47 protein-coding genes and 1 pseudogene (1 of these 48 cut by a window edge) are annotated in these 50319 nt (G+C 69.0%); 19 read left to right on the forward strand and 29 right to left on the reverse strand.

Features of this window, described 5'->3' with window-relative positions; genetic code table 11:
* Both metX and BST38_RS22985 read left to right on the forward strand, forming a co-directional pair.
* Positions 1 to 693, forward strand: the 3' portion of a protein-coding gene (gene metX, locus BST38_RS22980; protein ID WP_083145799.1) for a homoserine O-acetyltransferase MetX. Its footprint begins 438 nt before the window's first position; the window shows 693 of its 1131 coding nt (coding positions 439–1131); the start codon falls outside the window, past its left edge; the stop codon is at positions 691 to 693.
* 8 nt (positions 694 to 701) lie between these two features.
* Complete coding sequence (locus BST38_RS22985) at positions 702 to 1433, forward strand: class I SAM-dependent methyltransferase (RefSeq protein ID WP_083145846.1); 732 nt, start codon at positions 702 to 704, stop codon at positions 1431 to 1433.
* 263 nt (positions 1434 to 1696) lie between these two features.
* On the opposite strand, the gene BST38_RS22990 is transcribed toward BST38_RS22985, so the two are convergent.
* Both BST38_RS22990 and BST38_RS22995 read right to left on the reverse strand, forming a co-directional pair.
* The gene (locus BST38_RS22990; RefSeq protein ID WP_083145800.1) at positions 1697 to 1984 is read right to left on the reverse strand and encodes a DUF3017 domain-containing protein; all 288 of its coding nucleotides are present in this window, start codon (positions 1982 to 1984) and stop codon (positions 1697 to 1699) included.
* Positions 1981 to 2832 (reverse strand): bifunctional methylenetetrahydrofolate dehydrogenase/methenyltetrahydrofolate cyclohydrolase, encoded by an 852-nt coding sequence (locus tag BST38_RS22995; RefSeq protein WP_181792007.1) that lies wholly within the window; start codon positions 2830 to 2832, stop codon positions 1981 to 1983. The genes BST38_RS22990 and BST38_RS22995 overlap by 4 nt, the downstream gene beginning before the upstream one ends.
* A 39-nt stretch (positions 2833 to 2871) precedes the next feature.
* Between BST38_RS22995 and BST38_RS23000 the strand changes: the two genes are divergently transcribed.
* The gene (locus BST38_RS23000; protein WP_083145802.1) at positions 2872 to 4077 is read left to right on the forward strand and encodes an NADH:flavin oxidoreductase; all 1206 of its coding nucleotides are present in this window, start codon (positions 2872 to 2874) and stop codon (positions 4075 to 4077) included.
* Here BST38_RS23000 and BST38_RS23005 read toward each other — a convergent pair.
* Complete coding sequence (locus tag BST38_RS23005; protein WP_083145803.1) at positions 4061 to 4624, reverse strand: TetR/AcrR family transcriptional regulator; 564 nt, start codon at positions 4622 to 4624, stop codon at positions 4061 to 4063. The two genes, BST38_RS23000 and BST38_RS23005, sit on opposite strands and share 17 nt — an antisense overlap.
* A 308-nt stretch (positions 4625 to 4932) precedes the next feature.
* Between BST38_RS23005 and BST38_RS23010 the strand changes: the two genes are divergently transcribed.
* Together BST38_RS23010 and BST38_RS23015 are read left to right on the forward strand one after the other, a co-directional pair.
* The gene (locus tag BST38_RS23010; protein ID WP_083145804.1) at positions 4933 to 7524 is read left to right on the forward strand and encodes an FHA domain-containing protein; all 2592 of its coding nucleotides are present in this window, start codon (positions 4933 to 4935) and stop codon (positions 7522 to 7524) included.
* 72 nt (positions 7525 to 7596) lie between these two features.
* Entirely contained in the window at positions 7597 to 8166 is a 570-nt protein-coding gene (locus BST38_RS23015; protein ID WP_083145805.1) for a TetR-like C-terminal domain-containing protein, read from the forward strand.
* A gap of 7 nt (positions 8167 to 8173) precedes the next feature.
* On the opposite strand, the gene BST38_RS23020 is transcribed toward BST38_RS23015, so the two are convergent.
* The 6 genes from BST38_RS23020 to BST38_RS23045 all read right to left on the reverse strand — a co-directional run bounded on the left by BST38_RS23020 (position 8174) and on the right by BST38_RS23045 (position 13750).
* Positions 8174 to 9403 carry a globin domain-containing protein gene (locus BST38_RS23020; protein WP_083145847.1) on the reverse strand — a complete coding sequence of 410 codons (1230 nt, stop codon included), beginning with the start codon at positions 9401 to 9403 and terminating at the stop codon, positions 8174 to 8176.
* A gap of 125 nt (positions 9404 to 9528) precedes the next feature.
* Positions 9529 to 10089, reverse strand: a complete 561-nt coding sequence (locus BST38_RS23025; RefSeq protein ID WP_083145806.1) for a pentapeptide repeat-containing protein — start codon at positions 10087 to 10089, stop codon at positions 9529 to 9531.
* Between the two features lie 2 nt (positions 10090 to 10091).
* On the reverse strand, positions 10092 to 10664 hold the full coding sequence (locus BST38_RS23030) for a GTP-binding protein (protein ID WP_083145807.1): 573 nt from the start codon (positions 10662 to 10664) through the stop codon (positions 10092 to 10094).
* Entirely contained in the window at positions 10645 to 10989 is a 345-nt protein-coding gene (locus BST38_RS23035) for a DUF742 domain-containing protein (protein WP_083145808.1), read from the reverse strand. The genes BST38_RS23030 and BST38_RS23035 overlap by 20 nt, the downstream gene beginning before the upstream one ends.
* Complete coding sequence (locus tag BST38_RS23040; protein WP_083145809.1) at positions 10986 to 11393, reverse strand: roadblock/LC7 domain-containing protein; 408 nt, start codon at positions 11391 to 11393, stop codon at positions 10986 to 10988. The genes BST38_RS23035 and BST38_RS23040 overlap by 4 nt, the downstream gene beginning before the upstream one ends.
* Complete coding sequence (locus BST38_RS23045) at positions 11390 to 13750, reverse strand: ATP-binding protein (protein ID WP_083145810.1); 2361 nt, start codon at positions 13748 to 13750, stop codon at positions 11390 to 11392. The genes BST38_RS23040 and BST38_RS23045 overlap by 4 nt, the downstream gene beginning before the upstream one ends.
* A gap of 228 nt (positions 13751 to 13978) precedes the next feature.
* Here BST38_RS23045 and BST38_RS29805 point away from each other — a divergent pair, with 228 nt between their 5' ends.
* Together BST38_RS29805 and BST38_RS23050 are read left to right on the forward strand one after the other, a co-directional pair.
* Positions 13979 to 14110, forward strand: coding sequence for a hypothetical protein (locus BST38_RS29805; protein ID WP_272818858.1), 132 nt, complete (start codon positions 13979 to 13981; stop codon positions 14108 to 14110).
* A 34-nt stretch (positions 14111 to 14144) separates the two neighbouring features.
* Complete coding sequence (locus BST38_RS23050) at positions 14145 to 14609, forward strand: tRNA (cytidine(34)-2'-O)-methyltransferase (protein ID WP_083145811.1); 465 nt, start codon at positions 14145 to 14147, stop codon at positions 14607 to 14609.
* A gap of 3 nt (positions 14610 to 14612) precedes the next feature.
* Here BST38_RS23050 and BST38_RS23055 read toward each other — a convergent pair whose 3' ends face one another.
* The 4 genes from BST38_RS23055 to BST38_RS23070 form a co-directional block, all read right to left on the reverse strand.
* Positions 14613 to 15254 (reverse strand): nitroreductase family protein, encoded by a 642-nt coding sequence (locus BST38_RS23055; protein WP_083145812.1) that lies wholly within the window; start codon positions 15252 to 15254, stop codon positions 14613 to 14615.
* Positions 15255 to 15268: 14 nt separating this feature from the next.
* The gene (locus tag BST38_RS23060) at positions 15269 to 18562 is read right to left on the reverse strand and encodes an error-prone DNA polymerase (RefSeq protein WP_083145813.1); all 3294 of its coding nucleotides are present in this window, start codon (positions 18560 to 18562) and stop codon (positions 15269 to 15271) included.
* Between the two features lie 31 nt (positions 18563 to 18593).
* A complete protein-coding gene (locus BST38_RS23065; protein ID WP_237160891.1) occupies positions 18594 to 19697 on the reverse strand; it encodes a GGDEF domain-containing protein in 1104 nt (367 codons plus the stop codon).
* A gap of 161 nt (positions 19698 to 19858) precedes the next feature.
* Positions 19859 to 20725, reverse strand: a complete 867-nt coding sequence (locus BST38_RS23070; RefSeq protein WP_083145815.1) for a MaoC/PaaZ C-terminal domain-containing protein — start codon at positions 20723 to 20725, stop codon at positions 19859 to 19861.
* A gap of 54 nt (positions 20726 to 20779) precedes the next feature.
* Here BST38_RS23070 and BST38_RS23075 point away from each other — a divergent pair, with 54 nt between their 5' ends.
* Both BST38_RS23075 and BST38_RS23080 read left to right on the forward strand, forming a co-directional pair.
* Positions 20780 to 22780 carry an SDR family oxidoreductase gene (locus tag BST38_RS23075; protein WP_083145816.1) on the forward strand — a complete coding sequence of 667 codons (2001 nt, stop codon included), beginning with the start codon at positions 20780 to 20782 and terminating at the stop codon, positions 22778 to 22780.
* Positions 22777 to 23847: a nucleoside hydrolase gene (locus BST38_RS23080; protein WP_083145817.1), complete on the forward strand. Its 1071-nt coding sequence runs from the start codon at positions 22777 to 22779 to the stop codon at positions 23845 to 23847. The genes BST38_RS23075 and BST38_RS23080 overlap by 4 nt, the downstream gene beginning before the upstream one ends.
* Here the strand turns inward: BST38_RS23080 and BST38_RS23085 are convergent.
* Positions 23838 to 25397 carry a DNA polymerase Y family protein gene (locus tag BST38_RS23085; protein ID WP_083145848.1) on the reverse strand — a complete coding sequence of 520 codons (1560 nt, stop codon included), beginning with the start codon at positions 25395 to 25397 and terminating at the stop codon, positions 23838 to 23840. The two genes, BST38_RS23080 and BST38_RS23085, sit on opposite strands and share 10 nt — an antisense overlap.
* 1 nt (position 25398) lies before the next feature.
* Complete coding sequence (imuA', locus tag BST38_RS23090; protein ID WP_083145818.1) at positions 25399 to 26106, reverse strand: DnaE2-dependent mutagenesis accessory factor ImuA'; 708 nt, start codon at positions 26104 to 26106, stop codon at positions 25399 to 25401.
* A 167-nt stretch (positions 26107 to 26273) separates the two neighbouring features.
* Here imuA' and BST38_RS23095 point away from each other — a divergent pair, with 167 nt between their 5' ends.
* The 3 genes and pseudogenes from BST38_RS23095 to BST38_RS23105 all read left to right on the forward strand — a co-directional run bounded on the left by BST38_RS23095 (position 26274) and on the right by BST38_RS23105 (position 28585).
* Positions 26274 to 27194, forward strand: a complete 921-nt coding sequence (locus BST38_RS23095) for a reductase (protein WP_083145819.1) — start codon at positions 26274 to 26276, stop codon at positions 27192 to 27194.
* Positions 27193 to 27681: pseudogene (locus BST38_RS23100) on the forward strand (NAD(P)/FAD-dependent oxidoreductase); the annotation flags it as partial. The gene BST38_RS23095 and the pseudogene BST38_RS23100, both read left to right, overlap by 2 nt.
* A gap of 40 nt (positions 27682 to 27721) precedes the next feature.
* On the forward strand, positions 27722 to 28585 hold the full coding sequence (locus BST38_RS23105) for a MerR family transcriptional regulator (protein WP_083145821.1): 864 nt from the start codon (positions 27722 to 27724) through the stop codon (positions 28583 to 28585).
* On the opposite strand, the gene guaA is transcribed toward BST38_RS23105, so the two are convergent.
* Positions 28586 to 30145, reverse strand: coding sequence for a glutamine-hydrolyzing GMP synthase (gene guaA / locus BST38_RS23110; RefSeq protein ID WP_083145822.1), 1560 nt, complete (start codon positions 30143 to 30145; stop codon positions 28586 to 28588).
* A 194-nt stretch (positions 30146 to 30339) separates the two neighbouring features.
* On the reverse strand, positions 30340 to 31020 hold the full coding sequence (locus BST38_RS23115) for a response regulator (protein ID WP_083145823.1): 681 nt from the start codon (positions 31018 to 31020) through the stop codon (positions 30340 to 30342).
* Positions 31021 to 31255: 235 nt separating this feature from the next.
* Between BST38_RS23115 and BST38_RS29905 the strand changes: the two genes are divergently transcribed.
* Positions 31256 to 33439 (forward strand): sensor histidine kinase, encoded by a 2184-nt coding sequence (locus BST38_RS29905; protein WP_237160892.1) that lies wholly within the window; start codon positions 31256 to 31258, stop codon positions 33437 to 33439.
* Here the strand turns inward: BST38_RS29905 and BST38_RS23125 are convergent.
* Together BST38_RS23125 and BST38_RS23130 are read right to left on the reverse strand one after the other, a co-directional pair.
* Entirely contained in the window at positions 33423 to 34106 is a 684-nt protein-coding gene (locus BST38_RS23125; RefSeq protein WP_083145825.1) for a hypothetical protein, read from the reverse strand. The genes BST38_RS29905 and BST38_RS23125 overlap by 17 nt on opposite strands.
* Before the next feature lie 50 nt (positions 34107 to 34156).
* Complete coding sequence (locus BST38_RS23130) at positions 34157 to 35893, reverse strand: GMC family oxidoreductase (RefSeq protein ID WP_083145826.1); 1737 nt, start codon at positions 35891 to 35893, stop codon at positions 34157 to 34159.
* A 79-nt stretch (positions 35894 to 35972) separates the two neighbouring features.
* Here BST38_RS23130 and BST38_RS23135 point away from each other — a divergent pair, with 79 nt between their 5' ends.
* Complete coding sequence (locus BST38_RS23135) at positions 35973 to 36593, forward strand: TetR family transcriptional regulator (protein WP_420872567.1); 621 nt, start codon at positions 35973 to 35975, stop codon at positions 36591 to 36593.
* Positions 36594 to 36596: 3 nt separating this feature from the next.
* On the opposite strand, the gene BST38_RS23140 is transcribed toward BST38_RS23135, so the two are convergent.
* Positions 36597 to 37745 (reverse strand): GuaB3 family IMP dehydrogenase-related protein, encoded by a 1149-nt coding sequence (locus BST38_RS23140; protein WP_083145828.1) that lies wholly within the window; start codon positions 37743 to 37745, stop codon positions 36597 to 36599.
* Between the two features lie 29 nt (positions 37746 to 37774).
* Positions 37775 to 39328, reverse strand: coding sequence for an IMP dehydrogenase (guaB, locus tag BST38_RS23145; RefSeq protein ID WP_083145829.1), 1554 nt, complete (start codon positions 39326 to 39328; stop codon positions 37775 to 37777).
* 103 nt (positions 39329 to 39431) lie between these two features.
* Here guaB and BST38_RS23150 point away from each other — a divergent pair, with 103 nt between their 5' ends.
* Positions 39432 to 39836 carry a DUF5319 domain-containing protein gene (locus tag BST38_RS23150; RefSeq protein ID WP_083145830.1) on the forward strand — a complete coding sequence of 135 codons (405 nt, stop codon included), beginning with the start codon at positions 39432 to 39434 and terminating at the stop codon, positions 39834 to 39836.
* Positions 39837 to 39857: 21 nt separating this feature from the next.
* On the opposite strand, the gene BST38_RS23155 is transcribed toward BST38_RS23150, so the two are convergent.
* The 3 genes from BST38_RS23155 to BST38_RS23165 form a co-directional block, all read right to left on the reverse strand.
* Positions 39858 to 41057, reverse strand: coding sequence for an anti-sigma-D factor RsdA (locus BST38_RS23155; protein ID WP_083145831.1), 1200 nt, complete (start codon positions 41055 to 41057; stop codon positions 39858 to 39860).
* A complete protein-coding gene (locus BST38_RS23160) occupies positions 41050 to 41634 on the reverse strand; it encodes a sigma-70 family RNA polymerase sigma factor (RefSeq protein WP_083145849.1) in 585 nt (194 codons plus the stop codon). Before BST38_RS23160 ends, BST38_RS23155 begins: the two co-directional genes overlap by 8 nt.
* 122 nt (positions 41635 to 41756) lie before the next feature.
* Positions 41757 to 42557 (reverse strand): hypothetical protein, encoded by an 801-nt coding sequence (locus BST38_RS23165; RefSeq protein ID WP_083145832.1) that lies wholly within the window; start codon positions 42555 to 42557, stop codon positions 41757 to 41759.
* 392 nt (positions 42558 to 42949) lie between these two features.
* Between BST38_RS23165 and BST38_RS23170 the strand changes: the two genes are divergently transcribed.
* The 4 genes from BST38_RS23170 (at position 42950) to BST38_RS23185 (ending at position 45582) form a co-directional block, all read left to right on the forward strand.
* Positions 42950 to 43240 (forward strand): WhiB family transcriptional regulator, encoded by a 291-nt coding sequence (locus tag BST38_RS23170; RefSeq protein WP_083145833.1) that lies wholly within the window; start codon positions 42950 to 42952, stop codon positions 43238 to 43240.
* 389 nt (positions 43241 to 43629) lie between these two features.
* The gene (locus tag BST38_RS23175; RefSeq protein WP_083145834.1) at positions 43630 to 44466 is read left to right on the forward strand and encodes an SH3-like domain-containing protein; all 837 of its coding nucleotides are present in this window, start codon (positions 43630 to 43632) and stop codon (positions 44464 to 44466) included.
* A gap of 33 nt (positions 44467 to 44499) precedes the next feature.
* Complete coding sequence (scnC, locus tag BST38_RS23180; protein ID WP_083145835.1) at positions 44500 to 45201, forward strand: thiocyanate hydrolase subunit gamma; 702 nt, start codon at positions 44500 to 44502, stop codon at positions 45199 to 45201.
* 9 nt (positions 45202 to 45210) lie between these two features.
* Positions 45211 to 45582, forward strand: a complete 372-nt coding sequence (locus BST38_RS23185; protein ID WP_083145836.1) for a thiocyanate hydrolase — start codon at positions 45211 to 45213, stop codon at positions 45580 to 45582.
* A gap of 15 nt (positions 45583 to 45597) precedes the next feature.
* Here the strand turns inward: BST38_RS23185 and BST38_RS23190 are convergent, their stop codons facing one another.
* The 5 genes from BST38_RS23190 to groES form a co-directional block, all read right to left on the reverse strand.
* Positions 45598 to 46677 carry a 3-deoxy-7-phosphoheptulonate synthase gene (locus BST38_RS23190; RefSeq protein WP_083145837.1) on the reverse strand — a complete coding sequence of 360 codons (1080 nt, stop codon included), beginning with the start codon at positions 46675 to 46677 and terminating at the stop codon, positions 45598 to 45600.
* Positions 46678 to 46897: 220 nt separating this feature from the next.
* Positions 46898 to 47266: an Rv1352/Rv1906c domain-containing protein gene (locus BST38_RS23195; RefSeq protein ID WP_083145838.1), complete on the reverse strand. Its 369-nt coding sequence runs from the start codon at positions 47264 to 47266 to the stop codon at positions 46898 to 46900.
* A 51-nt stretch (positions 47267 to 47317) separates the two neighbouring features.
* Positions 47318 to 47518 carry a hypothetical protein gene (locus tag BST38_RS23200; RefSeq protein WP_083145839.1) on the reverse strand — a complete coding sequence of 67 codons (201 nt, stop codon included), beginning with the start codon at positions 47516 to 47518 and terminating at the stop codon, positions 47318 to 47320.
* A gap of 333 nt (positions 47519 to 47851) precedes the next feature.
* Positions 47852 to 49477 (reverse strand): chaperonin GroEL, encoded by a 1626-nt coding sequence (groL, locus tag BST38_RS23205; protein ID WP_083145840.1) that lies wholly within the window; start codon positions 49475 to 49477, stop codon positions 47852 to 47854.
* A gap of 94 nt (positions 49478 to 49571) precedes the next feature.
* Positions 49572 to 49874: a co-chaperone GroES gene (groES, locus tag BST38_RS23210; protein WP_003929249.1), complete on the reverse strand. Its 303-nt coding sequence runs from the start codon at positions 49872 to 49874 to the stop codon at positions 49572 to 49574.
* Between the last annotated feature and the right edge of the window lie 445 nt (positions 49875 to 50319).

A 50319-nucleotide genomic window follows, 5' to 3' on the forward strand; every position in this document is an offset into this window, starting at 1 on the left:
CGCCTCGGCATCACCGAGGTGGCCGCGGTGATCGGCGGGTCGATGGGCGGTGCACGGGCACTGGAGTGGGCGGTGACCTACCCGGACAAGGTGCGCGCGGCGCTGGTGCTTGCGGTCGGGGCCCGCGCGACCGCCGACCAGATCGGCACGCAGAGCACCCAGGTGGCCGCGATCAAGGCCGACCCGAACTGGTGCGGCGGCGACTACCACGGCACCGGACGCTCCCCCGGCACCGGACTCGAGATCGCCAGGCGCTTCGCGCATCTGACCTACCGCGGCGAGGCCGAACTCGACGAGCGGTTCAGCAACGACGCCCAGCCCGGCGAGGACCCGGTCACCGGCGGGCGCTACGCGGTGCAGAGCTATCTGGAATACCAGGGCCGAAAGCTGTTGGCGCGCTTCGACGCGGGCACCTACGTCGCGCTCACCGACGCGCTGTCACGCCACGACGTCGGTCGCGGACGCGGGGGTGTCGCGGCCGCATTGCAGGGTTGCCCGGTGCCGACGGTGGTCGGCGGGATCACCTCCGACCGGTTGTATCCGCTGCGCCTGCAGGCCGAGCTCGCCGAGTTGCTGCCCGGCTGCGACGGCCTGGACGTAGTGGACTCGGAGTTCGGCCACGACGGCTTCCTGGTCGAGACCGACGCCGTTGGCAAGCTGATCCGCCGGACGCTGGAGCTGGCAGGCAAGTGAGCGAGGCGGTGAACGGCCAGCCCGACCGGCGCTCACTGTCGTTCGGCGCGGAGGCGGCGGCCTACGAGCGGGGCCGGCCGTCGTACCCGCCGGAGGCGATCAACTGGCTGCTGCCCGACGGCGCCCGCGATGTGCTCGACCTCGGTGCGGGCACCGGCAAGCTGACCACCCGGCTCGTCGAGCGCGGACTCGCCGTCGTCGCGGTCGACCCGATCCCGGAGATGCTGGAGCTCCTGAGCTCATCGCTGCCCGACACCCCGGCGCTGCTGGGCACCGCCGAGGACATCCCGCTGCCCGACAACAGCGTGGACGCGGTGCTGGTGGCCCAGGCCTGGCACTGGTTCGACGAGTCCCGCGCGGTCAAGGAGATCGCCCGGGTGCTGCGGCCCGGCGGCCGGCTCGGCCTGGTGTGGAACAACCGCGACGAAAGATCCGGCTGGGTCAAGGATCTCGGCAACATCATCGGCCACGAGGTCGATCCGTGGAGCCAGTCGGTGCAGCTGCCCGCCCCGTTCGCCGACGTCGAACGCCACCAGGTGGAGTGGACGAGCTACCTGACCCCGCAGGCGCTGATCGACCTGGTCGCGTCGCGCTCCTACTGCATCACCTCACCGGAGCGGGTGCGCACCCGCACGCTGGATCGGGTCCGCGAGCTGCTGGCCACCCACCCGGCGCTGGCCAACAGCAGCGGGCTCGCGCTGCCGTACGTGACGGTGTGCGTGCGGGCCACGCTGGCCTGACAGCGGCAGTTCGTCGCGAAAGTGCGCTCACGGTCGCGAACGCGGGGATTTCACGACCCTGGATGCACTTTCGCGAGCACGCGGGTCAGCCAACGCGAAGAGCCGTGCCCAGTGCGCCGCCGTGAGGTCCTTGGGCAGCCACCAGGCCATCGTGGCCGATCGAGTATCGCGGATCCACTGAATTTCTCGCGAGAGTGCAGTCAGGGTCGCGATCGCACGAATTCCACGACCCTGGAAGCACTTTCGCGAGACGGCAGCGCCGCTCAGCTGGTGCCGAGCGGGTCGATCGTCCACGCGATGTAGAGCATCGCCGCGCTGACCGATGCGGTGGTGACGACGTCGACGGTGCGGGTGCGCACCGCGAGCAGCCCGACCCGGTCGTCGGGCAGGGACAGCCGCAGACCCGCCGCGACGGCCACCCCGATCGCCATGACCAGCGCCCCGCGCCGCCAGTACCCCGCGGCGACCAGTGCGAACGCCGCGAGCAGGAACAGCCCGACCACCAGGATCGGCCACTGCGCGCTGAGCAGCCTGCGCGCGAACGCGCTCATCGGCTCGCTTCGGCCCGCTCGACGACGTTGGTCAGCAGGAACGCCCGGGTCAGCGGCCCGACCCCGCCGGGGTTCGGCGACACATGCCCGGCCACCTCCCACACGCCGGGGTGCACGTCGCCGACGAGCTTGCCCGCCTCGTCACGGCTCACGCCGACGTCGACCACGGCCGCACCGGGTCGCACCATGTCGGCGGTGACCATGTGCGGCACCCCCGCCGCGGCGATGATGATGTCGGCTTCGCGGGTGATCTCCGGCAGATGCCGCGTCGCGGTGTGGCACAGCGTCACCGTCGCGTTCTCGGAGCGGCGGGTCAGCAGCAGCCCGAGCGGACGCCCGACGGTGACACCGCGGCCGATCACGGCGACGTGCGCGCCGGCGATCTCGACCTCGTAGCGGCGCAGCAGGTGCACGATGCCGCGCGGGGTGCACGGCAGCGGCGCGGGCTCGTTGAGCACCAAGCGGCCCAGGTTGGTCGGGTGCAGTCCGTCGGCGTCCTTGCCCGGGTCGATGCGCTCGAGCGCGGCGTTCTCGTTCAGGTGCTTGGGCAGCGGCAGCTGCACGATGTAGCCGGTGCAGTCGGGGTTCGCGTTGAGCTCGTCGATGGTGTCCTCGAGCTGGGCCTGGGTGATGTCGACGGGCAGGTCACGCCGGATCGAGTTGATGCCGACCTTCGCGCAGTCGGCGTGCTTGCCACGGACGTAGGCCTGCGACCCCGGATCGTCGCCGACCAGCACCGTTCCGAGCCCGGGCGTGCGGCCCGCGTCGGTCAGACGCGCGACACGCTCTTTGAGGTCGACGAAGATCTCGTCGCGCGTGGCCTTGCCGTCCAAAGTAATCGCACCCACGCGCATCATTCTGTCAGCAACCGTGGCAAGCTCTGCGACATGACAGTCCCGCATGATGTGTTCAGTCCGGCCAAGCTGGGTCCGCTGACGCTGCGCAACCGCATCATCAAGGCCGCCACGTTCGAAGCCTCGACCCCCAACGCGCTGGTCACCGAGGATCTGATCACCTATCACCGACTGCCCGCCGCGGGCGGAGTGGGCATGACGACGGTCGCCTACTGTGCGGTGGCGCCGGGTGGCCGCACCGACGGCTGGCAGCTGTGGATGCGCCCGGAAGCCGTGCCGGGACTGCGCCGGCTCACCGACGCCGTGCACGCCGAAGGCGCGGCGATCAGCGCGCAGATCGGCCACGCGGGCCCGGTCGCCAACGCCAGGACCAACAAGGCCACGGCGCTGGCGCCGGTGCGGTTCTTCAACCCGCTGTCGATGCGGTTCGCGAAGAAGGCGACCGCGGACGACATCCGCGAGGTGACCGAGGCCCACGCGAACGCGGCGCGGCTGGCCATCGACTCCGGCTTCGATGCGGTCGAGATCCATCTCGGCCACAACTACCTCGCTAGTTCGTTCCTGTCCCCGCTGATCAACCGGCGCACCGACGAGTTCGGCGGGTCGCTGTACAACCGTGCCAAGGTGGCCCGCGGGGCGGTGCTGGCGGTCAAGGAGGCGGTCGGCGACCAGATCGCGGTCACCGCGAAGCTGAACATGTCCGATGGCGTGCGCGGCGGCATCCCGATCGAGGAGTCGCTGCAGACCGCGAAGTGGCTGGAGGAGGACGGCGGCCTCGACGCGATCGAGTTGACGGCAGGCAGCTCACTGCTCAACCCGATGTTCCTGTTCCGCGGCGACGCGCCGATCAAGGAGTTCGCCCGCAACTTCAAGCCCCCGCTGTCGTGGGGCATGCGGATGACCGGCAAGAAGTTCATGCGGGAGTACCCGTACGAAGAGGCCTACCTGATGCGCGACGCGAAGAAGTTCCGCGAGGAGCTGACGCTGCCGATCATCCTGCTCGGCGGTATCACCAACCGCGAGACCATGGACCGCGCGATGGCCGAGGGCTTCGACTTCGTCGCGATGGGACGCGCACTGCTCGCCGAACCCGACCTGCTGAACCGGATCAAGGCCGACAGCAGCGTGAAGTCGATCTGCGACCACTGCAACCTGTGCATGCCGACGATCTACAACCACACCTACTGTGTGCGCACCGGGATGCCGGGAACCCAGAAGCCGGTTAGTTCGGGCTTATGAGTGCCCTGGCGCAGTCGACGACGATGTCGTCGGCGCCGGCCGGGATGGCCTGACGCGCCCGGAAGTGGCGCCGCGCGATCGCCGTGGGCACATCCATGATCGCGGCGGTGACCCGGCCGTTGTCGTCGGACAGGTCGGAGAGCACCTTGCGCAACTTGCGCTGCAAGCGTTTCCGGCGTGCGGCGATGGAGTCGGGCCACTCCCCCATCCCGAGTTCGTGCGGGCCGGCGAGCAGCACGTGCGCTTCGACCGGGTTCTCGCGGCACCATTGCAGGACGCGCAAAGCCCCGTCGACACAGCGTTGCTGCGGGTCGCCGTCGCTGGACAGCGCGTCGAGCACCTTCTCCTGGAATCGTTCCTCGGTGCGCACCCACAGCTCACCGCAGAGCGCCGCGCGCGTCGGGAACCGGTGATAGACCGAGCCGCTGGGCGCACCGGTGTTGCGAGCCACCGCCGACATCGTCACGGCCGCAGGCCCTTCGGCGGCGAGCAGTTCCGCGGCGGTATCAAGCAGGACATCGACGGTGTATCGGGCAGGCCGCGGCATTTCTCCACCATAAAATAGAGAAATTCATCTAAAATGCGTCGCCCCCGCCGACCGGCCGCCGAACACCGTGCCCACCGATGCCAGCGGCACGCGATATCCGGTGCTCTCGCAGTCTTTTTCGACGTCACCACAGGCACACGCGCAACCTGGTCACCGGCACCGGTACAGCATGGGCGTGTCGCACCGTGAAGCACAGCCAGATAACGGCGGCGCAACAGATCGCCTACACCATCAGGCGGCGACGTCACGGAAACCCGGCTACCGTTAGAGTTGGGCGCGATGTTTAATGTCGCCGCCGGAGCGGCTCCGTGACCCGCCCAGGATCCCCTGCCCTGACCGTTCGCTACGACGGATCCACCCACACGTTCGCGGCAGGCAACGACGTCGTCGTCGGCCGGGATCTGCGGGCCGACGTCCGGATCGCCCACCCGTTGATCTCGCGCGCGCACCTCGTGCTGCGCTTCGATCAGGGCCGGTGGATCGCGATCGACAACGGCAGCCTCAACGGCATGTACGTCAACGGCAGGCGGGTGCCTGCCGTTGACATCAACGACGGCGGGCAACTGCACATCGGTAATCCCGACGGACCGCTGCTGACCTTCGAGGTGGGCCGCCACCAGGGATCGGCGGGCACCCCGCCGACGACCGCGATGCCCGCGGCGCCCCGCCCGACCGGGCGTCCCCCGGTCCAGCGCCCGCAGACCGGACCGTCCAGCGGCCCGTACCAGCGGCCGCACACGTCGGCGACGTACCCGGCGCCGCCGGTGCCCCCGCCGCCGGTCGCGCCGCCGCACACCGCTCCGTCGCGGCCCGCCCCGGCCCCGCAGCCCATCTCGTCGCCGTCGATGGATCCGGTCACCGTGATGGGGCCCGCGGCCGCGCCCCGCTCGGGCGGCGGCGACAACATCGCGACGAGCATGTTGCGCATCCTGCGACCCGGCAAGCCCGCCGACGCGCCCGCCGGATCCATCAAGATCGGTCGCGCCAGCGACAACGACATCGTCATCCCCGACGTGCTGGCCTCACGCCACCACGCGACACTGATCCCGACGCCCGCCGGCGCCGAGATCCGCGACAACCGCAGCATCAACGGCACGTTCGTCAACGGGTCGCGGGTCGACAGCGCGATGCTCAACGAGGGTGACACCGTCACGATCGGCAACGTCGACCTGCTGTTCCGCGACGGAACGCTGGTGCGCCGCACCGAGACCGCGGCGGCGACCGCGACCGGCGGCCTCGACGTGCACGGCGTCACGTGGACCATCGAGAACAACAAGACGCTGCTCGACAACATCTCGATGTCGGCGCGGCCCGGCACGCTGACCGCGGTGATCGGCCCGTCGGGCGCGGGCAAGTCGACGTTCGCCCGGCTGGTCGCCGGCTACACCCACCCCACCACGGGGCAGGTGTCGTTCGAGGGCCACGACGTGCATGCCGAGTACGCGTCGCTGCGCTCCCGGATCGGGATGGTGCCGCAGGACGACGTGGTGCACGGCCAGCTGACGGTGCGCCAGGCGCTGATGTACGCCGCCGAGCTGCGGCTGCCGCCGGACACCACCAAGGCCGACCGTGAGAAGGTCGTCAACGAGGTGCTCGAAGAGCTCGAGATGACCAAGCACCTCGACACCCGCGTCGACAAGCTCTCCGGTGGTCAGCGCAAGCGCGCCTCGGTCGCCCTCGAGCTTCTGACCGGCCCGTCGCTGCTGATCCTCGACGAGCCCACCTCGGGTCTGGACCCGGCGCTGGACCGGCAGGTCATGACGATGCTGCGCCAGCTCGCCGACGCGGGCCGCGTCGTGCTCGTGGTGACCCACTCACTGACCTACCTCGACGTGTGCGACCAGGTGCTGCTGCTGGCGCCGGGCGGTAAGACCGCGTTCTACGGCCCGCCCAGCCAGATCGGCCCGGCGATGGGCACCACGAACTGGGCCGACATCTTCAGCTCCGTCGCCGGCGATCCCGAGGCGGCGGCTGCGCGGTACCTGGCCCAGCACGGGCCGCCGCCGCCCCAGCCCGCAGCGCTCACCCCGTCCGAACTCGGCAACCCGACCCGGACCAGCCTGCGACGGCAGCTCTCGACGATCGCGCGCCGCCAGATCCGGCTGGTCATCTCCGACCGCGGGTACTTCGCGTTCCTGATGCTGCTGCCGTTCATCATGGGCGTGCTGTCGCTGTCGGTGCCCGGCGATGTCGGATTCGGCGTCCCGAAGACCGCGATGGAGGGCGGCGAGGCACCCAACGAACCGGGCCAGATCCTGGTCATGCTCAACGTCGGCGCGATCTTCATGGGCACCGCGCTGACGATCCGTGCCCTGATCAGCGAGCGCGCGATCTTCCGCCGGGAACAGGCCGTCGGCCTGTCCACGTCGGCCTACCTGCTGGCCAAGGTGGTGGTGTTCACCGCGTTCGCGATCGTGCAGGCCGCGATCGTCACGTCGATCGCGATCCTTGGCAAGGGCTGGGGGCCGGGCGCGGTCGACAGCGGCGCGGTGCTCGGCAACCGCAGCATCGAGTTGTTCCTCGATATCGCGGTGACGTGTGTGGCCGCGGCGATGGTCGGTCTCGCACTGTCGGCGCTGGCCAAGTCCGCTGAGCAGATCATGCCGCTGCTCGTGGTCGCGATCATGAGCCAGTTGGTGTTCTCCGGCGGCATGATCCCGGTGACCGACCGCATTGTGCTGGACCAGATGTCGTGGTTCACCCCGGCCCGCTGGGGCTTCGCCGCGTCGGCGTCGACCGTCGACCTGATCCGGCTGGTGCCCGGACCGCTGACCCCGCAGGACCGGCACTGGGAGCACACCTCCGGGGCCTGGCTGTTCGACATGGGGATGCTGGTGTTGATCAGCGTGGCCTACCTCGGCTTCGTGCGCTGGCGGATCCGGCTTAAATCAGCTGGCTGAAATGGCTGATTCCGTCGGCAGTTTCCGCTGACTTCCGTACGCTCGGCCCTCGGGGATGTAGGGGGGATCGAGTTGTCGGACACCGACGGGTCGCAGCGCGCAGCCGCCATCGAAGCGGCGCTGGAGGAAGTGCAGCACTGGGGCGTGGACCGCTTCCGCCTCGAAGGGGTGGCGCTGCGCGCCAAGCTCAGTCCCGACTACCTCCGTCAGACATGGGGCAGCGAAGAGGAACTGATCGCCGAAGCGCTGATGAGCTACAGCCGGACGATGATCGAATTGCCCGACACCGGTTCCCTGCACGGCGACCTGACCGCTCTCGCGCTGGCTCTGGCCGGGTACCTGAACGAGCCGATGGGGCGGCGCATCTCGCGCATGCTGGTGATCGACAGCAAGGCCGAGGCCGTCGATCCGAGCACCCGGGGCCGGTTCTGGACGGTGCGGCGGGAGATGGTCGAAGCGATCTTCCGCCGCGCCGCCGAACGGGGTGAGCTGCGCGACGATGTGAAACCCGTCGTCGCGCTGCAGCTGCTCACCTCGCCGCTGCACACCTACGCGCTGTACTCCAACGACACGATCGGTCCCGAGTACTGCCGCATCATCGCGAATCTGGTGACGCGTGCGGTCGGTACGGGCGTGCCCTGACCGCCGGTCAGCCCAGCAGCCAGTCGTTGGGCGAGAACAGCTCGCAATGCACCCGCTCGGCGGGCACGCCCCGCTCGGCGAGCTGAGCCCGCACCGCCTGCGCGAAACCGTTGCTGCCGCACAGGTACACGTGCCCGTCGGCGGGCAGCGCGATGCCTGCGAGGTTCATCAGGCCGGCGTGCGCACCGGACAGCCCGGCGGTCACCCCGTCCTCGTACCAGAGGTCCAGACGCGCGTTGGGCATCGCCTCGGTCAGCTCGGCCTGACGCTCCCGCAGCGGATGCGCCTGATCGCTGCGGTCGGCGTGCAGCACGTGCACGACCGTCTGGGGCGCCGCCGCGGCCAGGTGCTCCAGGATGCCGACCATCGGGGTGACGCCGATGCCCGCCGAGATCAGCACCACCGGGGCGCCGCCGTCGGGAGCCGGCAGATCACCGAACGGCACCGTGACGTCGAGGATGTCGCCGACGCACAGGTTGGCCGCGATCCACGACGACACCTCACCGGCGGGTTGGTCGGTGCCCGCGGCGACGGGCTTGACCGCGAATGTGAGCTCGTCGGACCCGGGAACGTTGACGAGGCTGTACTGGCGCAGCTGGCGGGCGCCGTCGGGCAGCGTCACGCCCACCGAGACGTACTGGGCGGGAAGCACGTTGACGAACGGCTTACCCTCGGGACGCACGGTGATCAACACCGCGCCGGACGGGTCGTCGACCCGGGACACCACGGTGGCCCGCCGGTACACGTCACCGTCGGCGACGCCGGCCGCGCGGTACAGGTCACGCTCCAGCGCGATCAGCGTGTCGGCCATGATCCAGAACACCCGGTCCCACGCGGCCGCCACGTCGGCGGTCACGGTGTCGGCACCGAGCACCTCCACGATCGCGGCGAACAGATGCTCGTGCACGATCGGGTACTGGTCAGCGGTGACACCGAGCGACGCGTGCTTGTGCCCGATACGCGAGAGCAGTTCGGCCGGGTGCGGCAACTGCGGGTCCACGAGGTGGGCGGCGAACGTCGCGATCGACGCCGCGAGCGCGCGCTGCTGGGCGCCCTGGGCCTGGTTGCCGCGGTTGAACAGGTTGCGCAGCAGTTCGGGGTGCGCGCCGAACATGCGGCGGTAGAACTCCGTGGTGATCTCGTCGATGTGGGCACCGACCAACGGCAGTGTCGCGGAGATCGTCTGTGCGTAGGCCGGTTCCAGTTCGGCGGGGGCTGCGGCGACGGTGGCGGTCATCGAGGGTCCTTTCATTTGACGGCTGCCACCGACGCTAATTTTTTGCGCATCGACAAAGCGACTTTTCCGGCTATGCGGTCAAACACCCTTCCCCGTGCGGTTTTTTGACCAGCGCCGACGCGTTTTCAGCCGCCGATATCGAGGCCGTGGGCGGCGGCGAACCTGATGGCCTGCTCGATGTCGACCTTGGCTGCGCGCAGCTTCGCGGTCGTCCAGAACGTCGGGTCGACCCGCGCGCCGCGCAGGTCGGCGCCGTCGAATCGGGCGTTCTGCACACGGGCACCGGACAGGTCGGCCCGCGCCAGCACCGCCTCGCGCAGATCCGCGCCCACCAGGCTGGTCTCCCGCAACCGGCAATCCGACAGGTCGGTCTTGCGCAGGTCCATACCGCCGAGCACCGCGAGGGTGAAGTCCACCTCGACCAGCGTCAGCGGCCGCATCCGGCACTCGACGAACGTCGAGCCGAGGAAACTGCAGTGCCGGAAAGTGCTGTGCCACAACGATGTCCGACGGAACGTACAGTTGCGGAACGCCGAGCCGGTGTGCTCGGAGTCGGACAGGTCGGCACCGGTGAAGTCGCACTCGGTGTAGACCACCCGCTCGGTGCGCAGCCCGCTCAGATCCTCGTCGCGGAAATCGTGACCGTGGAACTCCCGGTCGGCCTCATGGGCGTGTTCGACGGTCACCGTTATCCCGTCGGCGCCAGCCGGCTCAGCGCGTACTCGGTGACGGCGATCAGCGCCGTCTTGGCCGACTCGCGGTCGCGGGCGTCGACGGCGATCAGCGGCACGTGCTGCGGCAGTGCCAGCGCGCTGCGCACCGATCCCAGCGGATACCGCGGCGCGCCGTCGAAGTCGTTGACCGCGACCACGAACGGCAGCCCGCGCGCCTCGAAGAAGTCGACGGTGGCGAAGCTGTCCTCCAACCGGCGCACGTCGACGAGGATGACCGCGCCGATCGCACCGCGGATCAGGTCGTCCCACATGAACCAGAACCGGCGCTGTCCGGGTGTACCGAACAGGTACAGCACCAGATCGTCGGCCAGGCTGATGCGCCCGAAGTCCATCGCGACGGTCGTGGTCGTCTTGTCCGGAGTCGCGTGGAGGCCGTCGACGCCGGCCGAGGCTCCGGTGACCAACGCCTCGGTGCGCAGCGGAACGATCTCTGACACCGCCCCGACGAAGGTCGTCTTGCCGGCGCCGAACCCGCCGGAGATCACGATCTTCGTCGACGCCCGCCCGTCAGAGTGCCCTGAGGCCACGCAGTGTCCTTCCGATCAGTTCTCGTCGTTCGTCGGCTGTCGCGGCCGCGCCCAGGGTCGCATGCACCCGCAGATAACCCTGCACCACCAGGTCCCCGACGAGTACCCGCGCCACGCCGAGCGGAACACCGAGATGCGCCGCAATCTCGGCCACCGAGGGGCGCCGGTCACACAACACCAGGATCCGGGCGCGCATGTCGTGGCCCGGCCAGTTCGCCGCGGGCGCGGTCGCCGCGACACCGACAGGCGCCTCCCACGGCAACGCCACCTCGGTGTCGGTGCGCCCGGCGGTAAGCGTGTACGGGCGTACCAGCGGCGGTGTCACGGATGCCCGGCGGTGCGCCGCGGCGACTGCACGACCGCGCCGACGCGTTCCACGAGGACGGCCATCTCGTAACCGATCTGCCCGATGTCGCAGTTGCGGGCCGCCAGGGTCGCGAGGTTGGACCCGTCGCCGACGCGCATCAGCACTAGATAGCCACCCTCCATCTCCACGACGCACTGCAGCACGTGGCCGCCGTCGAGCAGCTGCGCGGCCCCGATCGACAGGCTCGCCAGCCCCGACGCGACGGCGGCGAGTTGGTCGGCCCGCTCTCCCGGGAGGTGCTCGCTGGCGGCCATCAGCAGCCCGTCGGCCGACACCAGGATCGCGTGCGACACCCCCGGGACCTCCCGGGCGAACTTCGCCACCAGCCAGTCCAGCGACGAGCGCTGATTCGGTGTCGTCATGGCGCGTCCGGGGCCGCGTCCTGGGCCCGGCGCCGGCCGGCGTACACACCGCCGAAGTGGCCACCGAGGCTGGCGCGGACGGCGTCGGGGTCACGCGCCGGGATCGGATGGCCGTCGGTCGGCTCCACCGTCCGGTCGGCGTGGCCGGGGATCAGGCGCGCACCGGGCTGGCGGACCGGCAGACCGTCGCTGGTGTGGGTGCGCACCGGGGCCGACTGCGCGGCCTCTGCCGCCGACCAGCCGTGATCCCACACCGACTTCCAGTTCAGGTCGGTGCTGTGCGCGATCTCGTGCGGATCGACCAGCCACTCGGAGAGCATCTTCTGGTAGATCGCATCGTCGTCATGGTCGACGGTGGCGCGCCCGTGCCGAACCGGCGCGGGCTCGGGAGCCGGCGCGGGCTCGGGTGCCGGCGCGGGAGCCGGTGCCGGCCGGGGTTCCGGAACCGGCGCGGGCGCGGGTTCCGGTGCCGGCGGCGATGTTTCGGGCCAGCGGTGACGCAGCAGCCGCGCCGGGATGTACACCCCGGCGGTGGTGCCGGAGTCGGGCTTGCCGGCCACCGTGCTGCGCAGCCGCACCACCAGGCCGTGCTGGGCGGCCAGCCGGCTCACCACGAACAGGCCCATGTGGCGCGCGGTGTACGGGGTGACCTCACCGCCGGATTCCATCCGGGTGTTGGCCACCCGCAGATCCGATTCGGTCATGCCGAGGCCGGTGTCGGCGACTTCGACGACGAGGCCGTTGTTGCCGGTGGGCACCGCGGACACCCGGACCTCGGTGCTCGGCGGCGAGTACCGCAACGCGTTGTCGAGCAGTTCGGCCAGCAGGTGCACCAGGTCTGCGGCGACACCGCCGGCGACCTCGGTGCCGGGTACTTCGCCGGTGGCGACGCGGGCGTAGTCCTCGACCTCGGACGCGGCGGCCCCGACGATGTCGGCGACGCTCATCGGTTCGGCGCGATCCCGCGCCGTCTGCGCCCCCGCCAGCACCATCAGATTGGCGCCGTTGCGGCGCATCCGGGCCGCGAGATGGTCCAGGCGGAACAGGCTCTCCAGCCGGTCGGGGTCCTCCTCGTCGCGCTCCAGCCCGTCGATGAGGGCCAGCTGCTGGTCGACCAGCGACCGGTTGCGCCGCGACAGCGTCTCGAACATGTCGCTGACCTGCAGCTGCAGCCGGGCCTGCGCACCGGCCAGCACGAGGGCCTGCTGGTGCAGTTCGTCGACGGCGTGAGCGACCTGGCCGACCTCCTCGGTGGTCTGCACCGGCACCGGGGCCACCGTGAACTCCTTGCCGTCGGCACGCACCTGTTCGACCTCCTGGGCGAGGTCTTCGTGGGCGACCTTGAGCGCGGTGTCGCGCAGGGTGCGCAGCGGCCGCACCAGCGACCGGGCCACCCAGAAGGCGAGCAGGCCGGCCAGCAGGATCGCCGCGGCGACGAGCGCGGAGTCGCGGATGGCCGCGGTGCGGGCCTGCGCGGCGTGCTCGGCCACCGTGGCCGGCACGGTCTTGGCGATCCGGTTGCTCACCGCCAGCGCGATGTCGGCGGTGACCTGTTGGGACGCAAGCAGTTCAGGGTTGCCGACCAACGGGGTCGCCGGTTCGCTCAGCAGCGACATACGCCGCACCATGTGGGAGCGCAGCGCCGAGGCCTGGTCGCTCATACCGCCGAGGAAGGTGCCCAGCGCGGTGACGGTGGCGGGTTCGGTGCCGGCCAGGGTGACCATCGCCGAGCGCAGCAACGGTTCCGGGAGGTCGGCTCCGCGGTTGACCAGGATCCGCTGCATCGCCATCTGGCCGCGGGCGCCGACGGCCCGGGCCAGCACGTCGGCATGCTCGCGCACCTGGTCCTCCCCGGGGCCGACCAGACCGGTGATGGCCGTCTGCGCGGTGATCAGCAGCGGACCGAACGTCATCACACGGGTGCGCAGATCCATCGCGCCCGCGTCGATCTTGTCGAGCAGGTCCTGCCCGTAGTCGAGGAGGGTGTTGGTCGCCAGCCGGACGTTGTCGTCGACCTCGGTGGCGTTCAGCAGCCGGGCCAACTCCCTCTTGCGCGAATCGAATTCGGTCACCACGTACCGGGTGTCGCCACCCTCGGTGGTGACGACGAGCGCTTCCTGCAGTGCGGACATGTAGTCGACGACCGCGGGCACCAGCGTCGCGCGGTCGGCGGCGCGGTCGAGTTCGCGGGCTTCGCCGACGGCCGAGGACACCCGCAGGCCTCCGAACACACACGCCAGCACCAGCGGGACCACGGCGATGGCCAGCACCTTGACCCGGACCGGCCAGTTGGCGGGCGCCCATCGGGACGGCCGAGCGGTCGGGTGCGCGCGCATCACTGATCGAGGATCGTTCATAGGACTTCCTGCGGAAGGGCAGCGACCCGACGAGTATGCCAGCCACCGTGCACCGTTTCCACCGCTTCGTACCGTGGACCGATCGTTACCCCATCGACGCGTTCGCGTGCCTGGATCGTCGAACTTCCTAAGGAAGAATTAAGGCCAGATGCCGGCGATTTCGCGGCGTCTCGATGGGTAACCAGCCCGCACAACGGAGGTGCGAAGATGGTTCGAAACGGTGTCGAAATGGGCCTGCTGGCCGATGCCTGCGAGATCGGCGACTCCCCCTTGATGAGGGCCATGAGCGGCGAGATCGTGGATCTCGACACGCTCGACGGCCTGATCTCCATCGCCGCGTACGAAACCTGCCTGGACTGACGCCGCCTGCGCGCACGCCGATAAGGTGACGTGCGTGTTCAGGGTGCTGTTCTACTCGCCTCGAATCGCACCCAACACGGGCAACGCGATCCGCATGGTGGCCGGTTCGGGGTGCGAGCTGCATCTGGTCGAACCACTCGGGTTCGACCTGTCCGAACCCAAGCTGCGGCGCGCCGGGCTCGACTACCACGACCTTGCCTCGGTCACCGTCCATCCCGACCTCGACGCGGCGTGGTCGGCGGTGATGCCGGCACGGGTGTTCGCCTTCACCGCGCACGCGCGCACGTCGTTCGCCGAGATCGCCTATCAGCCCGGCGACGTGCTGATGTTCGGCCCCGAACCGACCGGCCTGGACTCCGATACCCTGGCCGATCCGCATATCACCGAGCAGGTGCGGATCCCGATGCTGGCCGGGCGGCGCTCGCTGAACCTGTCGAACGCCGCGGCCGTCGCCGTGTACGAGGCGTGGCGCCAGCACGGCTTCGCCGGCGCCGTCTGACTCCTACCAGGTGTCCCAGTGGGTGAGCTGCTCGGCGGGCAGCCGCCGCGCCTTCTTGAAATCGGTGCCCTTGGTGTACGCGATCGGGAACAGGCCGGCCTGGCTGTAGTCGTCGAACGGGATACCGAGAAGTTCGGCGGCTTGGCGTTCACCGTCGCCGAGCAGATGCAGCGTCGTCCACGCCGAACCGAGGCCGCGGTTGCGCAGCGCGAGCATGAAGCTCCACACCGCCGGCAGCAGGGAACCCCAGTAGCCGGCGCTGGCGCCCGACACGGTGTCCTGCGGCTTGCCCTGCAGGCACGGGATCAGCATCACCGGCACCTTGTCGAGGTGGTCGTTGAGGTAGCGCGCGGAGTCCTCGACCCGGGGGCGCTGCTCGTCACGCAGGTCGCCCAGGCTCGGCTTGGGCGCGTTCAGGTACGGCGTCGCGTTGGTCCGGTAGATCTCGGCGAGCGCCTTCTTCTTCTCCGGGTCGCTGACGAAAACCCACTGCCAGCCCTGGTTGTTCGATCCGGTGGGCGCCTGCAGTGCGATGTCGAGGCATTCCATCAGGACCTCGCGCGGCACGGGCCGGTCGAAATCCAGCCGCTTGCGTACCGAGCGGGTGGTGGTGAGGACTTCGTCGGCGGAAAGGTTGAGCGTCATCTCCCCGAGGGTACTCAGCGGAAGTCGCGGGACTTCGACCCGATCTTCATGTTGATCGGGCCCATCCGGTCGGCCACCACGGTGACGGCCCCGGTGGCGTTCTGCACGATGCCGCGGATCACCAGCGCCGACGCGGTCTGGGCGAGCTTGCGGTGTCGCGCCCAGACCCCTTGGGAGCACAGCACATTGACCATTCCGGTCTCGTCCTCGAGGTTAAGGAACGTCACCCCCTGCGCGGTGGCGGGCCGCTGGCGGTGCGTCACCGCACCGGCCACCAGCACCCGGGTACCGTCGCGCACCGACAGCAGCCGGTCGGCGGGCACCACGCCGATCGCGTCGAGATCCTCACGCAGGAACTCCGTCGGGTAGCGGTCCGGTGACACCCCGGTCGCCCACACGTCGGCCGCGGTCAGCTCCAGCTCGGTCATGCCCGGCAGTGACGGCACATGCGAGGCCGAACCCACCCCCGGCAGCCGGTCGGGACGTTCGGCGGCGGCCGCCCCGGCCGCCCACAGCCCTTCCCGGCGGGTGATCCCGAAACATCCCAGCGCGCCCGCGGTGGCCAGCGCCTCGGTCTGCGGCACCGACAGCTGTACCCGCCGGGTCAGATCGGTCAGGGACACGAACGGCCCGTGGGCTTTTCGTTCGGCGACCAGCTTCTCGGCCAGTTCGTCGCCGATGTGCCGGACACTACCGAGCCCGAGCCGCACCTCCAGGCCCCGGTTCTCCAGCGTGGCGTGGGCCAGGGCGGCGTTCACGTCGGGTCCATGCACGGTGACGCCGTGCCTGCGGGCGTCGGCGACCAGTGTCTGCGGGGAGTAGAAGCCCATCGGCTGGGCCCGCAGCAGCGCCGCGCAGAACGCGGCGGGATGGTGCAGCTTGAACCAGGACGAGTAGAAGACCAGCGACGCGAAGCTCAGAGAGTGGCTCTCCGGAAAACCGAAGTTGGCGAAGGCCTCCAGCTTCTCGTAGATCCTCCTCGCCACGTCCCCGGTGATGCCGTGCAGTTCGGCCATGCCGTCGAAGAACCGTCCCCGCAGCCGGCGCATCTTCTCCGTCGAGCGCTTCGACCCCATGGCCCGGCGCAGCTGGTCGGCCTCGGCGGGCGAGAACCCGGCGCAGTCGACCGCCAACTGCATCAGTTGTTCCTGGAACAGCGGCACCCCCAAGGTTTTTCGCAGTGCGCGCTCCATCGACGGATGGTCGTAGGTGACCGGCTCCTGGCCGTTGCGCCGCTTGATGTACGGGTGCACCGAGCCGCCCTGGATCGGGCCGGGGCGGATCAGTGCGACCTCGACCACCAGGTCGTAGAACATCCGCGGCTTGAGCCGGGGCAGGGTGGCCATCTGCGCGCGGGACTCCACCTGGAACACCCCGACCGAGTCGGCGCGCTGCAGCATCTCGTAGACGGCCGGCTCGGACAGGTCGAGTTTGGCCAGATCCACCTCGATGCCCTTGTGCTCGGCCACCAGGTCGATCGCGTAGTGCAGCGCCGAGAGCATGCCGAGGCCAAGCAGGTCGAACTTCACCAAACCGATTGCCGCGCAGTCGTCTTTGTCCCACTGCAGCACGCTGCGGTTCTCCATCCGCGCCCACTCGACCGGGCACACGTCGGCGATCGGCCGGTCGCAGATCACCATGCCGCCGGAGTGGATGCCCATGTGCCGGGGCAGGTTGGAGATCTGTTTGGCCAGGTCGATGACCGGCTCGGGGATGTCCTCGACGTGGGTGGCGTCGGCGAGATTGCCCCACTGGCTGATCTGCTTGCTCCACGCGTCCTGCTGGCCCTGCGAGAACCCCAGCGCCCGGGCCATGTCGCGCACCGCGCTGCGACCCCGGTAGGTGATCACATTGGCCACCTGCGCGGCGTACTCCCGGCCGTAGCGTTCGTAGACGTACTGGATCGCCTTCTCCCGCAGGTCGGATTCGATGTCGATGTCGATGTCGGGCGGCCCGTCGCGGGCCGGTGACAGGAAACGTTCGAACAACAGCTCGTTGGCGATCGGGTCGACGTTGGTGACCTTCAACGCGTAACAGACCGCAGAGTTGGCCGCCGACCCCCGGCCCTGCGACAGGATGCCGCTCTCCCGGCAGAACCGGGTGATGTCGTGCACCACCAGGAAGTAGCCGGGGAAGTTCAGCTCCTCGATGATGCGCAACTCGCGCTCGATCTGGTGGTAGGCGCGCGGCGCATGCTCGGGCGGGCCGTAGCGTTCCCGCGCGCCCAGCATCACCAGATGCCTCAGCCAGCTGTCCTCGGTGTGACCGGCGGGCACCTCGAACGGCGGCAGCTGCGGGGCGATCAACGCCAGCCCGAACGCGCACTGCTCCCCCAACTCGGCCGCGGCTGTCACCACCTCCGGGCAGTGCGCGAACACCCGCGCCATCTCCTCCCCCGAGCGCAGGTGCGAACCACCCAGCGGCGCAAGATAACCCGCCGCCTCGTCGATGGAGTGCCGGGCCCGGATCGCGCCCATCGCCATCGCCAGCCTGCCCCGCGACGGTTCGGCGAAATGCGCCGCGGTGGTGGCGATGACACCGAGCCCGAAGCGGGGCGCCAGCGCGGCCAGCGCCGCGTTGCGTTCGTCATCGAGCGGGTGGCCGTGGTGGGTGAGCTCGACGGTGACCCGGTCGCGGCCGAACCGGTCCACCAGATCCGCCAGCGCCGCCTCGGCGGCCTCGGGACCGCCCGTCGACAGCGCCCGCCGGACATGACCTTTGCGGCACCCGGTCAGGATCTGCCAGTGCCCGTCTGCGGTCTCGGTCAGCGCGTCGTAGTCGTAGCGCAGCACCCCTTTCTCGCCGCCGGCCAGATGCGCCGCCGCCAGCTGCCGCGACAGCCGGCGGTAGCCCTCCGGCCCGCGCGCGAGCACCAGCAGGTGCGGGCCGGGCGGGTCGGCGACGTCGGTGCGGCTGCCCCCGCCCAGGGACAACTCGGCACCGAACACCGTGGCCATGTCGAGTTCCCTGGCCGCCTCGGCGAACCGCACCACCCCGTAGAGGCCGTCGTGGTCGGTCAGCGCGATGGCGCGCAGATCCAGCCGGGCCGCCTCCTCCACGAGCTCCTCCGGCGTACTGGCGCCGTCGAGGAAGCTGTAGGCCGAATGGGCGTGCAGTTCGGCGTAGGGCACCGCGGCCCCCGGCCGGGTCAGCTCGGGAGCGCGGTACTGTCCTCGCTTGCTCGACCAGGCCGGACTGTCCCCGCCGTCACCGACCTGCGCGTCGATGGGCCAGCCCGCGCGGCGCGGCTTTCCCTCCAGGACGCGCCGCATCTCGCCCCAACTCGGCGGACCGGTGTGCCAACCCATCCCGGCAGTTTATCGAACATCCGTTCGACTGTCAGGCGGTCCTGCCGTCGCCGTCCTCACCGTCTTCCAGCGTCGGGCGCACCACGTAGCGGACCTGGTTTCCCCCCGCCATCCGGGCCTGCTCGATGGCCTGCTGGGCGATCCCGATCAACTTGTCGAGCACCTCGTCCGGCGGCTCGGCGGCCAGCGGGGGCAGTGGCGTGACCACGACCCCGATGCTGGCCGTCAACCGCTGCGGGGTCGCGGCAATGGACCCGCGGACCCGTTCCACCAACGGTGACGCGTCCGCGGTGGTGAACGTGTCCGCGATGACGAAATCGTCGTCCGAGACGTGCGCGACGATCGCGTTGTGCCGCACCGTCTCCCGCAGGGCCTGGCCGACCGTGACCCGCGCGCGGTTGCCGCCGCCGGAACCGGACAGCCCGAGCAGCAGCGAGAAGCTGTCGATGTTCACCGCGACGACGACCAGGAACTTGTCGTCGCTGCGGCTGCGCGAGGCCAGCAGTGTGGCCACCGAGCTGTAGAACGCATCGCGGTGCAGCAAGCCGGTCAGCTGTTCGATGTCCCCGTGATGGGCCTGCGGTTGGAGCAGCTTGATCAACCCGCGGCACGAGATCGCGACGAACACATTGAGCAGCACCGCGATCAGCAGGCAGGTGATCGCGACGGCCAGGTCGGTCGAGGCCATCTCGACCACCAGCACAACCAGCGCCGCCGCGCCGACCGTCCAGGTCAGCGCCAGCAGCCGGGCGGCGTGGAAGCAGACGACGTACACGGTGAGCACCACGTAGGTCGCCGTGCCGAGAAAGCCGACCAGCGGATTCGCGACGAGGAGCGAGGCCACCCCGACACCGATCGATCCGGCCAGCACGCAGACCAGAGACTGCGCGCGGCTGGGCCAGTGGTCGCGCAGCCACAGGGTCGCCATGGCCAGCGAAGCGACGACGATCACCGCCGCGGCGATGCGGGCACCGATCGACTGCTGGCCGAACAACCCGGCGACGAGCCCGACCGGCAATAACGCGAACGCGGCGATACACGCGGCAACCAGGCGACACGCGGCGGTCTGCAGGCCGCGCGAGGCGAGCAGCGCAGTGAACCAGTAGTACTGATCGACCCGCCACAGCCCAGGCACGACGGCACCAGCGGACAGGGACCGCAAACCTCTGAACAACTATCCACCCCCGTCCCACGTACCAAGGTCCAGATCAATAGCCCAGCGCATGGCGAAGGCTACCAGCCCAGCAAACAATTGCCCAGCGCCGGGCCGGCCGGCGATCTATCCCGGCCACCCGGTCATTCACCGAACTCCACATCGCCGTCGTCGAGCACCAGCCGGGACTCCGACCCGTCCGGGTTCGCCGCCTCGGTGCGGAACACCGCCCGGCCAGATCCCAGCCGCCAGATGGAGGTCGTCAGCGTGTCGCCGGGCAGCACCGGCGATGTGAAGCGCGCGGAGATCGCGGTGATCTTGGTGGCGTCACCGCCGGCGAGTTCGGCGATCAACGCCCGCCCGGCCACCCCGTAGGTACACAGCCCGTGCAGGATCGGCCGCGGGAATCCGGCGAGTTGAGCAAACCACGGATCGCTGTGCAAGGGGTTGCGGTCTCCGGACAGGCGGTAGATCAACGCCTGGTCTTCGCGGGTCGGCAGCGCGGCCCGCGCGTCGGGGTCGCGGTCCGGGATCGCCGGGGCCTGCGGGCGTTGGCCGGGCTGCCCGCCGAACCCGCCCTCGCCGCGCAGCACCAGGGTGGTGAGCGTCTCGGCGACCACCTGCCCGGTGTCGGGGTCGGCACCCGTCCCCTTCAGCATCACCACGGCGTTCTTGCCTTCGCCCTTGTCCTGCAGGTCGGCCACCTCGGACGTGACGCGCAGTGCGCCGGCGGGCGGTAGCGGCGAGAACAGCCGGATGCTCTGCGACCCGTGCAGCAGCCTGCTGAAATCGAACGAGCCGATCTCGGTGATCGCGCCGAACGGTGAGCACGCGATGACGGCGTACGTCGGCAGCACCTGCTGGGCGACGTCGTGACTGTTCTCGGTGGTGAACGCGAGGTCGGCGGTGCCCGCGCCGACACCGAGCGCGTAGAGCAACGTCTCGCGGTCGGTCCAGGTGAACAGCTGCGGCGGGGTGGTCGCGCCGATGGCGCCGGGATCGAGCGGCATGAGCGTGAGGGTAACCGTATTGACTGACACCCGGAGCGACGCGAGCATGTCCGCATGCGCTATGTCGTTACCGGCGGTACCGGGTTCATCGGCAGCCGGCTGGTCACCCGATTGCTGGCCCGCCCGGACACCGCCGCGGTGCACGTGCTGGTGCGCCGCGACTCCGCCGGCCGGTTCGAACGCCTCGCGCAGCACTGGGACGAGCGGGTGCAGCCGGTCGTCGGTGACCTCACTCGTCCTGACCTCGGGCTTACCGACACCACCGTCGCCGACCTCGGGCACATCGACCATGTGGTGCACTGCGCCGCGGTCTACGACCTCACCGCCGCCGAGAACCGGCAGCGTGCCGCCAACGTCGACGGCACCCGTGCGGTGATCGCGTTGACCCGCCGCCTCGGTGCGACGCTGCACCACATCTCGTCGATCGCGGTGGCCGGGGACTTCGGCGGCGTGTACACCGAGGACCACTTCGACGTCGGCCAGAACCTGCCGACGCCGTATCACCGCACCAAGTTCGAGGCGGAGGCGCTGGTGCGGGCGGCCGACGGTCTGCCGTTCCGCATCTACCGTCCCGCCGTGGTGGTCGGCGACTCCCGCACCGGTGAGATCGACAAGGTCGACGGGCCTTATTACTTCTTCCCGGTCCTGGCGGCGCTGGCGGCACTGCCCCGGTTCACGCCGATGATGCTGCCCGATGTCGGGCGCACCAACATCGTGCCGGTGGATTTCGTCGTCGACGCGGTCGCCGGTCTCATCCATCTCCCGGACCGGGACGGCCAGACGTTCCACCTGACCGCGCCGAAGTCGGTCGGTCTGCGCGGTATCTACCGCGCCGTGGCGTCCACGGCGGGCCTGCCGCCGCTGATCGGCTCGCTGCCCCGGGTGACCGCCGCGCCGCTGCTGCAGGCGCGCGGCAGCGCGCGGGTGATCCGTAACATGGCCGCCACCCAGTTGGGCATCCCCGGCGAGATCCTCGACGTCGTCGACCTTGCGCCGACGTTCACCTCCGAACCCACCGACGTGGCACTGCACGGGCTCGGGATCCGGGTCCCGGACTTCGCGTCCTACGCGCCGCGGCTGTGGCGCTACTGGGCCGACCACCTCGACCCGAACCGGGCCCGCCGCGACGACCCGGCGGGACCGCTGGTGGGCAAGCATGTCGTCATCACCGGGGCCTCCAGCGGGATCGGCCGGGCGTCGGCGATCGCGGTCGCCGGGCGCGGCGCGACGGTGTTCGCGCTCGCGCGCAACGCCGAGGCGCTCGACGGGCTGATCGCCGAGATCCGCGCCGCCGGTGGGGACGCGCACGCGTTCACCTGTGACGTCACCGATTCGTCGGCGGTCGAGCACACCGTCAAGGACATCCTCGGCCGGTTCGGCCACGTCGACTATCTGGTCAACAACGCGGGCCGCTCGATCCGGCGTTCCGTGATGGCCTCGACCGACCGGCTGCACGACTACGAACGGGTGATGGCGGTCAACTACTTCGGCGCGGTGCGAATGGTGCTGGCGCTGCTGCCGCACTGGCGGGAGCGCCGGTTCGGGCACGTCGTCAATGTCTCCAGCGCCGGTGTGCAGGCCCACAACCCGCGCTACAGCGCCTACATCCCGTCCAAGGCGGCGCTGGATGCGTTCGCCGGAATCGTCGGCACCGAGACGCTTTCGGACCACATCACCTTCACCAATATCCATATGCCGCTGGTGAAGACGCCGATGATCGCGCCGTCGGGCCGGCTCAATCCGGCGCCGGCGATCTCGGCCGAACACGCCGCGGCGATGGTGGTCCGCGCGTTGGTCGACAAACCCGCCCGCATCGACACCCCGATCGGCACGTTCGCCGACTTCGGGATGTACCTCACCCCGAAGCTCGCCCGCCGGTTCCTGCACCAGCTGTATCTGGGCTACCCCGATTCGGCTGCGGCGCGGGGGATCACCGAGGATGACACGGTGCAGTCCCCCAGGCAGTCCCCCACCACGCAGTTCCCGGTCCCGTCCGTGCGCATCCCCGGTCCGGTCAAGCGAGCCGTGCGGCTCCTGCCCGGCGTGCACTGGTGAGCGGCGCGCGTCACCCCGTCTTCGTCGACGTCGACACCGGCGTGGACGACGCGATGGCCCTGGTATACCTGTTCGCCAGCCCCGAGGCCGATCTGGTCGGTATCGCGTCGACGGCGGGAAACGTTGGCGTGCACGACGTATGCCGTAACAACCTGGCCCTGCTGGAGTTGTGCGGCATCACCGGGGTCCCGGTGTCGCGGGGGTCGGAGACCCCACTCGTCGCACCGCTGCGCACCGCCGAGGACACCCACGGTCCGGAAGGGATGGGCTACGCGCGGTTGCGGGTGCCACGCACCGAGCTCACCGGATACGACGCCGCGCAGGCCTGGGTGCGGGCGGCGCACGCCCATCCCGGTGAGCTGATCGGGATCGCGACGGGCCCGCTGACCAACCTGGCGCTGGCGCTGCGGGCCGAACCCGCGCTGCCCCGGCTGTTGAAGCGTCTGGTGATCATGGGCGGCGCGTTCGACTACCGCGGCAACACCACACCGGTGGCGGAGTGGAACACCCACGTCGACCCGGAGTCAGCCGCCGAGGTGTTCGCCGCATGGACCCTGTCCGGCGCCGAGCATCTGCCGATCGTGTTGGGGCTCAACCTGACCGAGCACGCGGTGATGACACCGGAGCTGCTGGGCCGGCTCGCCGAGGCTGCCGGGTCCACCCCCGCCGGGTCCACCCCCGCCGGGTCCTCCTCGACCCCGATGTCGGCGCTCGATCCACGCGGCACCGCCTCGACGGCGTCCAACCCGCTGATCCGGGTGCTCGAGGACGCGATGCGGTTCTACTTCGAGTTCCACCACGACCAGGGCGAGGGATACCTGGCTCATCTGCACGATCCACTGGCCGCCGCGGTCGCGCTCGACACCACCCTGGTGCGGTACCGTCCCGCACCGGTGGACGTGGAGTTGACCGGCACGCTGACACGCGGGATGACGATCGCCGACTGGAGCGGGCACTGGGGCAGGCAGCCCAATGCACTCATCGGCACCGAAGTCGATCCCGCCGCATTCTTCGACCGGTTCATCGCGCGGGTGGGCAGATTCGCCCGGCAGCTGGATCATTCGTAGACCCCTTCCAGATACCACCTCCTCTGTCGGTAGCACAGCAGCAGGGCCTTCTGGGAATCCAGCAGCACCTGCGCCCTGGCCGTCCTACCGCTCTTCGACGACGGATCCCACCAGCGTTCGTCGACCGGCCACGGACCGGCCCACCACGACAACTGTCCCGACCGCCCGGGCGCCTGCAGCCGGAACGGTGCGGTGCTGAACAGCCCACGACCGGTGACCCGCACCGGGGCGCCGTCGGCGTCGAACAGTTCGACCGGGTCGTCGAGCAGTACGGTCGGTGACGGCTCGGGCAGTCGCCCCGGCCACGGTTGCTCCGGATTCGCCTGGGGCACAAGCTCGTCTCCGAACGGCGTGAAGGTGATGCGCTCGGCGGGACCGCGGCCACCGCTGAGCACCGGAACCTTGACGGCGTCCGGCCCCAGCAGGCCCTGCACGCGCACCAGCGCCCGTCGCGCCCGCAGCCTGTCCTCCTCCCCGATGCCACCCCACAGCGGCAACTGCATGGCCTCTGCCGAGACCACCTCCACAGGGCGCAGGCGCAGCACGGTGATCGGGGCGGACGGCCGGTCTCCCGGGTTGCGCCGGTTCAGCCAGCCGTCCAGCTGCCAGCGCACCCGGTCGGCGGTGGCGTCCTCGGTCAGCGGTTCGGCGCACCGCCAGACCCGTTCCAGCTCTTGCCCATTGGCTGTCACCGCGTGGATCGCCAACCGGGTGCAACCCACCCCGGCCGCCTCCAGGCTGCGGTGCAGCACGCCGGCCAGCGAGCGTCCCGCGAAGGCCGCCGCATCTACCCGTTCGATGGGCGGATCGCAGTTCATCACCGCGTCGAGTTCTGCTTCCGGCTCCCGCCCGGACGGGCCGCGCGCGGGCTCCCCGCGCGCGATGCGGTGCGCGGCGACCGCATCGGCGCCGAACCGGGACGCGACGTCGCTGCGGGACAACTCGGCGAACTGGCCGATCGTGCGGATTCCCATGCGCCACAGCAGATCCACCAGCTCTTCGCGCGTGACGCCGGCCAGACTCGGTTCGGACGCCAACTGCCGGATGGACAGCGTCGACAGGAACGGTGCGTCCCGACCGGCGTCGATGATTCTGCCCGCCCGCGCCGCGAAGACGGCCGTGGGCAGTTGGTCGGCGATACCGACCTGACATTCGGCGCCCACGGCGGCCACCGCGTCGACCAGTCGTTCCGCAGCGGCCTGCTCGGAACCGAAGTACCTGGCCGCTCCGCGGATCGACAGTGCCAGCAGGCCGGGGCGCAGCACCTCAGCGCGCGGTACCAGATCGTCCACGGCGAGCGTGACGTTCTCGAAATGCCGGGCGTCACGTGCCGGGTCGGCGGCGGCGACGTGCAGCTCCGGACACCGGGCCTGCGACTCCCGCCGGCGCAGCCCCCGCCGCACCCCCGCGGCCCGCGCCGCCGCCGAGCATGCGATGACCCGGTTGGCCAGCGTGACCGCGACCGGCACCGTCGGCGGCAGACCGACTGCCGCCGCGGCGGCGACGGCGGGCCAGTCCATGCACCAGAGGGCAAGCACCCTGCCCGCCATCTCACCCGCCCACGGCGCGGGCGGGATGCCCAACCGAGCGGCCCCTGGCCCGCATGGCCAACCGCACCCTGCTGATCCGGCCGCATCCCGGGGTGGGTTTCCCGCCCCGGCCGCCGGCGATCTCGTAGCCGCTGACGCGGGCGTCCAACCGCGCAGAGGCCCCCTGCCAGTCGCCGTCGGTGACCAGCAGTGTGCAGCCGCGCTGCCGAGCCCTGGCCACCACCGCCCTGGCCCTTCCCGCAGGCACCGTCCGCCCTCCGAGGCCCAGGACCACCAGGTCCATCCCGTCCATCAGCACCGCGGCCACCTCCACCGGATCGGCCCCCGGTTCCGGGATCACCGCGATCCGGCTCAGGTCGGCGCCCATCTCCACCGCGGCCAGCAGACCGACATCCGGCTGACCGATGATCGCGGCATGACCCCCGGCCGCTGTCACGGCCGCCACCATGCTCAGCTGTAGCGAACGCGCCCCGGATACCACTGCCACGGTGCCGCGCGGCAACGAATCCGGAAGCACCTCAGCCAGCAAATCGGGCATCGGCAGCAAACTATCCGGAGGCTCAGATGGCGCCACCGGCGCCGCCACCGGAGCGGCGGCCCGACGGTTCGCACCCACCCTGCCGGAGATCGACGCGATCTGTTTGCGAAGCCGTTCTACCTGCTCAGCGCGCGTAGCGGGACACCGGTTCACGCTCTGCGGTGTCGTCACAGCTGCACCTTTCACACCATCCGACCCATACGTTCTTCGAAACTTTGTTCGATGCCGCCAGTAAACACCTCACCACCGACAAGCGTCAACAAGACCAGCGCGCCCCGACCGTGTCACCGACAAATAGTGACATTGACAAATGTCACCATTGAGAGTTGCATCCGAGGATGGCGATCGACATGGACGCGATGCTGGCCAAGATCAAGGACCGGCAGTGGGCACTGGCCGACATCGACTGGGATGCTCCCGGCGCGGAACTGATCACCGAGGAGCAGCGTCCGAAGCTCAAGGCCTTCATGGCCGACCTGTGCTGGATCGAGAACATCGGCGCCCGCGGTTTCGCGGCGCTCGCCAAGAAGGCGCCCACCCCGACGATCGCCGAGATCTACCGCTATTTCCACGCCGAGGAGCAACGCCACGCCAACGCCGAACTGGCGCTGATGAAACGGTGGGGAATGCTCGACGACAGCGAGATGCCCGAACCGAACGTGAACATCCGGTTGGCGATGGACTGGCTGGACACCTACGCCGACGACATGTCGCTGTCGGTGCTCGGCACCGTCATCCCGATGCTTGAGGTCGCCCTCGACGGCGCCCTGCTGAAGTTCCTCCTCGAGGAGGTCGACGACCCGGTCTGCCATCAGGTGTTCGAGAAGATCAACAACGACGAATCCCGGCACATCGCCGTCGATTTCGAGGTGCTGAACATGGTCGGCCATACCGACCTGCGCCGCCTGGCGATCGAGTTCGTCGCCACCGTCGCGAGCCCCGGGCTGATCATCGGGGCGATCATGTACATCCCGCTGCTCAACCGGATCCGCAACGAGATCGTCGGCATGGGCCTGGAACCCGAACGCCTCTACAACGCGGTGAAACGCTTCCAAACCCTGGGTGAGCGAGGTGAATTCACCCACCGGGTGCCCACCTACCAGGTGCTCAAGCGGCACGCCGCCGCCGTGGTGAACCCCGGCCACCCCTACCATCTGCTCGCCAACTCCCTGGTCTGGGTCTCCGAGCGCTATCCCAGGAAACTGCTCAGGCCGATCCCCAGCTGGTTCAACGAACTCACCCACGAACCGGCGGCCTGACATGACCGCGTCGGACCTGCGCGGCGTCGACACCTACCGGGGCGACCGGATCCACGTCGAATCCTGGCACCAGGGCTATGATTTCGCCGACAAGCGGGTCGCGGTCATCGGTACCGATTCCCGCACCGTGCGGATCGTCCCCGAACTGGCAGGCATCGCCGCGTTCGTCAAGGTCTTCCAGTGCGCGCCGCGCTGGATCTTCCCCTATGCGGTCCCCGGACAGTTCACCGAAGGGCCGGTGCGGCAGTGGGTTGTCGCGCGCCTGGCCCGGGCACATCTGCGCACTCAGGTCGAGGACCCGTGGCTTCGCCGCCAGCTGACCCCGGACCATCCGCCCGAGGCGACCCGGGTGCTGGTGGCCGGCGACTACTACCGTGCCCTACAACAACCCAACTGCAAGCTGATCGACTGGCCGATCGCCACGTTCAGCCCGGTCGGTGTCCGCACCAGCGACGGTGTGGAGCACCATGTGGACGCCATCGTCTTCGGCGATGCCCGCGGCCGCGATGGGCAGTATCTTCGCTGATATGTCCGGCCCGATCCAGACCATCCTGCGCCGGCTGCGCCGCGGCTCCCGCGATGTGGTCGAGAGCGCGGTGTCGCAGTTGTTCGACGCCGCGGCCAAGCCGCACGGTGGCGTCGAATCCGGCGAATACCGGATCGAGGAGCTGGCGCGGCTCGCGGGCACCACGACCCGCAACATCCGGGTGTACCGGGACCGCGGGCTGCTGCATCCGCCACTGAGGGTGGGGCGGATCGCGTTGTTCAACGACACGCATGTGACCCGGCTGCGGCTCATCACCTCGATGCTCGACCGGGGCTACAACATCGCGCACGTCAAGGAGATGCTGACCGCGTGGGAGCAGGGCAAGGATCTCGGCGACATGCTCGGCCTGGAGTCCGCGATCGCGGGCAGCTGGGCCACCGAGAAACCGCAGCGGATGCTGATCTCCCAGGCGCACAGGCTGATCGACGACCCGGCCGGCTTCGACCGGCTGGTCGCCCTCGGGATCATCCGGCTCGACGACGACCATGCCACCATCGTGCGGCCCACCCTGGTGGAGGCGTTCATCGAGATCCGGCAGTACGGCATGGCTCTCGACAAGGTGATCGACGTCCACGAACAGGTGAGCCCGCTGCTGGATCAGATCAGTGCGATCCTTGTGCAGGCAGGCCTCGACGAGGTGGTGGACAAGATCAACCCGGGTGCGGCGATGCCCGATGACGTCGAAGTCGCCGAGCTGATAACGACTTTGGTGCGCTTCCGCACCCAGGCGGTCTCTGCTGTCGGCGCCACACTGGCGTTTTCGATCGAGTCCGCCGTCGAATCGGTGGTCGCCCGGCTCCTCGGGGACCTGATCACCAGGGATGCCGAAGCCGCCGGCGAGTAGTCACTCCCACTCGATGGTGCCCGGCGGCTTACTCGTGACGTCCAGCACGACCCGATTGACCTCGGGCACCTCGTTGGTGATCCGGGTCGAAATCCGTTCCAGCACTTCGTAGGGCACCCGGGTCCAATCCGCGGTCATGGCGTCCTCGCTGGACACCGGCCGCAGCACGATGGGGTGCCCGTAGGTGCGTCCGTCACCTTGCACACCGACCGACCTGACGTCGGCCAGAAGGACCACCGGGCACTGCCAGATCTGGTGATCCAGACCCGCCGAGGTGAGCTCTTCACGGGCGATCGCGTCGGCGCGGCGCAGAGTGTCGAGCCGATCGGCGGTCACCTCCCCGATGATCCGGATACCCAGCCCGGGCCCCGGGAAGGGTTGCCGCGCAACGATTTCCTCCGGCAGACCGAGTTCCCGGCCGACCGCACGGACCTCGTCCTTGAACAGCAGCCGCAGCGGTTCGACGAGGGAGAACTTCAAGTCGTCGGGCAGTCCGCCGACGTTGTGATGGCTCTTGATGTTCGCCGTGCCGCTTCCACCGCCGGACTCCACCACATCCGGGTACAGAGTGCCCTGCACGAGGAACTCCACCTCACCGTCAGCCGCGCCGAGGGTGTCGCGTACCGCGCCCTCGAAGGCACGGATGAACTCCCGGCCGATGATCTTGCGCTTGCCTTCGGGGTTGGTCACCCCTGACAGGGCTTCCAGGAACCGGTCGGCGACATCGACGGTCACCAGGTTGGCGCCGGTGGCCGCGACGAAATCGCGCTGCACCTGTGCCCGCTCACCGGCACGCAGGAGCCCGTGATCGACGAACACGCAGGTGAGCCTGTCGCCGATGGCGCGCTGCACCAACGCTGCCGCCACCGCGGAGTCGACACCTCCGGACAGCCCGCAGATCGCGCGCCCGTCGCCGATCTGCGTGCGCACCTGCTCGACGAGGGCCTCGGCGATGTTGGCCGGAGTCCAGGTCGCGTCGATGCCGGCGAAGTCGTGCAGGAAGCGGCTCAGCACCTGCTGTCCGTGCGGGCTGTGCAGAACCTCCGGGTGGTACTGCACACCGGCCAGCCGCCGGGCGCGGTTCTCGAACGCGGCGACCGGCGCGCCACTGCTGGTGGCCACCACGTCGAAACCCTCGGGAGCCGCGGTGACCGCGTCGCCGTGGCTCATCCAGACCGGCTGGACGGCAGGCAGGTCGGCATGCAGTTCTCCACCGGCGACGTTCAGCTCGGTGCGGCCGTACTCGCTGGTCCCGGTGCGTGCCACTGTGCCGCCGAGCGCCTGCGCCATCGCCTGGAAGCCGTAGCAGATACCGAACACCGGGATGTCGAGATCGAACAGCGCCGGGTCGAGTTGCGGCGCCCCGTCGGCGTACACGCTGGACGGCCCGCCGGACAGCACGATGGCCCGCGGGTTGCGCGCTTTGATCTCGTCGACTCCGGCGGTGTGCGGGACGACCTCGGAGAAGACTCTCGCCTCCCGGACGCGTCGGGCGATGAGCTGCGCGTACTGCGCGCCGAAGTCGACGATCAACACAGGGCGGGGAGCTGCAGAATCCACCGGGACAGTCTAGTGAGGTGTCGGCCTCGGTGACGTCGGTGGGCGATGTGGTCGCCGGAGCGCCCGGTGGTTCGGCGCACCCCCTGCCCGCCCAACCACCCGAGCGCACCCGGCAACCACATCGGCTCCCCCGAGCACAGCAGATGCTATGGGCCGCGCCGCGCCGGCGTCTGTCGGCCGAACGGACGATTTCGCTAGTAGAGGTCCTTCAGGCTCAGGATCCCGTCTTCGATGGCGCGTGCGAGCAGCGCGGACTTGGTCGACGCCGGCCGCCCGGCTGCGGCGTACTTGGCCCTGGCCCGTTGCAGGTGGGTGCGGACGGTCGTCGGCGCGATGTACAGCCGCTCGGCGACGAGGTCCTTGCTCTCGGTCTGGAACCACGCGACGAGCACCTGCTTCTCGCGCTCGGTCAGCTTGATCCGGCCGACGCTGCTGTCGTTCAGCATCGCCTTGCCCATCCGCGGGCCGACGTAGGGCGTGGCGGCGTGTGCCGAGTGGATGGCATCGATGAGGTGGCGTTTTCCCTCGGACTTCACCAGATAGGTCACCGCGCCGAGTTCCAGACAGGTCAGGATGACCTCGTCGGTCGTGATGTGCGAGTAGACGATCACGCGTCGACCCGCCGCGGCGAGTTCGGCCAGCGCGTCGAAGTCCGGCCGGTTGCCCTCGATCTGCAGATCCAGCAACACCACGTCGATGTCGTCGGCCTCACCGGAGTATGTGATGAAGAACTCCGCGGGTCGCATGAAGCTCTCCACGAGTTCGATCGGCGGGTCCGCCTCCGCACACCATGCCTGGATCCCGGCGTGCACCACGTCGTGGTCGTCGATGGTCACGATGCGGACCGACTTCTGCGCTTCGCCCTCGCGGGACATCCTCCGATGCCTCCCCCGTCAGATCTCTTCGGCAGATACCTGCCCCCCGCCCGGTATTTAATCTCAGCCCGGAACACGGCGCGACAGAAAGCCCGCGCATCGTTGCTGAATATGTCAATTCGTGATCGATGGACGCCGCCGGCCGAGAATTCATACGTTCGACCGACGTCAGCCAGCCTCGCGCCGACACCGGTCCCGACTACGTTGACTTGCACGAGGTTCGCTGGGGAGGGCCGTGGCGACAAGCGGGGGCGGCCGGGAACCGGCGGCACGGCATCAGTTGATGACCCGGGCCGCCCACATCGGCCTGTTGATGCGCAACACCGCCAACCTCGGTGTGTCGCTGGTCGCGCTCGCCGATCCGCTCTCCGGCGCGCTGCCGGCAGGCAGGTGCCTGTTGGCCGTGCTGGCGATGTGGTCGCTGTACCGCCTCGTGACACGCTCGCACTCCCCCGCGCTGTTGGCCGCCGACTTCGGGGCGGTGCTGGCGGTCTGCCTGGCCATCCCGGTGCTGACCCCCGCCGCGGACTTCTACACGTTCAACACCGCACCGCAGGCGATCGCGGGAACGGCCGTGGTGAGCCTGTCGGTGTCGGTGTCGGTGCTCGCGAGCATCCCGATGACGCTCGCGATCGCGGCCGCCTACGCGGCCGGTGCCGCCCAACTCACGGGCTGGGAGTACGTCTCGTCGGTCCCTGCGCTGTACTACTTCGCCGTCCAGTGCGCCACCGCCTCGATCATCCGGTTCATGCTGTTGCACGTCGCGGGCGCGGTGGACCGCGCGCGCGACGAGCGCGCGGAAGCCGAAGTCGCCGAAAGGGTCACGCATGCGGTCCGCGATTACGAACGCGAACAACTCGCACTGCTGCACGACACCGCCGCCTCGACGCTGCTGATGGTCGGCCAGGGCACCTCGCTCCCCGCCGAGCGACTCGCTGCCCAGGCGCGGCGAGATCTGGACCTGCTCAACGAGAATCACTGGGAAGCTCCGCTGCCGCGGATGGAACTCGTTGCGGCGCTGCGCGAATGCGCCCGCCACCTGTCGACTGCGGTCACCTTCGACGGAGTCGACCGGTTGTGGCTGCCGGGCGCGACCGCATACCCGGTGATCGCCGCGGCACGCGAGGCGATGACCAACGTCGACCGGCACGCCGATGCCACCACGCTGCAGGTCACCGTGTCCGGCAACGGGATACGGCTCGTTGATGACGGTGTCGGATTCGACCCCGACGCGCCACGTCGCGGCCACGGCGTCGACGAGTCGATCGTCGGCCGGATGACTCGCGCCGGGGGCGAGGCCCGCATCACTTCGGCACCCGGCGCAGGCACCGTCGTCGAACTGACCTGGACGGCGACGCCGCCGCCGAGCGTGTCCGACACCGCCGACCCCGACCGGCTCATCGATCGGACCCGGATCCGGTTCGGCCTGGCCCTCACCGTCTACGCGGTGGTGAACCTCGCCATCACCGTGCCGCAGGCAGACGCCGCCCTCGGCGGCCTCGCCGCCCTCGGCGCGCTCGCCGCGATCCCCGGAATCGTGTGGCGGCGTTGGGGCTTCGCATGGCCCGCCGCCGCGGCGGTATTGGCCGTCGCGATCATCCAACCCGCGCTGCTGCCCACCGACCAGGTCATCGGCTACGCGCACTGGGCACAGGGCGCGATCGGATGGTGCGTCGTCCCACTGCTGCTCGCACTGCCCACCCGCACGGGCGCGGCGATCGTCACCGGATACTGGCTCGTCAACAGCGCGGTGCTCGTCATCCGCGACCCGTCTGCCGAGACGCTTGTCAACATCGGCCTCGGGACCGCGAGCATCCTCGCCGTGCAGGTGTTCGCGCTGGTGTTCAACGGGCTGATGCGCGATGCCGCCACCGTCGTCGCCGTCGAGAACCAGACCCGCCAGCGGCTTCTGACCCGGGAACGCGTCTCACAGGCGCTGCGCGCCGAATATCAACGCCGATACGCCGACATCGTCGCCAACGTCGTTCCCCTGCTGGAGGAGCTGACCCGCGGCGAACCGGTGACTGCGGACATGCAGTTGCGTGCCCGCGCCGAATGCCGGCGGCTGCGCACGTTGTTCGATCAGGCCGGCACTTTCGACCATCCGTTGATGCAGCAGATCCGCCCGTTGATCGACGCCGCCGAGGACCGCCGCATCGATGTGGTCATCGACGTCTGCGGCACGCTCCCGGACCTCACGGAGCCGCAGATCGCTGCGCTCGCAACGCCACTGGGCGATGTGCTGCGCCGCGCGTCGAACTCGGCGCGCATCGTGGTGACTGCGGCGGACAGCGAGGTCGAGGTCAGCGCGGTGGTCGACACCGCGGGCGACGACGCCGCACCGGCAAGGCTGGACGGCGCCGAGGTGATCGTCAGCGGCCGCGAACTCTGGTGCCTGATCGTCAGCGGGGCGCGGTGACGACGAGCTCGTGGCCCCCGGTGGCCCACGCCGTCGTGAAGGTGTCGATGCTGACCTGCTCGCCGCGGGTGTCGTCGGCTCCGCTGTCGCCGAGGTAGACGATGTCGTTGTCGAAGTCGATGGCCGCCACCGTCACCATGTGGTCACACTCGGTACGGTCGTCGTCGGTGTCCCAGATGGTTGCGGCGTTCACGCACACCAGCGCTTGCCGACCGTCGCCCAGATAGCCCGCCAGCGCGTCGATTCCGGTGGCCTGTCCCCCGCTGCCCGCTTCGTCGTCGTTGGTGTAGTCGGCATTGACCCCGTAGTGCCTGAGCAGCAGGACGAGATCGTCGGTGCAGGTACCGTGGCCGGTTCCACCGTCGGACGGGTCGATGCTCTCGTCGTAGACCGGTTGTCCCGGAGTGCATTCGCTCGGGGTGCTGGTGGCCAGGTCGATGATCTCGCGTTCGGTCGGCGGCGCCCCGGTGAGTTCACCGATCACCGTCCGGGCGGCCAGCAGACCGCAGTCGCTTTCGGTTTGGGGTTCCCAATAGCGGGTCGCCGCCTCCGGATCTCCGTACAGGCCGTCGGTCACCGGCGCGGCGGAACTGGGAGCCGCACCGAACACCGACGCCGCCACGACGACGACCGCACCGAGCGACGCTGCCACCACACGGCTGTTCACAGCCCGAAGCTGATAGGCTCCCAGCGACCTGGGAGCCTGTTCGCGGCAATCTATCCCGTGGAGCTGACCGGTTCGATCGGGATCCTGCGCAGCGCCGCGGGTGCGTCGGCCGGAACCACCGGGTGCTTGGGCGCGACCGGATCCAGCCGCCGGTACGGCTGCCCCTGCGCCGGCCGCAGGTCGTCCTCCCCCTTGTTCGGCCACAGCGCCGCCGCCCGCTCGGCCTGCGCGGTGATCGAAAGCGACGGGTTCACACCGAGGTTCGCCGAGATCGCGGCACCGTCCATCACCGAGAGCGTCGGGTAGTTCCACACCCGCTGGTACGCGTCGATGACGCCACGCTCGGGCGAGTCCGCGATCGCGGCACCGCCGAGGAAGTGCGCGGTGAGCGGGATGTTGAACAGCTCCCCCCACGTGCCACCGGCGACCCCGTCGATCTTCTTCGCGATGCGCCGGGTGACCTCGTTGCCGGCCGGGATCCAGCTCGGGTTGGGTTCACCGTGGCCCTGCTTGCTGTCGAGCATCCGGAACCCGAATCTGGTCTTGCGGGTGTAGGTGGTGATCGAGTTGTCCAGGTGCTGCATGACCAGCGCGATCATGGTGCGTTCGCTCCATCGGCGCGGGTTGAGCAGTCGCAGTGTGCCCTTCGGGTCCTCGCGCGCGGTCTCGACGAGCTGGCGCCACCGCGGGGTGTCGGTGCCACCCGGCCCGGTGCCGTCGGTCATCAGGGTCTGCAGCAGCCCCATCGCATTCGAGCCCTTGCCGTAGCGCACCGGCTCGACATGGGTGTCCTCGGTCGGGTGGATCGACGAGGTGATCGCGACGCCGTGGGTCAGATCGAGGTCGTCTCCGACCTTCAAACGCCCTGCGCCGACGATGGATTCGGAGTTGGTGCGGGTCAGCACGCCGAGCCGGTCGGACAGCTTGGGGAGTTTGCCGCGGTCGCGCATCTTGAACAGCAGCTTCTGGGTGCCGTAGGTGCCGGCGGCCAGGATCAGGTGTTCGGCCGTGAAGGTCTTGCGCCGGCGCCGCAGCTTGCCGCCGGTGCGCACGGTGTGCACTTCCCACAGTCCGTCGGGGCGCTGCTCGAACCCGGTCACCATCGTCAGCGAATGCACCTGGGCGCCGGCACGTTCGGCGAGGCCGAGATAGTTCTTCAGCAGCGTGTTCTTGGCGCCGTACCGGCATCCGGTCATACAGGACCCGCACTCGATGCAGCCGGTGCGGTCAGGGCCCGCGCCGCCGAAGTACGGGTCCGCCACGGTCTTCCCGGGCGCCTTCTCGCCGTCCGGGCCGAAGAACACGCCGACCGGCGTGGGGACGAACGTGTCGCCGACGCCCATGTCCTCGGCGACCTCCTTCATGATGCGGTCGGCGTCGGTGAACGTCGGGTTGGTCACCACACCGAGCATCCGCTGCGCCTGGTCGTAGTGCGACATCAACTCGGCGCGCCAGTCGGTGATGTCGCGCCACTGCGCATCGTTGAAGAACGGCTCCGGCGGCACGTACAGGGTGTTCGCATAGTTCAGCGATCCGCCCCCGACACCCGCGCCGGCGAGGATCATCACGTTGCGCAGCAGGTGGATGCGCTGGATGCCGTACATACCGAACTGCGGCGCCCACAGGAACTTGCGCAGGTTCCACGACGTCTTGGCGAACTCGTCGTCGGCGTAGCGGCGGCCGGCCTCCAGCACACCGACGCGGTAGCCCTTCTCGGTCAGCCGCAGCGCGCTCACGCTGCCGCCGAACCCCGAGCCGATGATCAGCACGTCATAGTCAGGCGTCATCAATCCAGTATGAACTTACCCGTCGGTAACTTGCTAGGGAGGCGACCCTAACGTGAGATTTTCGTCCTCGTCTACTGTCATCGGCGTGGCGGACGGGATCACGGCGCGCGAGGCGAAGCGGCTGCAGACCAGGGAACGGCTGTTGGGCGCCGCCATCGCCGAGTTCAAACGGGCCGGCATGGCCGACGCCGACGTCGGCGCGATCGTCGCCGCCGCGGGCGTTGCTCACGGGACGTTCTTCTTCCACTTCCCGACCAAGGAGCACGTGCTCCTTGAGCTCGAGCGCCGTGAGGAGGACCGCATCGCCAAGCGGTTCGCGACATTCGCCAAGACCCACCACGATCTGGCGTCCACGCTGCGCGAGGCGGCGGATCTGGTGATGGGGCTGGAACGCCGGCTCGGGGCGGTGTTGTTCAAGGACTTCCTGGCGCTGCACTTCTCGCCCACCCGGCCGCCGGCCGCGGCGAGCCGCGCAAACGACACCGAGCACGGCGGCGATCATCCGGTGATCGTGCTGGTCGCCGCCCAGATCGAAAACGCCCGGCAGCGCGGCGAGATCGCCGATGACGTGCAGCCGATGAACAGCGCGATCTATTTCTTGCTCGGCCTGTACGCGTTGCTGATCACCACCGACAAGTCCACCGGCCGGTCGGGGCTCGTGGACGACTACCTGGTCCGGACGCTGCGCAGCCTGCGGTGACCGTCAGCGGCCGACGGTGAGCCCGACCTTCTGGAATTCCTTGAGGTCGCAGTAGCCGGCCTTGGCCATCGAGCGGGCCAGCCCGCCCACCAGGTTCAGCGATCCGAACGGGTCGTCGGACGGCCCGTTGAGCACCTGCGCCAGCGACGGCCGGTCCTCGTCGACCACCTGCAGCAGGGAGCCGCGCGGCAGCGACGGGTGCGCGGCGGCGGCCGGCCAGAACCAGCCTCCGCCCAGCGCCTCGGCCGAGATGGCCAGCGGGGTGCCGAGCACGACGGCATCGGCACCGCACGCGATCGCCTTGGCGAGGTCTCCGGAGGTGTGGATGTCGCCGTCGGCGAGGACGTGGACGTACCGCCCGCCCGTCTCGTCGAGGTACTCCCGGCGGGCGGCGGCGGCGTCGGCGATCGCGGTGGCCATCGGCACGCTGATCCCGAGCACCTCGTCGGAGGTGGTGACGCCTTCGGTCGACCCGTAGCCGACGATGACGCCTGCCGCCCCGGTCCGCATCAGGTGCAGCGCGGTGCGGTGGTCGAGCACGCCGCCGGCGACCACCGGCACGTCGAGCTCGGAGATGAACGTCTTCAGGTTCAGCGGCTCGCCCGCGCCGTCGTGGTCCTTGGCGACCCGCTCGGCGGAGATGATGGTGCCTTGGATGACCAGCAGGTCGATACCGGCCTGGACCAGCGTCGGCGTCAATGCCTGCGCGTTCTGCGGGCTGACGCGCACCGCGGTGGTGACGCCGGCCTCACGGATCCGCGCGACCGCGGCACCGAGCAGTTCCGGGTCCAGCGGTGCGGCGTGCAGCCGCTGCAGCAGGCGGGTGGCCGCGGCGGGGTCGGGATCCTTGTCGGCGACCTCGGTGACCTGCGCGATCTTGTCCTCGACGTCGGCGTGCCTGCCGATCAGGCCCTCACCGTTGAGCACGCCGAGCCCGCCGAGCCGGCCGAGCTCGATCGCGAACTCGACCGACACCAGCGCGTCGGTCGGATGCGCTACGACCGGGATCTCGAACCGGTACGCGTCGAGCTGCCATGCGGTCGACACGTCCTTGGACGAACGTGTCCGCCGCGACGGCACGATGTTGATGTCGCTGAGCTCGTAGGTGCGACGGGCGGTCCGGCCCATGCCGATTTCCACCATGTCTCGCATGTTGACTCCCCTGTTCGGCCCCGTAGACCCTAGCGGGTGGTGTAGTTCGGCGCCTCGACGGTCATCGTGATGTCGTGGGGATGGCTCTCCTTGAGCCCGGCCGCGGTGATCTGGACGAACTGCGCCTGCTGCAGCGCTTCGATGGTGGCGGAGCCGGTGTAGCCCATCGCGGCGCGCAGACCACCGACCAGCTGGTGGATCACGGTGGACAGTGGGCCGCGGAACGGCACCCGTCCCTCGATACCCTCGGGCACCAGCTTGTCCTCGGACAGTACGTCGTCCTGGAAGTAGCGGTCCTTCGAGAAGGAGCCACGCAGGTTCCCCGTGGCACCCCGGCCCTGCATCGCGCCGAGCGACCCCATTCCGCGGTAGCTCTTGAACTGCTTGCCATTGACGAAGATCAGATCGCCGGGCGATTCCGCGGTGCCCGCCAGCAGCGAGCCCAGCATCGCGGTCGACGCGCCCGCGGCCAGCGCCTTGGCGATGTCACCGGAGTACTGCAGCCCGCCGTCGGCGATCACCGGAACTCCGTGCGGCGCGCACGCCGCCACAGCTTCCAGGATCGCGGTGATCTGCGGGGCGCCGACACCGGCGACCACGCGGGTGGTGCAGATCGAGCCGGGGCCGACCCCGACCTTGACCGCGTCGGCGCCGGCCTCCACGAGGGCGGCGGCCGCGGCGCGGGTCGCGACGTTGCCGCCGACCACCTCGACGCGGTCCCCGACGGCACGCTTGAGCCGCGCCACCATGTCGAGCACGCCGCGGTTGTGCGCGTGCGCGGTGTCGACGATGAGCACGTCGGCACCCGCGTCGGCGAGCGTCATCGCCCGCGTCCACGCGTCCTCGCCGACGCCGACGGCCGCGCCGACGAGCAGCCGGCCGTCACTGTCCTTGGTGGAGAGCGGGAACTGCTCGGTCTTGACGAAGTCCTTGACCGTGATCAGGCCGGTCAGCTTGCCGTGCCCGTCGACGATCGGGAGCTTCTCGATCTTGTTGCGGCGCAACAGTCCCAGTGCGGCTTCCGCGGACACCCCCTCCTGGGCGGTGATCAGCGGGGCCTTGGTCATCACCTCGGAGACCGGCTTGGACTGGTCGACCTCGAACCGCATGTCGCGGTTGGTGATGATTCCCACCAGAGAGCCCGAGTTGTCCACCACCGGCAGCCCGGAGATCCGGAACCGTGCGCACATCGCGTCGACCTCGGCGAGGCTGTTGTCCGGGGAGCAGGTGACCGGGTCGGTGACCATGCCGGCCTCGGAGCGCTTCACGGTCTCGACCTGGGCGGCCTGTTCGGCGACAGGAAGGTTGCGGTGCAGGACGCCCATGCCGCCGGCGCGGGCCATCGCGATGGCCATGCGTGATTCGGTGACGGTGTCCATCGCCGAGCTGACCAACGGCACCTTCAGACGGATCCGCCGGGTCAGCTGACTGGAGGTATCGGCTGTCGCCGGAATCACATCCGACGCGGCGGGCAGCAGCAGGACGTCGTCGAAGGTGAGGCCGAGCATCGCGATCTTGGTGGGGTCATCGCCGCCCGTGGGCACCGGCACCGCGATGGGGATGCTGCTTTCGGCGATCGACATGTAATGAGCCTTCCGTAACACCTGGAAAATTCCATCTTATCGGCACGGCGACCTGCCCGATGAGCGCTGGCGCGATACCTGGGGGGCTGCGTAGTCTGGGGACGTGCGAGACCACCTGCCACCAGGACTGCCGCCTGACCCGTTCGCCGACGATCCGAGCGATCCGTCGGCGGCGCTCGACGCCCTGGAACCAGGGCAGCCGCTGGATCCCCAGGAACGCATCGCCGTCGAGGCCGATCTGGCCGACCTCGCGGTCTACGAGGCCCTGTTGGCCCACAAGGGAATTCGCGGTCTCGTCGTCTGCTGTGACGAATGTCAGCAGGATCACTACCACGACTGGGACATGCTGCGCGCCAACCTGCTGCAGCTGCTGGTCGACGGCACCGTCCGTCCGCACGAACCCGCTTACGACCCCGAGCCTGACTCCTACGTCACATGGGACTACTGCCGGGGTTATGCCGATGCGTCGCTCAACGAAGCCGCGTCGGAATCCGACGGCTATCGCTGACAGCCGAATTCGACTTCTCTCCTACTCGCCCACTCCCGGGAGCAACAGCGGCGTCGTTGTCGTCGGAACCACAGTCGTCGGGACCGCTGCCGTCGGTGACGGTGCGGGCTCCTCGGCCGGAGCCGGTGCGCTGGTCTCCGCAGATGCGGTCGCGGCAGACGTCGTCGCAGGCGCCTGAGCAGTCGTCGTCGGCGCCTGAACAGTCGTGGTCGGTGGCGGCGTGCTCGGTGATGACACGGTCGTCGACTGACGCACCACCGTGGTCGACGTCGGCACGCTTGTCGGCGGCACGGTCGTCGAGGTCGGCGGCACGCTTGTCGGCGGCACGCTTGTCGAGGACCGGGTCGCACCCACCGACGACGACGGTGTGGCCGACGAAGGCGCGGTCGTCACCGACGAAGGTGCCGTCGTCCCCGACGAAGGTGCCGTCGTCTCGGAGGAAGGCGCGGTCGTCTCGGAGGAAGGCGCGGTCGTCGTCTCCGACGAAGGTGCCGTCGTCTCCGACGAAGGCGCGGTCGTCTCCGACGAGGTCGTGCCGGGTTCGAGCAGCACCGCCGGCAGTTCGGGGAACGTGGGCAGCGGGGCGCCGGGCGGCACCGTCGCGACCGGGTCCTGGGCTTCGACCTTGACCGTCAGCTCCTGCCACTGAGCGATCAGCTCTTCTTTCTGGTCGACGTCACCAACGGTCGCGACCGTCGTGGTGACCGCCTCCAGCTTGGCCTGCGCGCCCTGCCAGTCGCCCTGCTCGATGAGCTGCTGTACCTGCTGCATCTCGGTCTGGGCGGCCAGTATCACCGCGTCGTCACGGGTCTGGGTCTGCTCACCGAACAGCATCGTGCGCATCCCGTACAGCGCGTCGCCCGGGCCGGAGCCCGCGACCACGGCACCGAACCCGCCGATGGCCAGCACCGCTGCCGCGGCCGAGCCGACGAGGGCGAGTGAGAACCGTCGGCCGGGACCGGACGGCTTCGCCGTCGGCGTGCGGTACAGCGCCGCCTCGGCCTGCTGCGGCGTCGCGACGTGCCCCATCGGGGTCTCGCGCACGTCGTCCCGCCAGCCGGCCAGCAGCTGGGCCAGCTCGGCCTCGGCGTGGTCGGTGACGTACGGCTGCTGCTGGGCACCCAGTGCGTCGAGCATCTGGTCGATGCGGTTGATCTCGTGGAGCGACGGATCGCCGCCGCTGTTCCCACGTCCGAATTCAGGTCGTCCGAAGTCAGGCATAGTCGCGCCCCTGCCCCGTCGCCGTGATCTCCGCCTTCAACCGGGACAGCGCGCGGTGCTGCGCCACGCGGACCGCACCGGCGGTACTGCCCACCGCAACGGCCGTCTCCTCCGCGCTCATGCCGACGACGACACGCAGGATCAGGATCTCGCGCTGTTTCTCGGGGAGCACCTGGAGCAGTTCGGCCATCCGCGCCGAGGACTCGGAGTCGATGGCCATCTGCTCGGGCCCGGCTTCACCGGAGTATCGCTCCGGGACCACATCCATCGGATCGGCCCGGTTGCGACCAGCTGCCCGGTGCGCGTCAGCAACCTTATGCGCTGCGATCCCGTACACGAAGGCCAGAAACGGTCGTCCCTGGTCCCTGTAACGCGGCAGCGCCGTTATGGCGGCCAAGCACACCTCCTGAGCTACGTCATCAGCTGAGAGACCGCTTCGTTCCGCGGTTCCCACCCGCGCCCGGCAGTACCGGACGACGAGGGGGCGGATGGTCTCCAGCACCTCCCGGAGTGCATCCCGATCGCCGGCCACTGCTGCAGCAACGACATCATCGAGACGTTCTCCCGAAATTGTCATCGTGAGCAGGCTCTCCAGCGTTACGTCGGGGACACACACCCGGAGGGGAGGTGGCCGTATCTGCCGGTACCAGTCGGTGCCGGCTCAGCTAAACAATAACGACAGACATGGGCACAACCCGGTTAGCGCGGACGCCACACGCCGCCCCATCTCACGACGGTCTGTGCACAGCCGTCCCGAACGGCCCGGATTTCGGCCTCCGGGCGGGTCTCGGACCCGATGTCGGCGAGCATCGACGCGATCGCCCACTGCAGCGGCACGAGACCGTACCGCTGCGTATCGGCCAAGGCCGCGTCACCTTCACGCCGGGCCGCGGCGAGGTCGCCGCTGCTGCACAGCGCGGCGGCCAGCACGATCTGCGACTTCACTCGGTGTCGCACCGATACGACGTCTGCGGCCAACCGGACCGCCCGCTCGGCATGACCGACCGCGGTGGCCCCGTTCCCGAGGAACATCGCCAACTCCGCCGACACCCAGGCCAGTCTGACCTCCTGCCGGGGCGAGCCGGCCGCACCGACCGACTCCGCCGCGCGCTCGAGCGCCCGCTCGGATGCGTCATACCGGCCGACGCCCAACGCGTCGGCGGCCAACCCGACGAGTGCGTCGCCGGCCGCCTCGGCGGTGTCAGCCGCGGCGGCGGCGCGCCCGTCCCAGGCCCTCGCGAGGTCGTGCCAGCCGAGCTGCCGCAGGAACGACGCGCGGGTGCTGAGCATCATCGACGAGATAGCTGCCGGACGGGGGGTGCGGGCCAGCCGGTCGAGGTCGACGATGGCACAGGCGTAGCGGCCCTGACCGCCGGCGGCGACCGCACGCAGCCAGAGCGCCTCGGCGCCGGTGGCCGCCGGGAGTGGCCACCGGCCGGGGTCGGAGCCGAAGGCCGCATCGGCGAGTTCGTTTGCGGAAATCGCAGCAGTGGTGTCCATCGGAGGGCGACGGTATCAATTCCGGCCTGATTTGAATATTGCGTCAGTTAACAGTTCGTGCACCCCGTGTTACCGCCATGTCAACGACGGGGTGGACAAAGGTGCGCCGTTGTCAGCGTTTACTGAGAATTCCACGCCGAAATGCCGGGTCACCGACCGGGGAGCCGGGCCGCTTTATCACCAGTTCCGTTGAGCAAAAGTCACTTTGATGAACGGGATGTAAATTCTCGGCCCGCGGGTATGCACTTGCGCACAGCGCGGGGCTATTGACGGAAATTCTCAAGCCCTTCTACGTTGTGTGCACGAGTGGTCATCGGCGACTGTGCTCGGATTGGTTCCACGACTCACGCATCCGACGCGACGCGTACCGAGTCCGAGGGAAAGGTTCTCCATTGCCGCAGCCGCAACAACTTCCGGGTCCCAATGCTGACATCTGGGATTGGCAGATGCAGGGTGTTTGCCGGGGCGTCGACTCCGCGATGTTCTTCCATCCCGACGGCGAGCGTGGACGGGCTCGCGCACAGCGTGAGATGCGCGCCAAGGAGATGTGCCGCCGGTGCCCCGTGATCGCACAGTGCCGCTCGCATGCACTGGCCGTAGGTGAGCCCTACGGCATCTGGGGCGGATTGAGCGAGTCCGAACGCGAACTCCTGCTCAAGCGCGGTATCCGCCGCAGCGCCTGAACACAGCCAGGCCGGATCCACCGGCCACCAGGCCGTGATCTTGATCGTCGGCCGCTCACCCGTATCCCGTTGGCCCGCCTTGTGTTTGCAACGGCATCGACGCACCGCACCAGGGTGGCCGCCAGACCCGCAGCGGCTATTGCCGCCGTCTGATTCGCGGTGCTAGCCTCGAAACGTTCGGCGCCTCGATCTCGACGAGCGCACTGCAGTGCTGTGGAGCGTGGGGGGCTTCGTTCTCAGAACGAAAAGTGCTGTTGCACTGGCTTTCCGCAGCAGCGTGAGTGGGCAGCCAGCAGCGGTCCGGTTGCCGTCGACGCTTGAGAACCGCGCGTCTCCCGCGATAGCTGGAAAGGCCTTCCAATGGCCGGTAGCGCACCACAACTCCGATCATGAGCGCGTCATCCGAGCGTGCCGAACAGTTGCACCTGGTATCCCGCCTGCGATCGGCGTTCCCCGAACTGCCCGACGCGCCGACAGCGGACATGCTCGACCATCCGCGTATCAAGGCCTACCTCAAGCCCGTCCACGACGTCGTCGGCGAACCGGACGCCCCACTCAAGTACGAGAACAAGCAGTACGAGCAGTGGGAAGAACTGACGTACATCATGTGCGAGGTCCTGGGGGCGCGCGGCATCTGGATGTCCGAGGAACGCCGCCGGATCGGCAACGTCGACGTCGGGCGTGCCCAATATCTGGGGCTGCCGTACTACGCACGGTGGTTGATCGCGGTGGCGCGGGTGCTGGTGGAAAAGCACCTCATCACTTTGGGCGAGCTCAGCGAGCGAATGGCCGAGGTGCAGGCGCGCTACGACGGCGGCCTGGACGGCAAGAAGCTCGAAGCGCAACCGAAATCGGTGGGAGACGGTTCGGAGGTTCCTCGCAATTCCCACCACACTCGGGCCCAGGGCATCGGTGATCCACAGATCTATGCGGGCAAAGCCGGAGACCCTGCCTTCGCCGTGGGCGACAGCGTCGTGGTCCGCGACATCCCGGTCATCTTCTACACCCGCACGCCGGAGTACGTCCGCGGGGCGACCGGACGCATCGCCTCGGTGGCCTACGAGAGCCCTGCCGCCGAGGACGAGACGTGGGGCCTGACCGACGCACCGGCCGAATGGTTCTACATCGTCGAGTTCGATATGCCGAAGCTCTGGTACGGCTACACGGGAGCACCCGAAGACAAGCTCCGGACCGAGATCCCGCAGCGCTGGCTCGCCCCGGCCTGACTGAAACTTCCTGCCGCAGAAAGGGGCTCGACGATGAGCCACCACGATCATGACCACGACCATGACCGCACGGTGAAGCCGATGGTCGACGAGATCACCGACTTCGAGGTTCTGGAGATCGCGCTGCGCGAACTGTGCATCGAGAAGGGCCTGTTCACCGCGGAGGATCACCGTCACTTCACGGAGTTCTCCGAGCAGATCGGCCCCACGCCTGCGGCGCGCCTGGTCGCGAAGTCCTGGCTGGACCCCGATTTCAAGCAGCTGGCCCTGACGGACGCGCTGGCCGCCAGCAAGGAGGTCGGCGTGGACTGGCTGGAGCCCACGGGTTTCGGCACACCGAGCGACTTCACGGCCTTCACGGTTCTCGAGGACACCCCGACGCTGCACAACGTCATCGTCTGCGGACTGTGTTCGTGCTACCCGCGCCCGATCCTGGGCAATTCGCCGGAGTGGTACCGCACGCCCAACTACCGTCGGCGCCTCCCCCGGTGGCCGCGCGAGGTCCTCGCCGAGTTCGGCCTCTACCTGCCCGCCGAAGTCGCTGTGCGGGTGGAGGATTCCAATCAGAAGCACCGGTTCATGGTGATGCCCATGCGACCGGAAGGCACCGACGGGTGGAGCGAGGACCAGCTCACCGAGATCCTCACCCGGGACTGCCTGATCGGCGTGGCGTTGCCGAAACCCGGGGTCACCTCCAACGTCATCACCGACACCCGCCCGGCCGTCCATCCGTAGGGAAACGTCATGACCACCAGAGACCCGTCGCCGCCGGTTGAGTCGGTCGAAAGCCCGACACTGAATGCGATCGTCGAACGCAACCACGTTTGGCCGGTGATGGCGGCGAAATACGGCGTGGAGAACCCGGTTCCGCCCTGGAAGACCAGCCTGGACGGACTCTGCGACGCGCTGGACCGCGCCGCCTGCGAGGCCGATGTGCCCGACTTCAAGCGGCGCCGGGACGAGGAGGACCTCCTGTCGGCGACACGCTATGCCGACCTCCCCTATCCGGAGAACCAACTGGTCGCGCTCGCGCACTCTCTGCTGGCGCGCGGAGTGATCAGCGAGGACGACCTGCGCCGCCGGATGGCCGGCATCCGCACCCGCTTGGAGGCGTGAGCCCGCGCGGACGGCTCAGCCGCGCGTACCGGCTTTCCGGTCCCCGACCGCCGCCGCGAGCTCCCGCAGCACCCGATCCGAGGCGTCCCAATCCATGCACTTGTCGGTGACCGACTGGCCGTAGGTGAGCGGACGAGCCTCCGGCGCCTGCGCACCACCGACGAGGAAGCTCTCCAGCATCACGCCGCTGACGGGCAGTCCGTCGCGCACCAGCTGTGCGACCTCGGCGCCGACCTGGGCTTGGCGCACGTGGTCCTTGCCGGAGTTCGCATGGCTGCAATCGATCACCACCCGTCCCGGCAGACCGGCCTTGACGAGCTTGTCGGCGGTTCCGGCGACGGAGTCCGCGTCGCAGTTGGGTCCGTCGGTGCCGCCGCGCAGGATCACGTGGCAGTCCTCGTTACCGAGTGTGCTGACGAGGGCCCCGCGGCCGAGGTCGTTCATCCCGAAGAAGACGTGCGGCGCGGCGGCGGCCTTCACACCGTCGACCGCCACCTGGATGTTGCCGTCGGTGCCGTTCTTGAAGCCGACGGGCATCGACAGTCCGGACGCGAGCTGACGGTGCACCTGCGACTCCGTGGTGCGGGCCCCGATGGCCCCCCACGCGACGGCGTCGGCGATGTACTGCGGGCTGGTGGGCTCGAGGAATTCGCACCCGACCGGCAAACCGATGTCGATGATGTCGAGCAGCAGTTGACGCGCGAGACGCAGACCGCGGGCCACATCGAACGTGCCGTCCATCCCCGGATCGTTGATCAGGCCTTTCCAGCCGATCGTGGTGCGCGGCTTCTCGAAGTACACCCGCATGACGATCTTGAGGCGGTCGCTGAGCTGATCGGCCACCTTGACGAGCCTGCTGGCGTAGTCGAGCGCGGCAGCCGGGTCGTGCACGGAGCACGGGCCCACCACGACCAGCAGCCGATCGTCGCGTCCGGCGAGGATGTCGGCGATCTCGTCGCGGTCGCGGGCGACACGGTCGGCCCGGCGGGCGCCCAGCGGGAACTCGCTGAGCACATCGTGCGGGCTGGGGATGTCGCTGAAGCGTAGGACGCGCCGGTCAGAGGTGTTCTGAGAGGCGATCTGCGCCATGTTCACGGTGGTGCCTTTCTGGTACGGGCACCTGGGTGAAGGTCCGGCGCCCTTTAATGACGAAAGGCAGCGACCTTGTGGTCACTGCCTGGGCTCCGGGTGGATGCGTGCTTAACGCTGCGCTTTATCGGCTCCGCCCGGAGCCTCGATAAAGCGCCAGTAGCCGGCACGCTGGATGTTCACGCCGACGAGGGTATACCGGCTCCGTCGTCCGGGCAAACCCCGCCTAGGGAACACGCACCCAGGGTGCGCAGTTCCGCGACTCGAAGGCCTTCACCGTCGAGTTGATGTTCGCGTACATCGGCCCCATCGAGATGTTCGTCGAGACGACGTTGTCCTTGTTCGCGTCCGGGGTGCTGTAGGTGAACCACAGGCACATCGAGTCCTGGGTCGGCACGTCGTTGATCCAGACACCGAAGACCGATGCCGTCCCGTCCGTCCGATAGAGCCCGGGGCTGATATCCGGGCCCACGAGGAAGAACCCGCTACCCGGAATCGGATCGATCGGGTCGGCACCGGCCTGCGGCACGGGTCCACCCACGACCGCGACGGCGCACAGAGAAGCGATTGCGTGACAGCGTCGCGATCCGGTCATGCCTGCTCACCTGCCTGTGCGATCTCACAGGCAGGTTAGGCGTTTCGGCGGCTAGATACAGACGAATCCGCTGACCAGACCACTGGGATCGGTCGCGGTGACGCATGCGTCGACATTGCGGTTGAAGTCCGCTCCCGCCCACTTGCCGACGGGTCCCTTTCCGGGGCCGCGCCCCCAGTGCTTCCAATCGTCGTGATGAGGCTTGTCGGTGCTGATGTCGATACCCGGAGTAATGGGCGCCGCGTTCGCCACAGCCGCTCCTACCCCGCTACCCAGCCCGAGTCCGATTGCCAGCACGGCTCCAGCAAAAAGCCGACCCTGATTCGTGATCCTCTTTTCTCCCATAATGATTCAGACTACTGCTTAAGCAAGTTAATTTCATCGACCACTAATTGACGTGTGCGGCAATGGAATTGGCGACATTGCCTGCTGGACATCAATTCTGTTGTCATACAAGGATTCCCGGAAGGAAGTTCCTCACCCCCATGACGCTGAGGCCCGACGCGCGGAAGGCCGAGCCTCACCTCAACGAAAACACCCCCGGCCTGTACAGGCCGGGGGTGTTTCGATATTTCGGTGTATCGATCAGTGGTGGTGATGACCGTGGCCGTGGCCGTGGCCGTCATCCTCCGGCTCCGCCGGCTTGTCGACGATCGCGGTCTCGGTGGTGAGCACCATGCGTGCCACCGATGCCGCGTTGACGACCGCGGAGCGGGTGACCTTGACCGGGTCGATGACGCCGTCGGCGATCAGATCGCCGTACTCCAGCGTCGCGGCGTTGAAGCCCTGTCCCGCCGGCAGCTCGGAGACCTTGTTCACCACGACCGAGCCGTCCAGGCCGGCGTTGGTGGCGATCCAGTACAGCGGCGACGACAGCGCGGACGCGAACACCTCGACGCCGAGCAGCTCGTCGCCCTTGAGCTCCGAACGCAGCTTGTCCAGTGCGGTACGGGCCTGCACGAGGGCTGCGCCACCACCGACGACGATGCCCTCCTCGACCGCTGCCTTGGCAGCGGCCACGGCGTCCTCGACGGCTTCCTTGCGCTTCTTCAGGTCCGTCTCGGTGGCAGCGCCGACCTTGATCACGGCAACGCCACCGGCCAGCTTGGCCAGGCGCTCTTCGAGCTTCTCGCGATCCCAGTCGGAGTCGGAGACCTCGATCTCGGCACGCAGCTGGGCCTTGCGGGCCTCGATCGCATCCCGGGTTCCGCCGCCGTCGACGATCACGGTGCTGTCCTTGTCGACCACGACGCGACGCGCCGTGCCGAGCACATCCAGACCCGCCTCACGCAGCAGCAGGCCCACGTCGGGGTTGACGACCTGCCCGCCGGTAACGACCGCGAGGTCGTCCAGGAACGCCTTGCGACGGTCGCCGAAGAACGGCGCCTTGACGGCGACGGCCTTGAGCGTCTTGCGGATGGCGTTGACGACCAGCGTCGAAAGCGCCTCACCCTCAACGTCTTCGGCCACGATCAGCAGCGGCTTGCCGGCCTCGGCGACCTTCTCCAGCAGCGGGAGCAGGTCGGGCAGGGAGCTGATCTTCTCGCGATGCAGCAGCACCAGCGCGTCTTCGAGCACCGCTTCCTGCGAATCGAAGTCGGTGACGAAGTAGGCCGAAAGGTAGCCCTTGTCGAAGCCGACGCCCTCGGTGACCTCCAGGTAGGTCTCCAGCGTCGACGATTCCTCGACCGTCACGACGCCGTCGTTGCCGACCTTGGTCATCGCCTCGCCGACGAGCTCGCCGACCAGCTCGTCACGCGACGAGACGGTGGCGACCTGGCCGATGGCGTTCGCATCCTTGACCGGGGTGGCCGAGGCCAGCAGGGCCTCCGACACGGCGTCGGCGGCCTTGGAGATGCCCGCGCCCAGCGCGATCGGGTTCGCCCCGGCGGCGACGTTGCGCAGGCCGGCCTTGACGAGCGCCTGGGCCAGCACGGTGGCGGTCGTGGTGCCGTCGCCGGCGACGTCGTTGGTCTTGGTCGCGACGGACTTGACCAGCTGTGCGCCGAGGTTCTCGAAAGGATCCTCGAGGTCGATGTCGCGCGCGATGGTCACGCCGTCGTTGGTGACGGTCGGCCCGCCCCAGGACTTGGCGAGCACCACATGGCGGCCACGGGGACCCAGCGTCACCTTGACCGCGTCGGCGAGCTTGTCGACACCGACCTCCATGGCGCGACGCGCGGTTTCGTTGAATTCGATCTGCTTACTCATGAATGTCTTTCCCTAGGGACGGGTGGGTGGAACGCGCACCGCCCCGGACATCACCCGCATGTACGGGAACGTCCGGGGCGGAACACGATTCGCTCTACTTGGAGACGACAGCCAGCACGTCGCGGGCCGACAGGATCAGGTACTCCTCGCCGTTGTACTTGATCTCGGTGCCGCCGTACTTGCTGTAGATGACCACGTCGCCCTCCGACACGTCCAGAGGAATCCGCTTCTCGCCATCCTCATCCCAGCGGCCGGGGCCAACTGCGACGACGGTGCCTTCCTGCGGCTTCTCCTTGGCGGTGTCGGGGATGACCAGACCGGACGCGGTCGTGGTCTCGGCCTCGTTGGCCTGAACGAGGATCTTGTCCTCGAGTGGCTTGATGTTCACGCTCGCCACGATGGAGCCCCTTCACTCGATTTAGGTGTGTGTACTCGGTGGCCGGCTCTTCCCTCGCGCCGTCGTCGCGGGTGCCGACACGGGGGTGGACCGACCTGCCGCCTAGCACTCTATACAGGAGAGTGCTAGCACTCAAGGCTGGGGTGGCACACTTCTTCCGTCAGCGAACATTCCCGGTGGCTATCCGCGGAGCGAATCTCAGGCTCAATTCGCGCGCCTATCCCCAGTGTGCGAGGTCGGACGCGGTCGACGCCAGGAAATCGCCAGCTTTGGGGCGTTTATCCACAAAGCCGATTCCATCCCCAATCAGGGCTTTCGGGCCCTGACTTGTCACCCCACGCCGGTAGACTCGCACACATGTTCGAAGTGTCGGTGGCCGATCCCGGAGCGCTTGGCGGGCTCTCCGATGCCGACCTGATCGATGCGGCCCGGGCGGCGAGCCGGG

The organism is Mycolicibacterium parafortuitum, from assembly GCF_002086815.1.
In the GTDB taxonomy this organism is placed as follows: Bacteria; Actinomycetota; Actinomycetes; order Mycobacteriales; family Mycobacteriaceae; genus Mycobacterium; species Mycobacterium parafortuitum.

What these genes read in the sequence shown, in the direction of transcription:
- BST38_RS22990 (WP_083145800.1), bottom strand. Translation starts at nt 1,984, where the DNA reads ATGAGCGCGTTCGCGCGCAGGCTGCTCAGCGCGCAGTGGCCGATCCTG.
- BST38_RS23000 (WP_083145802.1), top strand. Translation starts at nt 2,872, where the DNA reads ATGACAGTCCCGCATGATGTGTTCAGTCCGGCCAAGCTGGGTCCGCTG.
- BST38_RS23005 (WP_083145803.1), bottom strand. Translation starts at nt 4,624, where the DNA reads ATGCCGCGGCCTGCCCGATACACCGTCGATGTCCTGCTTGATACCGCC.
- BST38_RS23020 (WP_083145847.1), bottom strand. Translation starts at nt 9,403, where the DNA reads ATGACCGCCACCGTCGCCGCAGCCCCCGCCGAACTGGAACCGGCCTAC.
- BST38_RS23040 (WP_083145809.1), bottom strand. Translation starts at nt 11,393, where the DNA reads ATGACGACACCGAATCAGCGCTCGTCGCTGGACTGGCTGGTGGCGAAG.
- BST38_RS23045 (WP_083145810.1), bottom strand. Translation starts at nt 13,750, where the DNA reads ATGAACGATCCTCGATCAGTGATGCGCGCGCACCCGACCGCTCGGCCG.
- BST38_RS29805 (WP_272818858.1), top strand. Translation starts at nt 13,979, where the DNA reads ATGGGCCTGCTGGCCGATGCCTGCGAGATCGGCGACTCCCCCTTGATG.
- BST38_RS23055 (WP_083145812.1), bottom strand. Translation starts at nt 15,254, where the DNA reads ATGACGCTCAACCTTTCCGCCGACGAAGTCCTCACCACCACCCGCTCG.
- BST38_RS23060 (WP_083145813.1), bottom strand. Translation starts at nt 18,562, where the DNA reads ATGGGTTGGCACACCGGTCCGCCGAGTTGGGGCGAGATGCGGCGCGTC.
- BST38_RS23070 (WP_083145815.1), bottom strand. Translation starts at nt 20,725, where the DNA reads ATGCCGCTCGATCCCGGCGCCATCGGCGCGACCACCCCGCCGCAGCTG.
- BST38_RS23075 (WP_083145816.1), top strand. Translation starts at nt 20,780, where the DNA reads ATGCGCTATGTCGTTACCGGCGGTACCGGGTTCATCGGCAGCCGGCTG.
- BST38_RS23085 (WP_083145848.1), bottom strand. Translation starts at nt 25,397, where the DNA reads ATGGCGGGCAGGGTGCTTGCCCTCTGGTGCATGGACTGGCCCGCCGTC.
- BST38_RS23095 (WP_083145819.1), top strand. Translation starts at nt 26,274, where the DNA reads ATGGCGATCGACATGGACGCGATGCTGGCCAAGATCAAGGACCGGCAG.
- BST38_RS23105 (WP_083145821.1), top strand. Translation starts at nt 27,722, where the DNA reads ATGTCCGGCCCGATCCAGACCATCCTGCGCCGGCTGCGCCGCGGCTCC.
- BST38_RS23115 (WP_083145823.1), bottom strand. Translation starts at nt 31,020, where the DNA reads ATGTCCCGCGAGGGCGAAGCGCAGAAGTCGGTCCGCATCGTGACCATC.
- BST38_RS23130 (WP_083145826.1), bottom strand. Translation starts at nt 35,893, where the DNA reads ATGACGCCTGACTATGACGTGCTGATCATCGGCTCGGGGTTCGGCGGC.
- BST38_RS23140 (WP_083145828.1), bottom strand. Translation starts at nt 37,745, where the DNA reads ATGCGAGACATGGTGGAAATCGGCATGGGCCGGACCGCCCGTCGCACC.
- guaB (WP_083145829.1), bottom strand. Translation starts at nt 39,328, where the DNA reads ATGTCGATCGCCGAAAGCAGCATCCCCATCGCGGTGCCGGTGCCCACG.
- BST38_RS23155 (WP_083145831.1), bottom strand. Translation starts at nt 41,057, where the DNA reads ATGCCTGACTTCGGACGACCTGAATTCGGACGTGGGAACAGCGGCGGC.
- BST38_RS23160 (WP_083145849.1), bottom strand. Translation starts at nt 41,634, where the DNA reads ATGACAATTTCGGGAGAACGTCTCGATGATGTCGTTGCTGCAGCAGTG.
- BST38_RS23165 (WP_083145832.1), bottom strand. Translation starts at nt 42,557, where the DNA reads ATGGACACCACTGCTGCGATTTCCGCAAACGAACTCGCCGATGCGGCC.
- BST38_RS23175 (WP_083145834.1), top strand. Translation starts at nt 43,630, where the DNA reads ATGAGCGCGTCATCCGAGCGTGCCGAACAGTTGCACCTGGTATCCCGC.
- scnC (WP_083145835.1), top strand. Translation starts at nt 44,500, where the DNA reads ATGAGCCACCACGATCATGACCACGACCATGACCGCACGGTGAAGCCG.
- BST38_RS23185 (WP_083145836.1), top strand. Translation starts at nt 45,211, where the DNA reads ATGACCACCAGAGACCCGTCGCCGCCGGTTGAGTCGGTCGAAAGCCCG.
- BST38_RS23195 (WP_083145838.1), bottom strand. Translation starts at nt 47,266, where the DNA reads ATGACCGGATCGCGACGCTGTCACGCAATCGCTTCTCTGTGCGCCGTC.
- groL (WP_083145840.1), bottom strand. Translation starts at nt 49,477, where the DNA reads ATGAGTAAGCAGATCGAATTCAACGAAACCGCGCGTCGCGCCATGGAG.